We start from the raw sequence: 56,681 nt of genomic DNA, 5'->3' as shown, positions 1-56,681 counted from the left end.
GGTGGACAGGTGGTCCAGGCGGAACAGCATGTCCAGCTGGTCCGGGTCCTCCTGCTTGCGCTCGGCCTCGTCGAGGGCCTTGAGCTGCCGGTGCACCAGCACCTGGCTGCGGTGGGCGATGTTGAGGAAGACCTTCTTGGTGCCCTCGCGGGTCTTGGCCTCGTCCACCGCGGCCGCGATGGCGGTCTGCTGCGCCTTGTTGAACGCGTCGGCGACCTGGCCGATCTCGTCGTCACCGTGGTCCAGCAGCGCGACCTCGCGGTCGAGGTCGACGGCCTCACCGGTGCGGACCCGCTCGACCAGCTGCGGCAGCTGCGTCTCGGCGGCCTCCAGGGTCTCCTCGCGGAGCCGGCCCAGCCGCTGGATCAGGCGGTTGGACAGGCGCCAGGCGAAGAAGAACACCGCCAGCGAAACGATCAGCGCGGCGGCGCCGGCGATGATCGAGGTGACCAGCGTCCGGTCACCGCTTTCCAGGCCGACGTTCGTGGCGTTGGAGCTCTGCTCGATGTAGAGGCCCATCAGCGCGTTCCCGACCTGGGTCGCGGCGTCGCGCCACTGCGCCTCCGGCACCGGCAGCGAATCCTGGTTGCCGCGCAGGAAAGCGTTTTCAACGATGCTCAGCGTGTCCCACGCCGGGCTCGCCAGCAGCGCGTCGTACTTGGCGCGCACCGACGGGATCATCTGCGGCGCGGCGACCTCCAGCTCGGCGTGGTAGGCGCCGACCTGGCTGATGTAGGTGCGGAACTCCTCCTCGGACAGGCCGCGACCGGCGATGCCGGCGGCGGCCAGCGCGTCACCGCGGGACATCGCGTCGGCCGCCGTGAACAGCGGCATCGCGGTGACGCGGAGGAACGCGGTCTGCGCGTCCGGCGCGCCCTCGGCCACGCCGTTCAGGCCGTTGGCGAACTCGTCGATGATGCGGTTGTAGAAGGTGTAGGCCTCGAGCGGGGACGCCTGCCTGCTGTCCACGCGCTGCCGCAGCCCGGGCAGCTGGGCGAAGTTCGCGCTGGTCTTGGCGATGCTCTGGCGCACCGACTCCGGGGCGTCGTCGACCATGTCCTGCAGGACGGTCGCCATGCGCGCGGCCGTGGTGTCCGTCTTTGCCCGCGCCTGGATCAGATCCGCGCCCGGCGAGCCGTTGCCGGCCAGCGTGCGCAAGGTCAGCACGCGCTCAGCGCGCACCGCGCCGAAGAAGAGGGCGCCCGGCTCGGCCGAGTCGTGGACCTTCGTCGCGAACTCGCGGGCGTTGACCGCCTGCACGACCAGGTAGCCAGCGAGCGCCACGCCGGCGAGCAGCAGGGCGACACTGGGCACGATCGCGATCGCGAGCACCCTCGACCGGATCGAAGCACGCCGCCTACGTGTTCCGAATACCTTTTTCAACGCTCTGAGGAGCCTTCCCGCAACTCGATGTGATGGCCTCGGCCCCCGGACCCGAGTTGACGCTTCGCACAGGAACCGCAGTGGGTTGTACGACCGGGAGAGTGAACCAGCCCGGACAAGTATGAGTCAACTTCACGTTCTGTCCGCACCGGACGCCTCTCCGTCGAGGTGCCAGGGACTTTGTCAGCCGCGCGGATATTGTCGTCCGGCTATATGATCGCGTTACGCCCGCACCAACGGGGTCGCGCAGATCATCACCGAGGCTGTGGAATGCCGAGGCGTTCCGCGGGTGCTATTCCGCCGGATGGTCTTGGTGTCTACTCCGATTGGCTGTCGCGCTCGGTGCTGCGTTCGTTTCTCCTGTGATCTCGCACACGTTTATCGATAGGGTACCGCGGTTTCCGAACCGGATTCTAGCTGCGGCGCAAGGGGTCCCGGGCGAGCCGGCGACCGGGAGTCCACTTCGGAGGATCGCGCTGAGCAGGTCGTCTCACGGTGGGTGTACGGATTGATCACGTTTCGTGCGCCGAGAACCGTGACGAATCCGACACCGGCCGGGTCGCTGTGTGATCGGCCGGTCACGCGAGCGGCTATTGCGTCGCGGATTCTTCTATAGGGTTCGCACATGATGGTGACGGCGACGGCGCTGGCAGCGGCGGTGCGGGCCGGGGAGGCCGACCCGGTCCGGGAGACCGAACGGGTGATCGCGGGCATCGAGGCGGCGGACCGGGTCGTGGGGGCCTTCCGCCGGGTGCGCGCGGAGGAGGCGGTGGCCGAGGCGCGGCTCCTGCGGACGCGTGCGGACCTGGCGGAGCTTCCGCTGGCCGGGGTGCCGGTGGCGGTCAAGGACGTGGCCGGGGTCGCGGGCGAGACCGTGACGTGCGGGACCGCCACGGCTGTTCCGGCTGGTTCGGACCACTTCGTGGTGCGGCGGTTGCGTGCGGCGGGGGCGGTGATCGTCGGGATCACGCGCGTGCCGGAGCTGTGCATCTGGCCGATGACCGACTCGCCGGAGGGCGTGGCGCGCAACCCGTGGGCGCCCGAGTACACCGCGGGCGGTTCGTCGGGCGGGAGCGCGGCGGCGGTGGCGGCCGGGCTGGTGCCGGTCGCGCACGGCACGGACGGGCTCGGATCGATCCGGCTCCCGGCGGCGATGTGCGGGCTGGTCGGGATCAAGGCGGGGGCGGACCTGCTGGCCGAGGAGGGCTGGTTCGGGATGTCCGCGCACGGCAGCCTGGCCACGACGGTCGCCGACGCGGCGTTGCTGCTGTCGGTGCTGGCGGACCGGCCGGGGCTGGCGGAGGTCGGCGAGCCGGGGCGGCTGCGGATCGCGGTGTCGACGGACGTGCCGCTGACGCACGCACCGGTGCCGCGCCCGCTGACGGCGGCGGTGGAGCGGGTCGCGGAGCTGCTGGCGGAGTCGGGGCACGGGGTGGAGCGGGCGCGGCCGCGGTACGGGGTGGAGCCGGTGGCCGGGATCCTGTCGCGGTGGTTCGCCGGGCCGGCCGAGGAGGCGGCGGGGTTGCCGTTGGACACGCTGCAGCCGCGGACGCAGCGGCACGTGCGGATCGGGCAGGCCGTGCGGCGGCTGGTGACGCCCGGGACCGCCCGCCGGTGGACGGCGCGGGCCGAGGAGTTCTTCGCCCGGCACGACGTCCTGATCACGCCAACGCTGGCGACGCTGCCCCCGAAGGCGAGGGCGTGGCACGAGCGGTCCTGCCTGGCGAACGCGCTGCCGTCGGTGGCGTTGGCGGGCTTCACGGGGCTGTGGAACCTGTCGGGCTACCCGGCGATGTCCGTGCCGGCCGGCCGCCACCCGAACGGCCTGCCGATCGGCGTGCAGCTGGTGGCGCCCCCTGGAGGTGAGGGAAGGCTGCTGGCGCTGGCCGCACAGCTGGAGAAGCTGAACCCCTGGCAGCGGCTGCCTTAGCGACGGCCAACCGGCCCTCGTCGCCTGAGCGGGGCTGGATGAAGCCCCGCAGGGGGCGCGGCCGATGGCCGGGAGTGCTGCCCCACGGGAAGGGGGACGAGGCGGCGCTTTGGGCTGCCCCTGCGGGTTGCGCCGCGGAGGCTGCCCAGGGGGCTGCGCTGCCGAGGCGGCCCTTCGGGTTGCGCCGCGGAGGCTGCCCAGGGGGCTGCGCTGCCGAGGCGGCCCTTCGGGTTGCGCCGCGGAGGGTGCCCAGGGGGTCGCGCCGCCGAGGCTGCCCTCCCGGTCGTCGGGCCCCTTGGCGGCCCTGACCGCCGCGGCGGACCTGGATTGGCCCCGCAGGGCCCTACTTCTTGGTCGACTGGGGCCGCTTGGCGAGCGGCTTCGGCGGCTGCTGGCCCTCCGGCATCGCGGCGGGGCCGGCCAGCGCGGCCGGGGGCTTGCCGGTCACGGGGCGAGCACCACCGCCGGGCTTGGGCGTCGGCTTGGCGGGGGCAGGCTTCCCGGCCGCCGGGCCGGTCTTGCCGCCTTGACCACTCGTGACGGAGCCATCTTGGCCGCCCAACGGCGGTCCACCCTGGCCGCCCGCACCCGGCGCTTGCGGTCCCGAAGCCGGACCTGTCGCCACGCGGCCCGCCGGAGCGCCCGACCCAGCGGGCGTCGCCGCTGGAGCCCCAGCCGTCGTGCCGCCACCAGCGCCGGGCCCGACCGCCGGTCCACCAGCTCCGCCGGGCTTCGCCACCGGGGCGGGCTTCACCGCGGGCACCGTCTTCATCCCGTCGCCAGCGGTTTCCGTCGGGCGGCTCATGTCCACCACCGACTCCTCCCGCAGCGGCTCCAGCGCCGACTGGCTGCGCGCCAGCACCTCGTCCGTCTTGCGGAGCCGCCCGGCCACCTCGGTGCTGATCCGCGTCAGGTGCTCGACCAGCTCCCGCGCCTCGCGTTCGCGCTTCTCGGCCCGCGCGGTCGCTTCCTCGACCAGCTGGCGGGCCCTCGTGGTGGCCTCGTCGACCAGGCGCTTCGCCTCGGCCGTCGCCTCCGCGATGCGCCGCTCGGCCTGCTGCTTGCTCGCCGTCTGCTGGTCGGCGATGTGCTTCTCCAGCGCGGCCCGCTGCGAGGCCATCGACTGCTCGAAGTCGTGCTGCACGGTGCGGCGCTTGCGCTCGGCCTCGATGTCCAGCTGCGTCCGCCGCCGCGTCGCCTCCGCGGTCAGCCGCTCGACCTCGGCCTTCGTCGCCTCCAGCGCGCGCTTGTGCTCGGCCTGCAGCGCCTGCCCGTGCGTGTCCAGCTCGGCCAGCAGGCTCTGGTACCGCTCCCGCAGCTTCCCGGACAGCTCGGTCGTCGCGCTCCAGTGCTCCTCCGCGGCGACCTGCGCGCGCGAGGTGATCTCCTCGGCGCGCATCTCCGCCAGCTCCACCGTGCGCTGCATGCGCTCGTCGAGGTCCTCGATCCGCTCCGGCGGCCGCTTCAGCTCCTCGACCCGGTTCCGCAGCCGCGCGATCTCCCCGCGGGCGCCCTCCAGCTCGCGCGACAGGTTGCTCACCTGGCTCATCGCGTTGTCGCGATCGGCCATCACCCGGCGCAGGTTCGCCTCGACGTGATCCAGGTACTGCAGCACCTGCCCGCGGTCGAAGCCGTGCCACACCTGGTTGTACTCACGCCGCAACGGGAGCAGGCTGTCGCGCTCAGAGACCATGCGAAAACCGTACCCGCGCACAGCGGGTTAACACCGTCAGGCCACGCCCGGTGTGTCACTCACCAGTGGAAACCCCTGGTCAGCTTGACGAGCGCGTTCGCCGCGCGGGACAGGTGCCGCTCGCCCTTTCCGATGCGTAGCTCACCACTGCCGCCGGCCGCGGTCGAGTCGGGGAAGACGCGGTACCCCTCGTAGGCTATGGCGTCGACCAGCCCCGGCAGCAGCGTGTACGCCGCCTGGATCAGGTACCCCTCCGGGGTGCCGACGTGCTTGGGCCGGTTCTTCAGCGCCCGCACCACCATGTCCGCGGCCTGGTCCGGCGACTTCGTCGGGAACGCGTCGTAGATCTTCGTCGGCCGGATCATCGGCGTGCGGACCAGTGGCATGTGGATGGTGGTGAACGTGATGCCGTCGCCGTGGGTCTCGGTCGCCGCGATCTTGCTGAAGTAGTCCAGCGCGGCCTTCGAGGCGACGTAGGCGGAAAACCGCGGCGCGATGCCCTGCACGCCGATCGAGGACACGTTGACGACGTGCCCGAACTTCCGCTCGGCCATGTGCGGCAGCACCGCGAGGATCAGCCGGACCGCGCCGAAGTAGTTGATCGCCATCGCCCGCTCGTAGTCGTGGAAGCGGTCGTAGGACAGCTTTATCGAGCGGCGGATCGACCGGCCGGCGTTGTTGACCAGCATGTCGATGCGGCCGTGCTCGCTCAGCATCTGGTCGACGATCTTGCGCACGGCCTCCTCGTCGGTCAGGTCGGCCGGGTAGATCGAGGCGTAGCCACCCGCGGCGATGATCTCGTCGCGGACCTCCGCCAGCTCCGGCTCCCGCCGCGCGACCAGCAGCGGGACACCGCCCTCGGCCGCCACCTTGAGCGCGGTCGCCCGCCCGATGCCCGACGACGCGCCGGTGATGATCACGCGACGCCCGTCCAGCTCGCCGCGCGGCCCGTGCTTGCGGGCGCGGAACGGGTCCAGGTGCTCGCGCCAGTACCGCCACAGCGCGGGCGCGTAGTCCTCGATCCGCGGCACGTCGACGCCGCTGGCCGCCAGCTCCTTGCGCGTCGCGGCGGAGGCGAACACCGACGGGAACGACAGCGTGTCCAGCAGGACGGCCGGGATGCCCAGGCGCTCCAGGAACGCGTCGCGGGTGATCGTGAACCCGGGCACGTGCTCGCTCAGCCGCGCCAGCTTCAGCAGGCCCCGGGACAGCCGCCGGTCCAGCTCGACGTTGATCGTCGGCGCACCGGCTGCGCGGGCGAAGGCGTTGTAGACGCACACCACCGACTGCGGTTCCGGGCTGACCAGGTGGAACGCGCGCCCGTCCAGCCCGGGCTTGACGACCAGCTCGAGCAGCGCCCTGGCCACGTAGTCGACCGGCACGACGTTCGTGTCGCCCAGGTCCGGGCCCACCAGCGGCACGTTCGGCAGCGCGGCGAGCCTGCTGATCGCGGGGAACAGGTAGTAGGGGCCGTCGATCTTGTCCATCTCGCCGGTCTGCGAGTGACCCACCACGACGGCAGGCCGGTACACCCGCCACGGCACCTCGGACTGCTGCCGCACCAGCCGCTCGGCCTCGAACTTCGTCCGGTGGTAGGGCGTGGGCAGGCGCTGGCCGGTGTCGAACATGTCCTCGGTGAACACGCCCTCGTGGTCGCCGGCCACGGCCACCGACGACACGTGGTGCAGGCAGCCCGCGTCGATCTCGGCGGCCAGTTCCAGCACGTGGCGGGTGCCGTCGACGTTGGCCTTGACGCTCGTCGCGTCGTCGGCGGTGAGGTCGTAGAGCGCGGCCAGGTGGACCAGACCGTCGACCTTCCCGCGCAGTTCGGCGCGCACGTCCTCGCCGACGCCGAGGCCCTCGCGGCCGATGTCGCCCTCGACCAGCGTCACCTTCTCCGGGTGCGGCCAGCCGTTGACCAGGTCGGACAGCCGCTCCCGCGACTTCTCGCGGACCAGGAGGAACACCTGGTCCACGTCGTCCCTGGCGAGCAGCAGCGGGGTGAACTGACGTCCGATCAACCCGGTCGCACCCGTCACGAGATACCCGGTCATGTGCCTGCCCTCCGCGTCGTCGCCCGGCTGCATTGTGCGCCGGCCGGGCCGCCGTGACCACAGTCATAGTGCACGGGGTCCCCGAAACGATCACCGGGCGCGAGTAAAGTCGTCTTTACTTGACGGGAACCGGCAGGGCGCTGCCGACGTTGAACCTGATGCAGGTGCCAGTAGATCCAGGAGGATCAGGTGCGTTCCACGAGCAACCCAGCGTTCCGCAACTTGCCCACCGGCGGCGCGGGATACGGCTCCTACGGGCCGAACGTAGGCTTCAACCAGCCCCAGGGCATGCCCGGTTACGGGATGCCGTCGGGCTACGGCGCGCAGCAGGCGCCGGCCACCGAACGCCCGATGACGGTCGATGACGTTGTCATCAAGACCGGGATGAGCCTCGGCGTCGCCCTGATCACCGGTGTCCTCGCCGCGATCTGGGCCCAGTCCCAGGCCGACGCGAACGCGCTCGGCCCGGTGCTCGGGCTGATGCTCGGCGGCATGATCGTCGGCCTGGTGCTGTCGCTGATCATGATCTTCCGGCAGAAGCCGAGCGGCCCGATGACGCTGCTGTACTCGGCGGCCGAGGGTGTGTTCCTCGGTGCCATCACCGGGCTCTTCGAGTTCATCTACCCGGGCATCGCGTTGCAGGCGATCCTGGGCACGGCGGGTGTCTTCGTCGCGATGCTGGTGGTCTACAAGACCGGCGCCGTGAAGGTCACGCCGAAGCTCACGAAGTGGATCATCGGCGCGACGGCCGGTGTCGCGATCCTGATGATCGCCAACCTGGTCCTGGGACTGTTCGGCGTCAACATGGGCCTGCGGGACGGCGGCGCGCTCGCGATCATCTTCAGCCTGGTCGTGATCGGCGTCGCGGCGTTCAACTTCCTGCTCGACTTCGACATGGCGGACCAGATGATCCGGGCGGGCATGCCGGCCAAGTGGGCGTGGTTCGCCGCGTTCGGCCTGATGACCACCCTGGTCTGGCTCTACCTGGAGATCCTGCGCCTGCTGTCGTACCTGCAGAACGACTAGCGCCTCGAAGTTCCCTCGCAAAAGGACACCCGGTCACTGGCCGGGTGTCCTTTTGTCATGTCGTCACCCTTTCGGTGGGGCGGTGATCGTCATCTTGACTACGCAGTGTTGGATACGGGCACTACTGTCTCGTTTACATCTGTGAGGTTCGTGTGAGCGTCCCCCCACCGCCGGCTGCGCCTGGAGGGCAGCCGGCGCCGTTCGGCAACCAGCCGCCCGCCGGCAACCAGGGCGCTCCCGGCGCGTTCGGCCCGCCTCCCGGGCAGGCCGGTCAGCCCGGCCAGTTCGGGCCGCCGCCCGGACAGCCCGCGGGCGCCCCGCCGGCCTTCCCGCCGCCGGGACAGCCCGGCCAGCCGGGCGCGTTCGGCCCGCCGCCGGGGCAGCCGTTCGGCCCGCCGCCCGGCCAGCCCGCCCAGAAGCGGCGCTTCCCGGTGTGGCTGATGATCGTGATCCCGATCGTCGTGATCGGGGTCGTGATCGGCGCCGTCGTCGGGTTCATGAAGTCCCCGGCGTCCGCTTCGGTCGGCGACTGCCTGCAGGTCACCGAGTTCACCACCAACGGCGACGAGCCGACGAAGATCGACTGCGGCGACCAGAACGCGAACGTCAAGATCGCGGTCAAGCTGGACAACGCGTCCGACAACTGCCCCACCGGCGACTACGACGAGTACAGCGTCAGCGGGCGCGGCGACTACAAGCTCTGCCTGATGATCAACGCGCACGACGGCGACTGCTTCGCCAACGTGACCTCCTCGACCGACGGCTACAAGCGGGTCCCGTGCACCGACCCGACGGCCGAGATCGAGTTCCTCAAGATCGTCGCCGGCCAGGCCGACCAGGCCGCCTGCGAAGGCCTCGAAATCGACGGCGCGGTCACCTACTCCGAGCCCGCCACGACCATGTGCGCGGTCGCGAAGAACGGCGCCAGCGCCTGATCCACGCCACGAGAAGGGGCCCGGCCGCATCGCGACCGGGCCCCTTCTCCGTGTCCAGGGTCAGCTGAGCCGCTCGATGACCATCGCCATGCCCTGGCCGCCGCCGACGCACATCGTCTCCAGGCCGAACTGCTTGTCGTGGTGCTGGAGCGAGTTGATGAGCGTCGAGGTGATGCGGGCGCCGGTCATGCCGAACGGGTGACCCACGGCGATCGCGCCGCCGTTGACGTTCAGCCGCTCGATGTCGATGCCCAGGTCCTTGTAGGACGGGATGACCTGCGCGGCGAACGCCTCGTTGATCTCGACCAGGTCGATGTCGCCGATCGACATCCCGGCGCGGGCCAGCGCGCGCTGCGACGCCTCGACCGGGCCGTAACCCATGATCTCCGGCGACAGGCCGGACACGCCGGTCGACACGACCCGCGCCAGCGGCGTGATGCCGAGCTGCTTCGCCTTCGTGTCGGACATGATCACCAGCGCGGCGGCGCCGTCGTTGAGCGGGCAGCAGTTGCCGGCGGTGACCCGGCCGTCGGGGCGGAACACCGGCTTCAGGCCGGACACGCCCTCGATCGTCACGCCCGCGCGCGGGCCGTCGTCCTTCGACACGACCGTGCCGTCGGGCAGGGTGACCGGCGTGATGTCCTTGGCCCAGAACCCGTCGGCGATGGCCTTCTCGGCCAGGTTCTGCGACCGCACGCCGAACTCGTCCATCTCCTCGCGGGAGACGTTCTTCAGCCGGGCGAGGTTCTCCGCGGTCTGGCCCATCGCGATGTAGACGTCGGGCAGCTCGCCGTTCTCCCGCGGGTCCACCCAGGTGTCGCTGCCCTCGGCCGCGGTCTTCGCGGTGCGCGCCTCGGCGTCGGCGAAGATCGGGTTGTGCGTGTCGGGCCAGGAGTCCGAGCTGCCCTTGGCGAACCGCGACACCGTCTCCACCCCGGCGGAGATGAAGACGTCACCCTCGCCGGCCTTGATCGCGTGCAGCGCCATCCGGGTGGTCTGCAGGCTGGACGAGCAGTAGCGGGTGATGGTGCAGCCGGGCAGGTGGTCGTAGCCGAGCTGGACCGCGACGGCGCGGCCCATGTTGAAGCCCGACTCACCGCCGGGCAGGCCGCAGCCGAGCATGAGGTCGTCGATGTCCTTCGGGTCCAGCTGCGGCACCTTGTCCAGGGCGGCGCGGACCATCTGGACGGCCAGGTCGTCCGGCCGCATGCTCACCAGCGAACCCTTCCCGGCACGGCCGATCGGGGAACGCGCGGCTGAGACGATCACGGCTTCAGGCATGGCGGGACACTCCTTCGGGTCGGGCTAAGCGCGTGCTTACCCACATCCTGCACCCTGGGAGCGCGCGGTCAAACCCCTGAGCGACGACTGCCACGTCCAGACGAGTTGTGCGTAGCTCGGTCAGTGGTCGTAGGCGGTCAGGGAGCGGGTGATGGGTTGGCCGGTGGCGTCGGCGATGATCAGCAGGCCGGGTCGTTCGGTGAGCAGGCGGGGTTCGTGGTCGCAGATGGCCATCAGCTTGACCAGCGGCAACGCGGTTGTAGGCGGATTGGCCGGGCAGCCCCTGGAACGCGCCGGGCATCCGGGCGGGCAGGAGCCGCAGCCAGCGGGCCTCGGAGGTCAACCCCAACTTGGGCATTACTCGTCGAGGTCCCGCCCGCCAGCCCACCACCACCCTCAACGGACGCGCTCCGCGCGACTAGCCTCATCGGTGTGGACTACGTCGAGCACATCGTCGACCTCGTGGGCGACACCCCGCTGGTCAAGCTGAACTCCCTCACCGAGGGCCTGGCGCCGCTCGTGCTGGCGAAGGTGGAGTACTTCAACCCGGGCGGCAGCGTGAAGGACCGCATCGCGCTGCGGATGGTCGAAGCCGCCGAGGCGTCGGGCGAGCTCAAGCCCGGCGGCACGATCGTCGAGCCGACCTCCGGCAACACCGGCGTCGGCCTGGCGATGGTCGCCCAGCGCAAGGGCTACAAGTGCGTCTTCGTCTGCCCGGACAAGGTGAGCGAGGACAAGCGCAACGTGCTCAAGGCCTACGGCGCCCGCGTCGTGGTGTGCCCGACGGCCGTCCCGCCCGAGCACCCGGACTCCTACTACTCGGTCTCCGACCGGCTGGTCGCCGAGATCGAGGGCGCCTGGAAGCCCAACCAGTACGCCAACAAGGAGAACCCGGCCAGCCACTACCACTCGACCGGCCCCGAGATCTGGCGGCAGACCGAGGGCAAGATCACGCACTTCGTCGCGGGCGTGGGCACCGGCGGCACGATCTCCGGCACCGGCCGCTACCTCAAGGAAGCGTCGGAGGGCAAGGTCAAGGTCATCGGCGCCGACCCCGAGGGCTCGGTCTACTCCGGCGGCACCGGCCGCCCCTATCTGGTCGAAGGCGTCGGCGAGGACTTCTGGCCGGACACCTACGACCGGGGCATCGCCGACGAGATCATCGCCGTCTCCGACGCCGAGTCCTTCGCCACCACCCGCCGCCTCGCGCTCGAAGAGGGCCTGCTGGTCGGCGGCTCGTGCGGCATGGCGGTCGCGGCCGCGCTCAAGCTCGCCGAGCGGCTCGGCCCGGACGACGTCATCGTGGTGCTGCTGCCCGACGGCGGCCGCGGCTACCTGGGCAAGGTCTTCAACGACCAGTGGATGGCCGGCTACGGCTTCCTGCCGCCGGACTCCTCCGGCGCCACCGTCGGCGACGTGCTGCGCGCCAAGACCGGCTCGCTGCCCGACCTGGTCCACACCCACCCGAACGAGACGGTCGCCGAGGCCGTCGCGATCCTGTCCGAGTTCGACGTCAGCCAGATGCCGGTGGTCAGCGCCGAGCCGCCGGTGATGGCCGCCGAGGTGGTCGGCGCCGTCAACGAGCGGGAGCTGCTGGAGGCCCTGTTCACCGGGAAGGCCCAGCTCGCCGACCGCCTGGACAAGCACATGTCGCCGCCGCTGCCGACCATCGGCGCGAGCGAGGGCGTCGGGGCGGCGATGAAGGCGCTGTCCAACGCCGACGGGGCGCTCGTCCTGGTCGACGGCAAGCCGGCCGGCGTGCTGACCAGGCACGACCTGCTGGGCTACCTCGCCGGACGCTGAACCGGGTTTCATCGCGCGGAACCGTCGGGGCGTTACGAGCGTCTATGACCGGTATCCGATAGCGTGTGGCCCACCCAGATCAACGTGAATTCGCACTGTCAGTCCTCTCGAGGGGGTTCAAGACCCACATGAGCGCTCCGCAGCCGCCGAACCAGCCGTGGGGTGGCGGTCAGCCGCCTCAGGGCCCGCCGAGCGGTCCCCAGCAGCAGCCAGACAACCCGTTCGGCTCCTCGGAGCCGACCCAGGTCGTGCAGCCCGGCCAGTCGCAGCAGCCGTCCGAGGGCGGTTCGTTCGGCGAGACCGCGGAGCCGACCCAGGTGGTCCAGCCCGGTGGCGACCCCAACGCCACGCAGAAGGTCGGCCCGGGTGATCAGCCGGGCGCGGAGTCGACGCAGCTGGTGCCCCCGGGCTCCCAGCCGCCGGCCATCCCGTACTCGCCGCCGCCGAGCGCCGCGGACAACCCCAGTGCGGTCAACCCCCAGCAGGGCTACGGACAGCAGGGCTACGGACAGCAGGGATTCGGCCAGCAGCAGCCCGGGTTCGGGCAGCAGCAGCCGGGCCCCTACGGCCAGCCGCCGCAGGGCTACGGCCCGCCGTCGGGTGGTTTCGGCCAGCCGCAGGGCTTCGGCGCGCCGGGCTACCCCCAGCAGGGCGGTGGCGCCGGCGGCAACAACCAGCTCTTCGGCTGGATCGCCGGTGGTCTCGCCGCGCTGCTCGGCCTGCTCGGCCTGATCTTCGCGCTGATCGACTTCGGTGACGTCGCCGACTACTCCGACGCCTACGACTCGATCAAGGACCAGGCGGAGGATTTCGGGCTGCCCAGCCCGGGCCTGCTCTGGTTCTACATGATCATGCTTGCGGTCGGCGGCCTCGCGGCGCTGGCCGGTGGCGTCCTGATCGCGCTGGCGAACAAGCTGAGCCCGGCGCTGAAGAAGATCGCCCCGATCGTGACGGCCGTCGGCGGCTTCCTGATGCTGCTGTTCGGCATCCTGATCATGGCCTCGATGCCGGAGGGCGCCTCCGACATCCCGGGCATCCCGGTCGCGCAGCTGATCTTCGGCATCGTGGTGCTGGCGATCGGCGTGCTCGGCGTGGTCCCGGCGACGAAGCAGTTCGTCGGCCTCGGCGATGGTGCCGGCCAGCAGGGTGGCCAGGGTGGCTTCGGCGGCCCCGGTGGTTCCGGTGGCCCCCAGAGCGGTGGTTTCCCGCAGCCGGGGCAGCCCGGTCAGTTCGGTCAGCCGCAGCACGGCCAGCCCCACGGCCAGCCGCAGTACGGGCAGCCGGGCGGGCCGAACCCGCAGAGCGGTGGCTTCCCGCAGCCCGGCCAGTACGGCCAGCCCGGCCAGCAGCCCGGCTACGGCCAGCCCGGCCAGTACGGCCAGCAGCCCGGCTACGGGCAGCCCGGTCAGTACGGGCAGCAGCCGGGTCAGTACGGCCAGCCGCCGCAGCAGCCCGGCCAGTACGGCCAGCCCGGTCAGCCGCCGCAGCAGTGGTGACCGGCTGAACTCGACGAGACGATGCCCCCGGCCCCGCGCCGGGGGCATCGTCTTTTTCCCAGTTGATGTCCGCGCGCTGGGAACGCCGCTAGGGTGAGCGCCGAAAACGTCCGATTTCCCCGGGAGCGCTGTGACGAGTCGAAACGGCCACGAGCCGCGCCCCAACGGGACCACCGCGATCCTCGCCGGCGTGGTCGGCCTGGTGCTGGCCGGGCTGCTCGGCTACCTGCCGTTGAAGTTCTTCGTCGACTACGGCTTCGCGGGCATGGACGGCAAGGTGCGCGGCGTCCTGGGCATCTACTCGGCGGCCGCGCTGGTCCTGCTGGCCGGTGCGCTGACCACGTTCTTCCGCGCGGTCGCCGGCGCGGTGTTGCTGCTGGTCGGCGGGCTGCTCGCGGTCGCCGCGGTGATCTGCGAGCCGGTCCTGCTCTACCCCGGCTACTTCGGGGACTTCTTCGCGGCCATGTTCCGCTTCGCGCCCGACGACGCGTTCGTGCGGGTCGGCGCGGCGGTCGGCGGGCCGCTCGTGTTCGTGCTCGCGGTGCTTCCGTGGACCTTCCGGTACCTGCGGCACCGCCCGGCTGGTAGTTGGTAGTGGTGACCTTTCCGTCCCAATCCGAAGCCGCGACGTCCTCCCGCGGCGGCGGCACCGGCATCACCGCGGCCGTCCTGGCCCTGCTCGGCGGCCTGTTCCACCTGGTCGGCGTGGCCGGTGGCGCGGTGCTGCTCGCCGGCGACAACGACCTCGGGCGCAGCCTGCTGACGTTCGCCACGCACCTGCTGCTCGCCGTCGCCCTCATCACCGGCGGGGTCGGGCTCGTGCTGGCCAAGGAGTTCGGCCGCGTCGCCACGATCATCGGCGCGGCAGCGGCGCTCGTGGTGTACCTGCTGGTGCTGGTGCTCGGCGCGTTCGGGGTGTACTTCCTCGGCCTCCTCGACGGCGACGTGCCGCTCGTCTACATCGGCGTGCTGTGCGTGCCGGCCATCGGCACCCTGGTGCTGGCGTGCCTGCCGCCCACCGGGCGATGGGTGACCCAGGGCTGGTCGTAGGCTGGGGAAATGACGCACGACCTTTCCCGCTCCGGCTTCGAGACGCGCGCCATCCACGCAGGTCAGGAGCCTGACCCGCGGACAGGTGCGGTCATCGTGCCGATCTACCAGACCTCCACCTACGCCCAGGACGGCGTCGGGGCCACCCGTGAGGGTGACTACGAGTACTCGCGCACCGCGAACCCGACGCGCACCGCCCTGGAGCAGGCGCTCGCCTCGCTCGAGGGCGCGCGGCACGGCCTGGCCTTCGCCTCCGGCATGGCCGCCACCGACGCGGTGCTGCGGACCGTGCTGCGGCCCGGCGACCACCTGGTCCTGGGCAACGACGCCTACGGCGGCACCTTCCGCCTGATCGACAAGGTGCTGAAGCTGTGGGGCGTGTCCTACGGCGTCGCGGACCTGTCCAACGTGGACGAGGTGCGCGCCGCGATCCGCCCGGAGACCAAGCTGATCTGGTGCGAGACGCCGTCCAACCCGCTGCTCGGCATCGCCGACCTCGCGGTGCTGGCGGAGATCGCCCACGGGGCCGGCGCCCGTCTCGTCGTCGACAACACCTTCGCCACGCCGTACCTGCAGACGCCGCTGGCGCTGGGTGCCGACATCGTCGTGCACTCGACCACCAAGTACCTGGGCGGCCACTCGGACGTCGTCGGCGGCGCGGTGCTGACCAACGAGGACGAGCTGCGGGAGCAGCTGTTCTTCCTGCGCAACGCGGCGGGCGCGGTGCCCGGCCCGTTCGACGCGTGGCTGACCCTGCGCGGCCTCAAGACCCTCGCCGTGCGCATGGACCGGCACTGCGACAACGCGGAGAAGATCGCCGAGATGCTCACGGCGCACCCGAAGGTCGCCGAGGTCTACTACCCGGGCCTGCCCGATCACGCCGGGCACGACGTCGCGGCCAAGCAGATGCGCCGCTTCGGCGGCATGATCTCCTTCCGCCACACCGGCGGCAAGCAGGCCGCGCTGGACACCGCGGCCCGCACGGAGTTCTTCATCCTGGCCGAGTCGCTGGGCGGCATCGAGTCGCTGATCGAGCACCCGGGCCAGATGACCCACGCGAGCGTGGCCGGTTCGATGCTCCAGGTGCCCGACGACCTGCTGCGGCTGTCCGTCGGCATCGAGGACGTCCGCGACCTGAGCGACGACCTGCGCTCGGCGCTGGGTTGATGGCGCTGGGTCGATGAGGCGGGGGAGCGCTCCGGCGCTCCCCACCCGCACTCAGGGCCGGTAGTTGTTCAGCTCGGCCGTCTTGGCGTCCGCGGGCGTGGTGCCGGTGCGGATCCCCTCCAGGTCGGAGCCGTCCACGCACCCGCCGACCAGCTCGACGTAGTTGTCGTGCCGGACGTACTGGGCCGGGTCGCCGCAGCCGGCCCTGTCGACCGTGTAGACCGCCGCGCCGGTGAGGGCCAGGGCGGACGTGACCCCCGCGACCAGCGGCAGCAGACCGGCCGCGCGCGTGGCACGACGGACCCGTCCGCCCGTTTCGCTGCGCGCTGGCATGGCTACTCCCGATTCGCCGTACTGACCGGATCCCAGGGTACCGAAACCCGTGAGGTGGGAGTGGCATGATCCGGGACATGGATCTGGTGGACGTCGAACGCATCCGCGAGGCGCGGAAGCTCCTCGAGGGCATCACCCGGGTCACGCCGATGGAGCACGCGCGTGACCTGGAGAAAGCACACGGCGGCGCGGTCCACCTCAAGTGCGAGAACCTGCAACGCACCGGCTCGTTCAAGATCCGCGGCGCCTACACGCGGCTGCACGGGCTGTCCGCGGAGGAACGCGCGCGCGGTGTCGTGGCCGCCAGCGCGGGCAACCACGCGCAGGGTGTCGCGCTCGCGGCGTCGCTGCTGGGCATCTCCTCGACCGTCTTCATGCCCACCCGCGCGCCGCTGCCCAAGCTGGCTGCCACCCGTGGTTACGGCGCCGAGGTGCACCTGCACGGCGACGTCCTGGAGGAGTCCCTCGCGGAGGCGATCGCGTTCGCCGAGCGGACTGGGGCGGTGTTCATCCACCCGTTCGACCACGCGGACATCATCGCCGGGCAGGGCACCGTCGGGCTGGAAATCCTGGAGCAGGTGCCCGAGGCGGCCACGGTTCTGGTGCCGACCGGCGGCGGCGGGCTCGTCGCGGGGGTGGCGTGCGCGGTGAAGGCGTCCCGGCCGGACGTGCGGATCGTCGCGGTGCAGGCCGAGGACGCGGCGGCGTTCCCGCCGTCGCTCGCGGCCGGCGGACCGGTGCGGCTGCGGGCGATGCAGACGATGGCCGACGGGATCGCGGTCGGCCAGCCGGGCCCGGTGAGCTACGCGCACGTGGCCGCGAAGGTCGACGACGTCCTCACGGTGTCGGAGGAGTCGCTGTCCCGCGCGGTGCTGCTGTGCCTGGAGCGCCGCAAGCTGGTGGTGGAGCCGGCGGGCGCGGCGGCGGTGGCGGCGCTGCTGCAGTACCCCGGCGAGTTCGCGGCGCCGGTGGTGGCCGTGGTGTCCGGCGGCAACGTGGATCCGTTGCTGCTGCTGCAGATCATCCAGCACGGTATGACGGCCGGCGGCCGCTACCTCGCGCTGCGGTTGCGCGTGCCGGACCGGCCGGGGTCGCTGGTGTCGGTGCTGTCGCGGGTGCGGGACCTGGGCGCGAACGTCCTGGACGTCGAGCACTCGCGGATCTCCGGCGCGCTGGCACTGGGCGAGGTGGAGATCGCGCTGAAGCTGGAAACCCGCGGCCCCGCCCACTGTGAGCAGGTGCACGCCGAACTCCAGCGCGCCGGGTTCACCGTCGTCGGCTAGAGGTTACCGCGGCGCTCCTGCTCGCGCTCGATGGCCTCGAACAGGGCTTTGAAGTTGCCCTTGCCGAAGCCGAGCGAGCCGTGCCGCTCGATCAGCTCGTAGAACACCGTGGGCCGGTCGCCGACGGGCTTGGTGAAGATCTGCAGCAGGTAGCCGTCCTCGTCGCGGTCGACCAGGATCCGGTGCTCCTTGAGCGTCTCGATCGGCACCCGCACCTCGCCGATCCGCGCGCGCAGCTCCGGGTCGTCGTAGTAGGAGTCCGGGGTGTCCAGGAACTCCACGCCGGCCGCGCGCATCGCGGTGACGGTGCCGACGATGTCGTTGGTGGCCAGCGCGATGTGCTGGCACCCGGCGCCGCCGTAGAACTCCAGGTACTCGTCGATCTGCGACTTCTTCTTCGCGATCGCCGGCTCGTTGAGCGGGAACTTCACGCGGTGGTTGCCGTTGGCGACGACCTTGCTCATCAGCGCCGAGTACTCGGTGGCGATGTCGTCGCCGACGAACTCCGCCATGTTGGTGAAGCCCATGACGCGGTGGTACCAGTCCACCCAGTGGTCCATCTTGCCCAGTTCGACGTTGCCGACGCAGTGGTCGACGGCCTGGAACAGCCGCGTGCGCTGCGGCGTCTCCCTGGCCTGGAAGCCGGGCAGGTACGGGCCGGTGTAGCGGGAGCGGTCGACGAGGCTGTGCCGGGTCTCGCCGTAGGTCGCGATCGCCGCTCGCCGCACGGTGCCGTGCTCGTCGGAGACGTCGTGCGGCTCCTCCAGGATCGTGGCGCCCTGGGCGCGCGCGTGCGCGACGCACTTGTCCACATCGGACACCTCGAGGGCGAGGTCGACGACGCCGTCGCCGTGGCGGCGGTGGTGGTCCAGCAGCGGCGAATCGGGCCGCACGCCGCCGGTGATGACGAACCGCGCGGAGCCCGACTTCAGCACGAACGCCTTGTGGTCCGGCTGCCCGGTCTCCGGGCCGGCGTAGGCGACGAGCCGCATGCCGAACGCGTGCTGGTAGTACCACGCGGTCTGGGTCGCGTTGCCGGCGATGAACACGACGGCATCGAGCGACTTCACGGGGAACGGGTCGGCGGTCTCATCGTGCTCGACCAAACCGACGAGCTGGCGCAACTGGTCGTAGTCGACATCGTCGAGAGCGTTCGTCATGTCTGGCAGAATGCGTAGTTCGTCGCATCCTGGGCAACAGTCGCGGTTCTGGCTGGACAAATTGCCCAGTTAACGTCGAGGATGATCTATCAAATCGGGCAATGTGACCAGGAGGACCCGGTGGACTCGCTCGACGCCCGGCTGTTGCTGCTGCTCACCGACTCACCACGGCTGAACGTGCTGGAGTGCGCGCGCCGGCTGGGAGTCGCGCGGGGCACCGTGCAGGCGCGCTTGGACCGGCTCACCGAGCAGGGGATCCTCGGCGGGTTCCCGCCGGAGCTGAACCTCGCGGCGATGGGGTACGGGCTCACCGCGTTCGCGGTGCTGGAGATCGCGCAGGGCCAGCGCACCTCGGTCTCGGAGGCGCTGGACGCGATCGAGCAGGTCTGCGAGGTGCACGCCACCACCGGGCAGGGCGACCTGTTCGTCCGGATGGTGGCGCGCGACCACGACGACCTGCAGCGGGTCATCGACGCCGTGGTCAGCGTGCCGGGCGTGCGCCGGACGTCGACGTCGCTGGCCCTGTCGACGCCGGTGCCGCCGCGCGTCCGGCCGCTGCTGGAACGGCTCGCCTACGAGACGAACTCGAGGTAGCGCTTGGCCGAGCGCTGCACGACGTCGTAGCCGTCCTCGCGCACGACGGCGTCCCACCAAGCGCCGTAGATCGCCTCGAACCGGTACCCGGCGAGGATCTCCGCGGCGTGGCGCACGACCGGCGGCCGCTCCGGGATCAGGTTCGGGTAGCTGTACATGAAGGCGACGAACTTGCGGTCCGGGATCACCTGGACGATGTCGCCGGACAGCAGCGCGCCCCGGCCCCGCTCGCCGCCGGACCAGTGCAGGACGGTGCCGCCGGTGAAGTGCACGCCGAGGTTGACCAGCGTGAGGCCGTCGCCGACCTGCTTGGTCTGGCCGCTCCACAGTTCGATGCGGTCGTCCGGGCGGCCGATCCACTGCCGGTCGCCTTCGTGCAGGTAGACGGGCACGTCGAAGGTGCGGGCCCATTCCACGCAGGTGGTGTAGTAGTGCGGGTGGCTGATCGCGATGCCGGTGATGCCGCCGCGAGCCGTGATGTGGTCGGCGATCGTGTCGTCGAGGTAGGCGGAGAGGTCCCAGAGGAAGTTGCCGCTGTCGGTCTCGACGAACAGCGCCCGCTGGCCGATGCCGAACTTCGGGGTGCAGGCGATGCCGGTGATGCGGTCGCCCTCGGGCTTGATCAGGGCCTCGTGCTCGCGCTGGAGCGTGGCGAAGTCGGTCCACTGCTGGCCCGACGGGGGGACGTACTGGCGCTCGTCCTCGCAGATGGGGCAGTCCGAGCGCGGGGCGGCGTACTGCATGCCGCAGGTCACGCAGATGGGGTTGTCCATGGTGGTGCAGGCTACGCGGGTGGTGACGGCGCTACGCGGGTTTTGACGGGCCTGGACCGGCCGATGTCGAAGCTGTCCACACACGGCGGAGCGGCTGCTCCGGGCGATGCTCCCGCCCGGAGCAGCCGCTCCGAAGAAAGTGTGGGGCTCAGCCGGTGTAGGGCACGGCCTTGATCAGCGTCACCTTCTGCGTGCTGCCGTTGGGCAGCTCGTACTCGCGCGACTCGCCTTCCTTGGCGCCCAGCAGGGCCTTGCCCAGGGGCGACTCGGGGGAGTACACGTCGAGTTCGCCTTCGGCGCCCTCTTCGCGCGTGGCGAGCAGGAACTTCTCCTCGTCGTCGTCACCTTCGTAACGCACGGTGAGGACCTTGCCCGGCTCGGCGACCCCGTCGTTCTTGGGCGCCTCGCCGACCTTCGCCGAACGCAGGAGTTCCTGCAGGTGGCGGATGCGGGCTTCCTGCTGACCCTGCTCCTCACGGGCGGCGTGGTAGCCACCGTTCTCCCGGAGGTCGCCTTCCTCGCGGCTGGCGTTGATCTTCGCAGCGATGACCGGACGATTCTCGATCAGCTCGTCGAGCTCGTGCTTGAGCCTGTCGTAGGCTTCCTGGGTCAGCCAGGTCACCTGGGTGTCGCTCACGGCCACCATCTCCTCGTCGTGCCTGCCGGACATGGGTGTTCATGCCGGCAGCCGCACTCGATCGAGTGCGGCTGGATAAAGGAAAAACACGGCCCGTTCGGGCCGTGCCGGTAGATCAGGGTACCACGGCAGGGCAGGTCAGCGCCGGTCCCCGTCGCAGAAACCGGGCATTCAGCGCGTCATTCACCCCGTTGGCCGCTAACTCCTTGACATGTACTCCGGTATGTCGTAGGAGCAGCCGTACACGTCCGCGGTGACCGGGCGGTCGATGCTCTTGACCACCACGTCGACCCGGCTGTCCCTGGGCGGGATGTAGACCTCCCGCCGCCCGCTCTCCGCGCCGCTGATGTCCCGCGTCCGCACGATGCACACACCCGGCCGGTCCGGCTCGTCGCGCGTCACGTTGAGCGAGATCGTCATCGCGTTCCCCGGCAGCTCCTCGAACGTGACCCGTTCCGCGCTGATGGGTGCGGCACCCAGGTTGACGTAGCCGATCCACGCGACGGCGCAGCCCACGACCAGCGCGATCCCGGTGAAGAGCCACACCCGCCACCGGCGGGCCGGCCTGCGGGGCCGCCCGTAGCGGCCTTCCGGCAGCGACGGCGGGGCGCTGGCGGTGCTCAAGCCGGGCCTCCGATCGAACTTGTCGTACCCCCGGGGACAATGGAGGCAACCGCAGTATCTCTCCGGAGCGGAATAGGGATTCAGAAGGGGTCGTTGGACGCATGGTGGGTTCTGACGAGCTGGTGTCCGGAACGGGATCGCGCCTGCGTCTCATGGCGGTGCACGCCCATCCCGACGACGAGTCGAGCAAGGGCGCGGCCACGATGGCCCGCTACGTCGCCGAGGGTGCCGAGGTCATGGTCGTGACCTGCACCGGAGGCGAGGCCGGGAGCATCCTGAACCCGGCCATGGACCGCCCCGAGGTGCTGGCCAACATGGCCACGATCCGCCGCGAGGAGATGGCCAAGGCCGCCAAGATCCTCGGGGTCCAGCACCGCTGGCTGGGCTTCGTCGACTCCGGCCTGCCCGAGGGCGACCCGCTGCCCCCGCTGCCGGAGGGCTGCTTCGCGCTCACCCCGCTCGAGGAGCCGGTGCGCGAGCTGGTCAAGGTCATCCGCGAGTTCCGCCCGCACGTCGTGCTGACCTACGACGAGAACGGCGGCTACCCGCACCCCGACCACATCCGCACCCACGAGGTGTCCATGGCGGCCTTCGACGCGGCCGCCGAGCCGGACAAGTTCCCCGAGGCGGGCGAGCCGTGGCAGGCGCTGAAGCTGTACTACATGCACGGCTTCTCCCGCGCCCGCATGCAGGCCTTCCACGACGCCCTCGTCGAGGCCGGCCTGGAATCGCCGTACGCGGAGTGGCTGGGCAAGTGGGACCCGCACCGCCCGGACGTCATGGAGCGGGTCACCACGCGCATCGAGTGCGCCGACTACTTCGAGGTCCGCGACGAGGCGCTGAAGGCGCACGCCACGCAGATCGACCCGAACAGCCGCTGGTTCTTCGTGCCGCTGGAGATGCAGCGCCGGGTGTGGCCGACCGAGGAGTACGAGCTGGTCCGCTCGCTGGTGGACAGCACGCTGCCCGAGGACGACCTGTTCGCGGGCGTCCGTGAGAAGGTGAACACATGAGTTTCTTGTTGCCGGTGACGGCGCCGGTCGCCACGACCGCCCTCGTCCTCGCGCAGCAGCCGGGCAACGGCGACAACGGCGGCCAGGGCGAGGACTTCGGCAAGTCCTCGCCGCTGGGGTTCCTGATCCTCCTGCTGTTCCTCATCGCCGTCGCCCTGCTGGTGCGCTCGATGACCAAGCACCTCAAGCGCGTGCCGGCCAGCTTCGACCCGGAGGAGAAGGCCGAAGCCGAGGCCGCCGACGCCGCGGAGACGGAGGAGAAGGCCGCGAAGCCGGCCGAAGAGCCCGTCAAGCAGCCGCAGAAGAGCGAAAGCAGCTAGCCGCCCGGCTCTGATCCCTCCAGGTCGTCGGTGAGCCGGCTGACGAGGAAGTCGAGCCGCTCCTCCTGGATGTCCGTCGGGATGCGCCCGCTGTCCGACAGGACCACGATGCCGTGCAGCGCGCTCCAGACGACCTCGGCGAACAGTTCGCGCCGCGGGTTGTCCGGGCGGAAGCAGTTGACGAATTCGTCGAAGCCGGCGCGCAGCTGGGGCGGCGTCTCGGCGTGCGCGAACTTCACATCCGTCGGCATGACGAACATGGCCTGGTAGAGAGCGGGCCGCTCGGTCGCGAACTCCAGGTAGGCGCGGCACACCGCCCGCAGTGGCTCGGGGCCGGCCAGCCGGGCGCGGCGCAGGTGGGCGGCCAGTTCGGCGAAGCCGTCGATCGCGACGGCGCGCACGATGGCGTCCTTGCCGCTGAAGTGGCTGTAGAGCACGGGCTGGCTGTATTCGACGCGCTCGGCGAGCCGCCGCGTCGTCACCGCCTCCCAGCCTTCGGTCTCCGCGAGTTCGCGGGCGGCCGTGATGATCAGCTGATGGCGTTGGGCGCGCTCCCGTTCACGGCGCTCCTTGATGGCGGACACAACCAGATCCTAGCAACGCTAGAGAACTAGCGCCGCTAGGAACTGTGGTGCCGCGGACGCCGTGACACCCTGGTGTCATGGCCAACCGACTCGCCGCCGCGACGAGCCCCTACCTGCTGCAGCACGCCGAGAACCCGGTCGACTGGTGGCCCTGGAGTGCCGAGGCGCTCGCCGAGGCCCGGCGCCGGGACGTGCCGATCCTGCTCTCCATCGGCTACGCGGCGTGCCACTGGTGTCACGTCATGGCCCACGAGTCCTTCGAGGACGCCGAGACCGCGCGCCTGATGAACGAGCACTTCGTCAACATCAAGGTCGACCGCGAGGAGCGCCCGGACATCGACGCGGTCTACATGACCGCGACCCAGGCGATGACCGGCCAGGGCGGCTGGCCGATGACCTGCTTCCTCACCCCGGACGGCGAACCGTTCCACTGCGGCACCTACTACCCGCCGCAGCCGCGCCCGGGCATGCCGTCGTTCCAGCACCTGCTGGTCGCCGTCGCGCAGGCCTGGCAGGATCGCCGCGACGAGCTGCGCGAGGGCGCCGGGAAGATCGTCGAGCACCTGGCCGGTCAACTCGGGCCGCTGCCGCCCGCCCCGGTCGACGAGGGCGTGCTGGACGCCGCGCTGCGGAAGCTGGCCGGGGAGGCCGACCGCGAGCGCGGCGGTTTCGGTGGCGCGCCCAAGTTCCCGCCGTCGATGGTGCTGGAGTTCCTGCTTCGCCACCACGAACGCACCGGGTCCACCCAGGCGCTGTCCTTGGTGGAGTCCTGCGCCGAGGCGATGGCGCGTGGCGGCATCCACGACCAGCTGGCCGGCGGCTTCGCCCGCTACTCCGTCGACGCGTCCTGGGTCGTGCCGCACTTCGAAAAGATGTTGTACGACAACGCCTTGCTGCTGCGCGTGTACGCGCACCTGGCCCGGCGCACGGGTTCGGCGTACGCGGCGGAGGTCGCGCGGATGACCGGCGAATTCCTGCTCGGCCGGCTGAGCACGGCCGAGGGCGGGTTCGCCGCCTCGCTCGACGCGGACACCCTCGGCGAGGAGGGCCTGACCTACGTCTGGACGCCCGCGCAGCTGCGTGAGGTGCTCGGCGACGACAACGGCGCGTGGGCCGCGGAACTGTTCTCCGTCACCGAATCGGGCACGTTCGAGCACGGCACCTCGGTCCTGCAGCTGCTGCGCGAGCCGGACGACCGGGAGCGCTTCGAGCGCGTCCGCGCCGCGCTGCTTGCCGCGCGTGACGTGCGGCCGCAGCCGGGCCGCGACGACAAGGTCATCGCCGCCTGGAACGGCCTGGCGATCACCGCGCTGTGCGAGGCGGGCGTGGCCCTCGACGAACCGCACTGGGTGTCCGCGGCGCAGCAGGCGGCGTCCGCGGTGCTCGGCATCCACCTGCGCGACAACCGCCTGCGCCGCAGCTCCCGCGACGGCACCGCCGGTGACGCGGCCGGTGTGCTGGAGGACTACAGCTGCCTGGCGGAGGGCCTGCTCGCCCTGCACCAGGCGGCCGGGGACCCGCGGTGGCTCGCCGAGGCGACGAACCTGCTGGACATCGCGCTGGACAACTTCGCCGTCGCGGACACCCCGGGCGCCTACCACGACACGGCCGACGACGCCGAGGTCCTCGTGCACCGCCCCGCGGACCCGACGGACAACGCGAGCCCGTCCGGCGCCTCTGCCCTGGCGAACGCGCTGGTCACCGCTTCGGTGCTGGTCGGAACGGACGGCGCCGCCCGCTACCGGACCGCCGCCGAGGAGGCGATCCACCGGGCCGGGCAGCTCATCGCCAAGGCGCCCCGCTTCGCCGGGCACTGGCTCACCGCGGCCGAGGCGCTGCTGGCCGGGCCGGTCCAGATCGCGATCGCCGGGCCGGACTCGACCGAGCGCGACCTGCTGCGCGCGGTGGCCGCCCGGCGCGCCCACGGCGGCGCGGTCGTGCTGGCCGGCGAACCGGACGCGGAGGGCGTGCCGCTGCTCGCGGACCGGCCGCTGGTCGAGGGCAAGGCGGCCGCCTACGTCTGCCGCGGATACGTCTGCGACCGGCCGGTGACCAGCCCCGACGACCTGGTCTCGGCGTTGTCCGCCGGGAGTGAACAAGGGGTCTGACCCGCTCGTTCCGGCGTAGCGTGTGTTGCAGCGTAATCATGTAATCAGCCGTGGAGGCGAGGACCATGCGCACACACGCACAGTGGGGACGGGGCTGGAAGGGCCGCGGGCAGGCCGAGGTGCCACCGGCCGACGACGCGGCGGGCTGGTTCGCCGGGCGGCTGCCGGACGGCTGGTTCACCGGAACCCCGGACATCACGGTCGACCGCGAGGAGATCCTGATCGTCGGCGAACTGCCGGCGCTGACCGACGAGTTCGCCGACGACGCCGCCCGCGCCGCCGCGGAGTCCGGCCGCATCAGCCGGTTCCGCGAGGAGACCCGCGACGAGCGGATCGAGATCGCGCGGCAGGCCGAGCACCGGTACCAGCGCAAGGTGTCCTGGGGCGCGCGCCTGGGCGGCACCGAGGAGTTGTTCACCACACAGTCGGTGCCGGTGATGACCCGCCTGCGCCAGCCCGAGCGGCTGGTGCTCGACACGCTCGTCGACGCGGGGGTCGCGCGGTCCCGCTCGGACGCTCTGGCCTGGGCCGTTCGGCTCGTCGGGCAGCACGCCGAGGAGTGGCTCGGCGAGCTGCGCGAAGCCATGTCGAAGGTCGACGAACTGCGTCGCGAGGGGCCCGATCTCGGCTGAGCTCGCCATGCGGAGCCGCGGAAGTTACGCCAGAGTAGGAACATGAACCCCGAAGCGTTGACCGCGGTACTGGATGGGCAGTGGGCCCAGCTGCGCCGGGAGATTCGCGCGCAGTTCGCCGGGTACGACTCCGACGAGCCCTACGACCTGAGCACCGAGGAGTACCGGGCGTGGGTGCTGGAGCGCCTGCGCGAGCTGGCCAAGAGCGGCTGGCACCGGCTCGGCTTCTCCCGCGAGTACGGCGGCGGGGGCGACATCGGCGGTTCGGTCGTGTCGTTCGAGATGCTCGGCTACGGCGACCTGTCGCTGATGGTGAAGTCCGGCGTGCAGTGGGGCCTGTTCGGGGGCGCGATCCAGCTGCTCGGCACGGCGCCGCACCACGAGCGGTACCTGGCCCGGATCATGGACCTGGACCTGCTGGGCTGCTTCGCGATGACCGAGACCGGGCACGGCTCGGACGTGCAGCACCTGCGCACCACGGCCACCTACGACCCGGCCACGCGTGAGTTCGTCATCGACACCCCGGACGAACAGGCGCGCAAGGACTACATCGGCAACGCCGCGCGGCACGGCCAGATGGCGGTGGTGTTCGCGCAGCTGGTCACCGGCGGGGAGAGCCGTGGCGTGCACGCCTTCGTGGTGCCGATCCGGGACGAGTCGGGGTCGCCGATGCCGGGCGTGGAGATCGGGGACGACGGCCGCAAGGCGGGGCTGAACGGCGTCGACAACGGACGCCTGACGTTCCACTCCGTGCGCGTGCCGCGCGACGCGCTGCTCAACCGCTACGGCGATGTCACCGAGGACGGCACGTACACGAGCCCGATCGAAAGCGACAACCGCCGGTTCTTCACCATGCTGGGCACGTTGATCCGCGGCCGGGTCAGCGTGGCGGGCGGCGCGATCCACGCCACCGAGCGGGCACTGGCGATCGCCACCCGCTACGCGGAGAAGCGCCGCCAGTTCGGCCGTCCCGGCGAGTCCGGCGAGACCCTGCTGCTGGATTACCGCGCGCACCAACGGAAACTGCTGCCGGCGGTCGCGCGCACCTACGCGCTGCACTTCGCGCACGAGGAGCTGACCCGGGCGCTGCACGACATCCAGAGCACGGCCGACGCCGAGGAGCGGGCGCAGCGCGAGCTGGAGTCACGTGCCGCCGGGATCAAGGCGATCGCGACCTGGCACGCGACCCGCAGCATCCAGATGGCGCGGGAAGCCTGTGGTGGCGCGGGATACCTGTCGGAGAACCTGCTGCCCGCGCTGAAGGCCGACACCGACGTGTTCACCACGTTCGAGGGCGACAACACGGTGCTGCTGCAGCTGGTCGCGAAGGGCCTGCTGACCAGCTACCGCGACCACTTCGCCGACCTGAGCCCGCTGGCGACGGCCCGGTTCGTGGCCGAGCAGTTCGTCGGCGCGGTGATCGAGCGGACCGCGGCGCGCAAGGTGATCGAGCGGCTGGTCGACGCCGCACCCGGCCGGGACGACGACGATGTGCTGTTCGACCGCGGCTGGCAGGTGAAGCTGTTCGAGGACCGCGAGCAGCACGTGCTGGAGGGCTGCGCGCGGCGGCTGCGCCGGGCCGCGGAGGCCGACCCGTTCGAGGTCTTCAACGACGCGCAGGACCACGTGCTGCGGGCGGCGCGGGTGCACGTCGAGCGGATCGTGCTGGAGGCGTTCGTCGCGGCCATCGACCGGTGCGCGGACGAACAGGCGCGGGCCCTGCTGGAGCGGGTGTGCGACCTGTACGTGCTGTCGAACGTCGAAGAGGACCGCGCGTGGTTCCTCGAGCACGGCCGGCTGACCTCCGCGCGGGCGAAAGCGGTGGTCGCCGCGGTGAACGACCTGTGCGCCGAGCTGCGCCCCCACGCGCGGCTGCTGGTGGACGGCTTCGCGGTGCCGGAACCGTTCCTCCGCCCCGCGATGCTGCGTTGAGCCGCTTCTTCTTGGCGGTGCCGAGCGCCACGTGCCCAGGCTGACAAATGTCATGCCCAGGACCGGATGTTCGGCATGATCACCGGCCCGGCGCGGCGGCCACGATCGAGGGCATGAGGAATGGTCAACGTGACCGTCCTGGCGCTGAGATCGCGGTGAGATCGATGGAGCGCCGGATGGCGGTGGTGAGGTGATGCGTCGCCGCGGCATCAACTACGACATCGGGGTCAGCCCGCTCGGCACCACCTCCCGCCGGGACTGGGACCTCACAGAAGTGCGCCGCGAGATGCGGATGATCGCCGAGGACTTGCATTGTTCGGCGGTTCGCGTGACCGGCGACATCCCCGGGCGGATCGAGGAAGCCGCCGCCATTGCCGCCGATTCCGGCCTCGAGGTCTGGTTCTCGCCCTTCCCCTGCGAACTGCCCCGCCCGCAGCTGCTCACGATGCTCGCCGACGCTGCAGTGCGCGCCGAGCGGCTGCGCGGCACGGGGGCGGAGGTGGTGTTCGTCGCCGGGGGCGAGATCAGCCTGTTCAACCGGGGCTTCTTCGCCGGCGACGACTTGCGGACGCGGATGTCCTCGCTCGTCCCGGCGGCCGGACCGGCGGAGTTCGCCGACTTCCTCGGGCAGGCCGCCGCGGCGGTCCGGGCGCGGTTCGGCGGTCCGGTCACCTACGCCGCCGGGTCGTGGGAACCGGTCGACTGGGCGCACTTCGACATCGTTTCCGTGGACGCGTACCGCTCGGCAGACAACGCCCGCACCTTCCGCGAGGAGCTGCGGACCTACACCGCGCACGGCAAACCGGTCGTCGCGACCGAGTTCGGGTGCTGCACCTTCCGCGGCGCGGCCGACCGGGGCGCCACCGGCTGGACGATCGCCGACCGCGCCACCGGGCGGCTCGCCCCCGGCTACGAGCGCGACGAGGACGAACAGGCCCGCTACTTCACAGAACTGCTGGCCGATTTCGAAGCCGAGGGCCTGGACGGCGCATTCTGGTTCACGTTCGCCGGCTACGGCCTGCCCCACCGGGCGGATCCCGCGCGGGACCTCGACCTGGCCTCCTACGGGGTGGTGAAGCTGACCGACGCCGGCCTCCGCCCGAAGGCGGTCTTCCACGCCATGGCTCAGGCGTACAGCGCCAGCCACACCGCGATGTAGTGCGAAACCGCGGCCAGCACCGTGCACGCGTGGAAGAACTCGTGGTAGCCGAAGGTCTCGGGCCAGTAGTTCGGCCACTTCACCGCGTAGAACACCGCGCCGACCGTGTAGAACAGGCCGCCGACCAGCAGCAGCACCAGCGCGGCCACCCCGGCGTGCGTGGCCAGCTCGGGCAACACGAAGATCGCCACCCAGCCGAGCGCCACGTAGATCGGCACGCCGAGCCAGCGCGGCGCGCCCGGCCACAGCATCTTCAGCGCCACCCCGGCCAGCGCGCCGCCCCACACCACGCCCAGCACGACGTACCCGGTGGGCTTCGACATCGCCAGCAGCGTGAACGGGGTGTAGGTGCCCGCGATGAACAGGAAGATCATCGAGTGGTCCGCGCGCTTCATCCACTGGTAGGCGCGCGGGCTCCACAGCCGGCGGTGGTACAGCGCGCTGACGCCGAACACACCGAGCACGGTCAGCCCGTACACCGACGTGGCCAGCGCGGCCAGGCCGGACACCGTCGCGCCGGCGAACGCGACCAGCGTCGCCACGCAGGCGAGCGCGCTGAAGAACGTCCAGAAGTGGATATGGCCGCGGAGCCGGGGGCGCGTGTCGACGAAGGACGGTGGGTCGGTCTCAACGGTCACACCACCAAGGTTACGGCGACGTAGGTCCCGCGCCAGCCAACCGTGGCCCGGCCCACGTCGCTTCCGAACCCTGCGTACATTGGTTGGACGTGAGTCTTCGCTCCTTCGGGTCCAAGCTTGTCTACGGCGTCTACAGCCGCCGTCTGATCCAGCAGGCGGCCGGCAAGCATCCGCGGCACATCGCGATCATGCTGGACGGCAACCGCAGGTGGGCGCGGGAAGCCGGCTTCACCGACGTCTCCGACGGGCACCGCGCGGGAGCACGCAAGATCGCCGACTTCCTCGGCTGGTGCCGCGAGGCCGACGTCGAGGTCGTGACGATGTGGCTGCTGTCCACGGACAACCTCAGCCGCGCCACCGAGGAGCTCGAACCGCTGCTGGAGATCATCGCCGACGTCGTCGACGAGCTGGCCCACCCCGGCAACCCGTGGCGCATCCGGGTCGTCGGCGCGCTGGAGCTGCTGCCCGAGCCGATCGCCAAGCGCCTGCAGTCGGCCGCGGCCAGCACCGAGAAGCGCACCGGCATGGAGGTCAACGTCGCCGTCGGCTACGGCGGGCGGCAGGAGATCGCGGACGCGGTCAAGAAGCTGCTGCTCCAGCACGCCGACGAGGGCACGTCGATCCGCGAGCTGGCGAAGATACTCGACGTCGACCACATCTCCGAGCACCTCTACACCTCGGGCCAGCCCGACCCGGACCTGATCATCCGCACCTCCGGTGAGCAGCGGCTGTCCGGTTTCCTGCTGTGGCAGTCCGCGCACTCCGAGTTCTGGTTCACGGAGGCCTACTGGCCCGCCTTCCGCCGGGTCGACTTCCTGCGCGCCCTCCGCGACTACGCGTGGCGGCACCGCCGATTCGGTACTTGACAACACGTTCCGTGTCGATTCGCTGATTTCTTCTCTACCGACGGTGAGATGACAAGCTGGTGAATCACCTGCCTGGCTGCCTGCACGAAGCGGCGAACGCAGGTAACTTCCGAAGTGATGGCTCGTGACCTTGCGAACCATCACGGGAGGCCCTGGTAGTGGCGGTTGTAGAGCAGACGGCGCGTGAGCCGTTCGCGATACCCACGAGGGGGCCGGCACCCGGCCCTCGTGGCCCTGCGCGCTGACGCGTAAGCGGAAGCGAAGAGCGGACCAGCCAGGGTGGTGCCCGGCCCAGCGAGTGTGGGCGTGGTGCCACGTCCACGAGGGAGATGCCGTCGTGACTACGCAGCGTTCGCCCCGTAAGGCCTCCGGCCGCTCATCGAATTCCGCGGAGGGCACCGCAGAACCCCCGAGTCCCGTTCCCGGGCAGCACACCTACGTCCTGGACACCTCGGTTCTGCTGGCCGACCCGTGGGCCATCACGAGATTCGCCGAGCACGCCGTGGTCCTGCCGTTGGTCGTGATCAGTGAACTGGAGGCGAAACGGCATCACCCCGAACTGGGCTGGTTCGCGCGGGAATCCCTGCGCCAGCTCGACGACCTGCGGCTCAAGCACGGCCGCCTGGACGCCCCGATCCCGATCGGCGACTCCGGCGGCACCCTGCACGTCGAGCTGAACCACTCGGACCCGACGGTCCTGCCGCCCGGGTTCCGCACCGACTCCAACGACCACCGGATCCTGGCCTGCGCGCTCAACCTCAAGGTCGAGCGCGACGCGGTCACCCTGGTCACCAAGGACATCCCGCTGCGCGTCAAGGCCGGCGCCGTCGGCCTGCCCGCCGACGAGTACCGCGCGCTCGAGGTCACGCCGTCGGGCTGGACCGGGATGCTCGACGTGGAGGTCCCGCAGGAGGCGGTCGACGCGTTGTTCCGCGACGGCGTCGTGGACCTGGCCGAGTACGGCCTGCCCGAGGTGGGCGAGTCGCCGTGCCACACCGGTCTGCGGCTGGTCGCCGGTTCCGGCAGCTCCAGCGCGCTGGGCCGTCTGACCCCGGCCAAGAAGGTGAAGCTGGTCCGGGGCGACCGCGAGGCGTTCGGCCTGCACGGGCGCTCCGCCGAGCAGCGGATCGCGCTGGACCTGCTGCTCGACCCGGACATCGGCATCGTCTCGCTCGGCGGGCGCGCCGGCACCGGCAAGTCCGCGCTCGCGCTGTGCGCCGGGCTGGAGTCGGTGATGGAGCGCCGCGAGCACCGCAAGGTGGTCGTGTTCCGGCCGGTGTACGCCGTCGGTGGCCAGGACCTGGGCTACCTGCCGGGGTCGGAGTCGGAGAAGATGCAGCCGTGGGCGCAGGCGGTGTTCGACACCCTCGGCGCCCTGGTCAGCCAGGACGTGCTGGACGAGGTGTTCGACCGCGGCATGCTCGAGGTATTGCCGCTGACGCACATCCGCGGCCGGTCGCTGCACGACTCGTTCGTGATCGTGGACGAGGCGCAGTCGCTGGAGCGCAACGTGCTGCTGACCGTGTTGTCACGGCTGGGCACGGCGTCCCGCGTGGTGCTCACGCACGACGTGGCGCAGCGCGACAACCTGCGCGTCGGACGCCACGACGGCGTGTCCGCGGTGATCGAGAAGCTGAAGGGCCACCCGCTCTTCGCGCACGTCACGCTGACCCGCTCGGAGCGGTCGCCGATCGCCGCGCTGGTCACCGAGATGCTGGAGGACCACGGATAGCCGTGGCCGGGGCCGCCTCCGACGGGGAGGCGGCCCCGCTTTTCACCAGCCCGCGGGCAGCGGCCGGCCTTCGGCGAACCCGGCGGCCGACTGGATGCCCAGCACCGCGCGGCGGTGGAAGTCCTCGATGTCCCGCGCGCCGGCGTAGGTGAACGCGGACCGCACACCCGAGCAGATCTCGTCGATCAGGTCCTCGACCCCGGGGCGCTGCGGGTCCAGCAGCATCCGCGACGACGAGATGCCCTCCTCGAACAGGGCCTTGCGTGCCCGCTCGAAGACGTTGTCGGTGCGCGTGCGGGCGCCGACGGCGCGCTTGCTCGCCATGCCGAACGACTCCTTGTACGGCCGGCCGTGCTCGTCGTAGCGCAGGTCGCCGGGGGATTCGTGGGTGCCGGCGAACCACGAGCCGACCATCGCCGCGGACGCGCCCGCGGCCAGCGCCAGCGCCACGTCACGCGGGTGGCGCACGCCGCCGTCGGCCCACACGTGCTTGCCCAGCTCACGGGCGGCCTTCGCGCACTCCAGCACGGCGGAGAACTGCGGGCGGCCGACGCCGGTCATCATCCGCGTGGTGCACATCGCGCCCGGGCCGACGCCGACCTTGACCACGTCGGCACCGGCCTCGATGAGGTCCCGGGTGCCCTCGGCGGTGACGACGTTGCCCGCCACGACCGGCACCGCGGGCGAGACCGAGCGGACGGCCTTCAGCGCGGCGAGCATCTTCTCCTGGTGGCCGTGCGCGGTGTCGACCACGAGCGTGTCGATGCCCGCGGCCAGCAGCGACTCGGCCTTCGCCGCGACGTCGCCGTTGATGCCGACGGCCGCGGCGACCCGCAGTTTCTGGTTGGCGTCCACGGCCGGCGTGTAGATGTCGGCGCGCAGCGCCGCGGTCTGGGTGAGGATCCCGGCGAGCTTGCCGTCGGCGTCCACACCCAGCGCGATCCGCGCGCCCGCGGCGTGCAGGCGCTCGAAGACCTCGCGGGACGGGGTGTCGAGCGGGCAGGTCACGGCCGGTTCGTAGGCGACCTCGGCGACGCGCGCGAAGCGGTCGACGCCCGTGCAGGCGGCCTCGTCGACGATGCCGTGCGGGCGGCCGTGCTCGTCGACCACGACGACGGCGCCGTGCGCGCGCTTGCCGATCAGGTTGAGGGCGTCGGCGACAGCGTCACCGCCGGTGAGGACGAGCGGGGTGTCCCAGGTGGTGTGGCGGCTCTTGATCCAGCCGACGATGTCGGCGACCGCGGCCGGGTCGACGTCCTGGGGCAGGACGACGAGCCCACCGCGCCGGGCGACGGTCTCGGCCATCCGCCGCCCCGCGACGGCGGTCATGTTGGCGACGACGATCGGGATCGTCGCGCCGGTGCCGTCGACGGTGGACAGGTCGACGTCGAAGCGCGATTCCACGGCCGAGCGGTTGGGCACGAGGAAGACGTCGTCGTAAGTGAGGTCGTGAGCGGGCCCGTGGCCATCGAGAAAACGCACGAGTCCCCAGACTACGGCACAATCGGGCGCATGGCCGATCGGGACCGGGACGCCGAGGGCAAGCCGCGGAACGCCCGCCCACGCGACGGGCTGGGGCGGCCGCTGCCGTACGGGTCGCCGGGCGTGGAGCGCCAGCCGGAAGGCGTGGCGCGCACCCCGGGGCAAACGCTTGCGGAGGCGCAGAGCCTGCTGGACGCCGGACGGCCCTTCCACGCGCACGAGGTGTTCGAGGACGCGTGGAAGTCCTCGGACGGCCCGGACCGCGCGTTGTGGAAGGGGCTGGCGCAGCTGGCGGTCGGGATGACGCACGCCGCGCGGGGCAACCGGAAGGGGGCGGCGTCGTTGCTGACGCGCGGCGCCACGGCGATCGAGCCGTACGCGGAGGAGCCCCCGCACGGGATCGACGTGGCGGGGCTGGTGGCGTGGGCCCGAGCGGGCGCGGAGGCCCCGGAAGGCTTGAGCAGCCCGCGGTTGCGGTAGCGCGCCGCTGCCGCGGGTGCCGCCGGCCGGCACGCCGCCGCGGTCGGCGAACACGGCGCCGCGGTCGGTGAACACGGCGCGCCGCGGTCGGCGAACACGCCGTCGCGGTCGGCGAACACGCCGCCGCTGCCAGCAAACACGCCGCCCCGCCGGGCAAACACGGCGCCACTGCCGGCCAACCCCTCCGCCGCGGCCGGCAATCACGCCGCCACTGGCGGCCACCACGCCGCATGCGCTGCCACCGCGGCGACCACCCTGCCATCGGGGCCTGCCGGCTGCCACTGGCCGTGACCACGCCGCCATCGGGCCTGCCCCGCTGCCATCGGGGGCCACCCCGCCGCCATCGGGGGCCACCCCGCGCATCCGCCGTGTTCGCCCTTCCGGGCGCCGTGTTCGCCGTTCCGGCTGGCGTGTCCCGGCGTCAGACGACCTTGCGCGACGCCTCGAGGTTCGCGGCCAGGTTGTTCAGCGTGCGGGCCTGCGCCACGTAGTCCATGGACGAGAACTCCCACGGGAACACCTGCCCGGCCGCGGCCGCGGGCATCCGCGCGAAGGTGGCCTGCTGCAGGAGCGTGTCCTTGTCCATGGCGCGCAGCGAGTACAGCACGACGTCCGTCGGGTACTTGCCGATGTTCTCCCAGCTCACCTGCTCCCAGTAGTACTTCGAGCCGCCCGGGTCGGGGTAGGTCAGGCCCAGCTCGGTGTAGCTGCGCAGCGCCGGGTCGTCGACGGCCTTGCAGATGTAGACGCCATCGCCCGGGTAGGCGGCGATCGCCATCACCGTGAGGCCCTTGGCGGTGGCGGCCTGGAACCGGGTGCGCGCGGTCTCGTAGGCCTGCTTGGCGTCGGCGGGCGGCTCGGTGCCCAGCGCCTTGGCCAGGTCGACGGTCCGGCCGACCACGTTGGTCGCCGAGCCGGCCATCTTCAGCGCGATGATCGGCGCGATCTCGGCGACCGCCTTCTGCTGGGTGACGTCCTTGAACCCGTACAGCGGCTGGGCGGTGTCGATCGTGCCCGCGCTGTCCACCGGGTAGGCGTGGGTGAGGATCAGGTCCGGCTTGGCGGCGGCGAGCGCCTCGATGTCGATCTCGCCGTAGGTGCGGCCGACCTCCTTGACCTGGCTGAGGTCGCGGCCGCGGAAGTTCACGTCGTCGGCCAGGCCGGTGTAGCCGAACGACGCGACAGGGGTGACGCCGTAGTTCCACAGGGACGCGATGGCGTCGTTGAGGCCGGCGATGCGCGTCGGCCGCGCGTCGAGGTCGACCTTCGCGCCCAGGTCGTCGGTGAACGACCAGGCACCGCCGCTCGTCGCCGAGTCCGATCCGCTCGAACCGCACGCGGCGAGGACGCCGGTCGTGGCCACGGCCAGGCTGCCGGTGAGGAAGGTCCGGCGGGTGGTCGTCATGGGGTCACCTTTCTTCGGGGTCAACGTCGTCGGAGGAGGAGCCAGATGAGGTAGGGGGCGCCGATCGCGGCCGTGATCAGGCCGACCGGGACCTCCCAGCCGAACGCGGTGCGGCCGAGCAGGTCGGCGGTCTGGACGAGCAGGGCGCCGCCGAGCGCGGACGCGACCAGCGGCGGGCGGGACCCGCCGGTGAGGCGCAGCATGATCTGCGGGGTCACCATGGCGACGAAGCCGACCGGCCCCGCGGCGGCGACGGCGGCCGCGGTCAGCCCGACGGCCACGCCGATCGTGCCCAGGCGCGCCGCCTGGGTCCGCACGCCCAGCCCGGCGGCCGCGTCGTCGCCGAGCTGGGTCACGGCGAGCGTGCGGGGCAAGGTGAGCGCGGCGGGGATGAGGAGCGCGGCGAGGATCATCAGCGGGACGGCCTGGTCCCAGCTGACGGCGCTGATCGAGCCGACGAGCCAGACCGTGGCCTGGGCGGCGCTGTTGATGCTGGCGAGGATGAGGAGCCAGCTGGTGAGTGCGGTGAGGACGGCGCCGCACCCGATGCCGACGAGGATCAGCCGGAAGCCGTCCACCCCGTGGCGCCAGGAGAAGCCGTAGACCGCTGCGGCGGCGACGAGACCCCCGACGAGCGCGGCCGCGGGCACGCCGATCGTGGTGACGCCGCTGGCCAGGCTGTAGACGCCACCCCCGAAGACGATCACGGCCACCGCGGCGGCGGAGGCGCCGCCGGTGACGCCGAGGATGTCCGGGGTGGCGAGCGGATTGCGGGAGATGGTCTGCGTGAGGGCCCCGGCCATCGCGAGGGACGCGCCGGCCAGGCACCCGGTGACGGCCCGCGGAACGCGCAGGTCGAACAGGATGTGCCGGTCGATCCGGTGCCCGCCGCCAGTGAGCAGCTCGGGAAGCTGCCCGAGCGCGATGGGGTACTCGCCGATGGTCACGCCCACCGCGGTGACCAGCAGAAGCGCCCCTAGTGCGAGGAGGCAGACGGTGAGGGCGCGGGTGTTCCACCGCACGCCGAGGGTGGCGGTCATGCGCGCCCGCCTTCCCGGGAACACCCGGAGGCCCTCGCCGCGAGTGAGGCGCCGATGACTCCGGGACGGTCCTGGACAACCACAACCTGGACTGGGGCAGCCGTCCTACCGGGTGCCGCATTGGCCTGGGTAGCGGTGCGGCCCCGGCGAGTTGTGTCACCAGGCGATGCAGCCAAGGAGCGGGTGCGCGCCATCAAAGCCTCACGAGCCGGGTGCGGCGGGCGATCAGCACGAACGCGCCGCCGCCGAGGATGGCCAGCGTGATGCCCGCCGGGATTTCCGCCGGGCCCGCGATCAGGCGGCCCACGACGTCGGCGAGGAGCAGCAGGACCGCGCCGGCCAGGGCGGAGCACGGGACCAGCCACCGGTGATCGGGGCCGGTCACGGCCCGCACCACGTGCGGGACGATCAGCCCGAGCGCGGCGATCGGCCCGGCGGCGGCCGTCGCGGCGCCGGCCAGCAGCGTCACCGCCGCCAGGCCGACCAACCGGCTCGCCACGACCGACTGACCCAGCCCGCGCGCCGCGTCCTCGCCGAGGGACACCGCGTTCAGCGCCCGCGTGTTGAGCATCGCCAGCACCAGCCCGGCCACCACGAACGGCAGGATCCCGAGGCTGATACTCGCGTCCCGGCCGCTGATCGAGCCCACCACCCACCGGCGGTACACGTCCAGCGTCGGGTTGTCGCTGAGGATCACCAGCGACGTGAACGTCGACAGCAGCGCCATCACGGCCGCGCCGGCGAGCGCCATCGGCACCGGGCTCAGCTGCCGCCCGCTGGACCCGATCGCGAACACCGCCGCCGTCGCGATCAGCGCCCCGGCGAAACCGAACCACACCTGGCCCCCGGGATCGACGATCCCGAACAGTTGCGCGGCCAGTGCCACCGCGAGCGCGGCGCCCGCGTTGATGCCGAGCAGGCCCGGATCGGCCAGCGGGTTGCGCGTGTGCCCCTGCATGAGGACCCCGGCGGCGCCGAGTGCGAGACCGGCGAGCACGCCGAGTGCCGTGCGAGGCAAGCGCACGTCGCGGACGATCGTCGCCGCTTCGCTGCCGTCGTCGTGCAGCAGCACCCGGACGGCGGTGCCCAGGCCCAGGTCGTTGCTGCCCAGCACCAGGCTCAACGCGACCGCGACGGCCAGAGCCACCAGCAGGGACACCAGGAGCAACAGCCGACGAGGCGTCGTCCTGGTCACTGATGGTGACATGAGCGCGTTCACGCTGTGCAACTTAGCTTAGCCGTACCTAACCTCGGAAGTGTGACGTTCGTTCAGGTTCTGGACACGCGGTGTACCGGCACGTGGCTCACGGCGGTCACCCGCCGCTGATGACATGGCCGCATGTGCATGGGTTGCGGAGTTTCCCGACGCGGTTTCCTGCAGGCGGCGTCGGTGGCCGGCGCGGTGACGCTCGCTCCGGTGGCGTTCGCCGAGGCGGCCGAGGGGCAGACCGAGACCAAGGTGCTGACCGGGCGGTTCGAGCCGGGCACGGCGGACTTCGTGTACCTGCCGGTGGAGGTCCCGGCCGGGGTGAGTCAGCTGTCGGTGGTCTACAGCTACGACAAGCCGGCCGTGCCCAGCGGGACGCCCGGCAACTCGTGCGACATCGGCATCTTCGACAACCGCGGCACCGCGCTCGGCGGCGACGGCTTCCGCGGCTGGTCCGGCGGCTTCCGCGACCGCTTCTCGATCAGCCGCACCGAGGCCACCCCCGGCTACCTACCCGGCGACATCACCCCGGGCACGTGGCACGTCGTGCTCGGCCCGTACACCATCGCGCCGCAGGGCCTGAACTACCGCGTCGAGGTGACCCTCGCGCACGGCCCAGCGGGCGCGCCGTACCGCCCGAACTACCCGTCCGAGCGCACCCGCACGCGTGGCCGCCGCTGGTACCGCGGCGACTGCCACCTGCACACGGTCCACTCCGACGGCAGGCGACTGCCGGCCGAGGTGGCCGCGGGTGCGCGTGAGGCCGGGCTCGACTTCATCACCTCGACCGACCACAACACGTCGTCGTCGCACGGCGTGTGGGGCGAGTTCGCCGGGGACGACCTGCTGATCATGCTCGGTGAGGAGGTGACCACCCGCAACGGACACTGGCTCGCGCTCGGCGTGCGGCCCGGCCAGTTCGTCGACTGGCGGTACCGGTCCCGCGACGGCGAGCTGCCCGAGTACCAGCGTGCGGTACACCGTTCCGGTGGCCTCTGCGTCGCCGCGCACCCGTACTGCCCGTGGGTCGGGTGCAACTTCAAGTTCGGCTACGCCGGCTTCGACGCCGTCGAGGTGTGGAACGGCCCATGGACGTGGGACGACGACGCCGCTGTGTCCGAATGGGACAACACCCTGGTGGAATCCGTGCGCAGCAAGGGAAGCTGGCTGCCCGCCATGGGCAACAGCGACGCGCACAACCCCGGCCAGACGATCGGCCTGCCACAGACCGTCGTCCTCGCCGACGCGCTCACCCGGGACGCGATCCTCGATGGGATCAGGGCCGGGCGGAGCTGGATCGCCGAGTCGGCCGGTGTTGACCTGTCACTCGTCGCGACCGGACCGCGCGGTCAGGTCGCCGGCATCGGCGACCGTCTGGCCGTCGCCGCCGGGGACAAGGTGGCGGTGCGGCTGGACGTTTCGGGCGTGCCGAACGGGACCGTGCGCCTGATCACGGACGAGGGTCAGGTGTTCCAGCAGAGTCTCCCCGCTTCGGGGAACGGCAGCGTGACGTGGCTGACCACGCCCGCGGTGTCGGCTTATGTGCGTGCTGAGGTGCGTCACCCCCTTGCTGATGGTTCGGCGGGTTCTCCCGCGTTGTCGGCTGGTCTCAACTTCGGTGCCATGGCCGCGATGACGAACCCGATCTTCCTCGGGTGACCCACCGAGGGTCCGGAACCGCTGCGGCGGCTGCGATCACTCTGGCGGCGAGCCTCCCTTCAACGTCGCGCGGACGGCGTCGATGGTGTCGGCGTCGGCGGGGTCCTTGTCCGGGCGGTAACGCACCACGCGGGCGAAACGCAGTGCCACGCCGCCCGGGTAGCGGGTGCTGACCTGGGCGCCGTCCAGTTCGATCTCGACCACGAGTTCCGGCCGGACGTAGACCGCCCACTTGTCGCGGTGGGACTCGATCTCCTGGAACGTCTTGGTCTGCCACGCGAGCAGCTCGTCGGTGAGTCCCTTGAACGTCTTGCCCACCATGATCGGTGGGCCGCCGTCCGGGTCGCGCGCGCCGAGGTGAAGGTTCGACAGGTACCCCGTGCGACGGCCGTGGCCCCACTCCGCGGCGAGGACGACGAGGTCGAGCGTGTGCACCGGCTTCACCTTCAGCCACGCCCGGCCCCGCCGCCCCGCCGCGTACGGCGAGTCGAGCGCTTTCACCATGACGCCCTCGTGCCCTGCGTCGAGAGCCGCCGCGAGGATCGCGCCCGGATCGGATGGTTCGCTCCGGCCCGGGATGAGGTGCTCGCCGGCCACCCGGCGCAGCGCCTCGTTGCGCTCCCGCAACGGCTTGTCCAGCAGGTCCGTGCCGTCCAGGTGCAGGCAGTCGAAGAAGTACGGTCGCAGCAGCAACGCGCGCACCTGCTCCTCGCGCGTGCTGCCGAACCGGCTCATCGTCTCCTGGAACGGCCGTGGCCTGCCGTCGTCGGTCAGCGCGAGCGTCTCGCCGTCGAGCACCACCGACCGGCACGGCAGTGCTCGCACCAGAGACACCAGCTCGCCCACGTGCTGGGTGATCTCGCGCAGCGTTCGCGTGTAGACGTGCACCTCGTCGCCGTCGCGGTGCACCTGTATCCGCGCTCCGTCCATTTTGTACTCGACGATGGCGGACGGGTGCTCGCGCACCGCCTCGTCGAGCGATTCCGCCGGGGACGCCAGCATCGGCCGCAGCGGACGCCCCAGCTCGAGCCCGAAACCGCCGAGCGCGGCCTCGCCGCCGGTGACCGCGGCCAGCGCGGTGACCGGCAGCCGCCCGGACAGCATGAACGCGCGCCGGACCGCTTCGGCGGGCACGTTCGCCGCCGCCGCGATCGCGTCGAGCATCACACCTTCCAGCGCCCCCTGCCGCAGCTCGCCGGTGAGCAGGCGGAAGAGGAACTGCTGTTCGGCTTCGGTGGCCCGGGTGAACAGCTCGGTCAGCAGGCCGGACCGGCGCCTGGCCGACCCGCTGCCCGAAGCGGCACCCACCTCGCCGAGGGCGGCGTCGACCTCGGCCACTGTCAGATTCGGTTCGTCAGCCGGGCTCGCGCCCAGCTCGGCCAGCGTGCGCCACCCCGTCCCGATCCGGCCCTGGGTGGGCTGACCGGTCAGGAAGGCCACGACGGCGGGCAGTTCCCGCTCGTCCGCGCGGTTGAGCAGGTCTGCCAGCGTCGCGATCTTCGCCTTGCGCGAGCGGGTGGCCGCTAGCGAGGCGGAGGCTGTGACGACGTCGGCGAGGAACATGCGGCCATCATCTCTCGACCCACCGACAATTTCCGGGGACGGCGCAGTACCAGCACCACCGCGACCGAGCAGACCACCAGGCCGAGCAGGCCACGCAGCGTGATCGTGTCACCGAACATGATCCAGGCGAGCACCATCGTCGTCGGCGGTGTGAGGTACAGCAGGGTGGACACGGTCGTCACTGAGCTACGCCGGAGCACCAGCCAGTAGCAGCCGTATCCCCCGAACGTGGAAAACACCACGACCCACCCGATCGCGAACCAGAACTCCGGAACCAGAGGCGGGGTCAGCTGGCCGGTCGCGGCCGCGATGCCGGTGAACAGCACGGTGCTCGTGACGCTCTGCACGGCGAGACCGTCCATCAGGGGCACGTCCGGCGCTGTGCGGCGTTCGAGGAACGTGGCGGCCACCAGGGCCAGCATCGCCAGGAACGGCAACCCGTAGGCCAGTGCCGGCGTGCCCGGGTGCCCCGACAGGTCGCCGCCCACCACCAGCGCGACCCCGGCGAGCCCCGCCACCAGGCCGACCCATCGCCGCACCCCGGCTCGTTCGCCGAGCACGATCTGCCCGAGCACCACCGCGGCGACCGGCTGCAACGCGGCGATCAACGCCGTCGTGCCGGGTGGCACACCGAGATCCGCCGCCGCGTACGTGAAGTAGAGGTACCCGCCCTGGGAGAGCACGCCGAGGCCGGCGTGGACCGCGACGTCGCGCGGCCGCATCGAGCGTCGCCGGACCAGCCACCACGCCCCGAGCAGCAGGCCCACCACGATGAACCGCCAGGCGAGCAGGGTCACCGCGCCGCTGGACCGGGCACCCAGTGTCGCGCCGACGAACCCCGAGCTCCAGAACAGGACGAACCCGGCCCCGGGGATGGCTTTCCGGCCCATGCGGTCTCCTTCGAAGTATACAGATCGGTATAGTCACCGTAGCTATACCGGTCGGTGTACTGTCAAGTCGTGGAGACGGAGAAGCCGCTGACCCCGGCCGCCGAACGGATCCTCGCGGTCGCCGGAAAACTGTTCTACGACAACGGGATCCACGCGGTGGGCGTGGACACGATCGCCGCCGAGGCCGGGGTCACCAAGAAGACCCTGTACGACCGGTTCGGGTCGAAGGCCGAGCTGGTCGCGCTCTACCTGAGCCGCCGGGATGAGCGATGGCGGGAATGGGTGCGCGGGTACGCGGACCCGCGATCGACACCGCAGCGCCGCCTCCTGCGCGTGTTCGACGCCCTCGCCGACTGGATGCGCGTCGAGAACACGCGGGGTTGCGCGTTCGTGAACGCGCACGCCGAGCTGCCCGGGGCCGATCACCCGGCGCTGCAGCCGATCGCGGCGTCCAAGGAGTGGCTGCTGGACTACCTGCGACAGCTCGCGGCCGACGCGGGGGCGCGCAACCCGGCACGGCTGGCGGAGGCGTTGTTGATCCTGATCGAAGGGGCCACGGTGGTGGCTTCGCTGGACGTGGTGCCGACGGCGGTGGCCGCGGCGAAGCGCGTGGCGAAGTTGCTGATCGAGGAGGCGGCCGGGGGCTGAGGCCGCGCGGGGGCGCGGTCGATGGCGGCGGGCTCGGGAGACCGGGGGACGGTGACGCGAGGTGTGGTGCTCGGCGATGCCGAGGGGTGCCGTGCCGGTTGCGTTGCGGGGACTGGCGCGCCGGGGTGCTCGGGTGGGGTGGTGACGTGGGGGTTGGGGGTGGGTGGCCCCGTGCTGGGGCGCTGGTCCGGTGGGGCGTGTGATGCGGAGGGGTGCCGTGCCGGTTGCGTTGCGGGGGTTGGCGCGCCGGAGGGTGCGTTGCGGGGGCTGGCGCGCCGGAGGGGTACGAGACGGGCGTTGCCGGCAGGAGTGCTCGGGTGCGGTGGTGACGTGGGGGTTGCGGATCGGGTCGGTGGCCCCGCGTCGCGGGGCGTCGGCGCCCGCGGGAACCCAGCACATTCTCCGGCCCCAGCGGTAGGGCCCCGGTCACTGGGATGGCTCTTGCCCCGCCGCGCGGGCGAAACGTACCGTGATCGGGCCGTGGTGCTCGGGAAGTCCGGTGTGAAACCGGCGCGGCCCTCGCCACTGTGAACGGGAAGTCCCGGCCCGGGACAGCCACTGGACGCCAGTCCGGGAAGGCGGGCCGCGGATGTCGATCCGAAGCCAGGAGACCGGCCACGGCACCGATGGACCATCCACGAGGTGCTGGAAGGCGGTCTCCATGGGGACTTCACCCACCCTGTCCTGGCGCAGGCAGGACACCTACCGCACGGGCCTGTTGCTGCTGGCGATCGTCGCGTTGCACGCGGTCGCCTTCGGGATCCTCGCGTTGCTCGTCGTGCCCGGGCACTACGCCGTCGGCACGCAGGTGTTCGGCTTCGGGCTCGGGCTCACGGCCTACACGCTCGGCATGCGGCACGCGTTCGACGCCGACCACATCGCCGCGATCGACAACACCACCCGCAAGCTCATGGCCGAGGGCCAGCGACCGGTCTCCGTCGGGTTCTGGTTCGCCCTCGGGCACTCCACCGTGGTCGTCGTGCTGGCGGTGCTCGTCGCGGTCGGCGCGAAAGGCATCCTGAGCTGGACCGAGGACGGTTCGTCCGCGCACCAGGTGCTCGGCGTCATCTCCACCAGCGCGTCGGGCGGGTTCCTGTACCTGATCGGCATCCTCAACCTGGTCGCCCTGATCGGGATCTGGAAGGTGTGGCGCGAGCTGCGCCGCGGCCGCTTCGACGAGGCCGAGCTGGAGGCCCGGCTCGACTCACGCGGGTTCGTCAACCGCTTCCTCGGCCGGCTCACCCGCTCGATCCGCCGCCCCGGCCAGATGTACCTGGTCGGGCTGCTGTTCGGAGTCGGGTTCGACACCGCCACCGAGGTGCTCCTGCTGGCGCTCGCCGGGTCCGGCGCCGCCGCCGGAATGCCCTGGTACGCGATCCTGTGCCTGCCGCTGCTGTTCGCCGCCGGCATGAGCCTGTTCGACACACTCGACGGCACGTTCATGAACTTCGCCTACGACTGGGCCTTCGCCAACCCGGTCCGTAAGATCTACTACAACCTCACGATCACCGGCCTGTCCGTCGCGGTGGCGCTGGTGATCGGCACGATCGAGCTGGTCGGCGTGGCCCGGGACGACCTGGGCTGGTCGGGCACGCTGATCGACTGGATCGCCGACATCGACCTGGACGGCGTCGGCTACATCGTCGTCGGGTTGTTCGTCGTGGTGTGGGCGGCCGCGGTCGCGTACTGGCGGCTCGCCCGCGTCGAGCACCGCTGGGGCTCAGCCGAGTGAGGCCGCCCGCCCGTTCGAGCTGAGCGCGCTGGTCAGGTCCTCGCGGGCGCGGAACACCCGGGACCGGATGGTGCCCACCGCGCAGTCGCACACCTCCGCCGCGTCCGCGTAGGACAGTCCGAGAACCTGCGTGAGCACGAACGCCTCCCGGCGCTCCGGCTCCAGCTCGGCGATCAGCGCGCGCAGCACGACGAGCCGGCCGTGGTCGGGTGTCTGGGCGCCGCCGGCCTCGGCCGCGGCCACCCAGTCCTCGACCTGGCCGGCCTGCGGGCGGCGGCGGTTGGTGCGCAGGTGGTCGGCCGCGACGCGCTTGGCGATCGACAGCAGCCACATCCGGGCGGGCGAGCGGCCGGCGAACGACGGCAGCGCGGCGAAGGCCCGCAGGTAGGTCTCCTGCACCAGGTCCTCGGCCACCCCGGGGTTGGACAGGTAGGTCAGCAGCCGGTACAGCTGTCGCTGGGTCGCGGACACGAAACGCTCGGCGGCCGCCCGATCGCCGCGCGCCGCCAGGAAGGCGTGCCGGGTGATCTCGTCGTCGTCCACTTCGCGTTCCTCCCAGTGCGGGTCCTGACCGATGACCTTATGGCCTCTGCGACATCCGGCGTCAAGGAAACATCACAGTTATGTGAAATCCCAACCGGTCCCAGCATCCGGAGCAGTGCGGGGAACTATCCGGCGCCGCCGGACGACAATGCAGGTATGGACTGTGCGACCGCGCGCGAGGCGATCTCGGCCACCCTCGACGGTGAGGACCCGGGGGTCGATCCGGCGGCGCTGGACGAGCACGTCGCGCACTGCGCGGCCTGTCTGACCTGGCAGGACGAGGCGGCGGCGGTGACCCGGCTGGTGCGTCTGGAGCCGGCCGCGGCCGCGCCGGACGTGGCCGGGCGCGTGCTCGACCACGCGCCCGCGCCGTCCACGCGGCTGGACTGGCCGCGGCTGGTGCTGGTGATCACCGCGATCGCCCAGCTGTCCATTGTGGTGTCGCTGCTGTTCATGCCCCAGCCGATGGCTGACGGGATGTCCGTCCAGCCCGGTTCGCACCTCGAGCACGAGGCCGCGGCGTTCAACTTCGCCATCGCGATCGCCCTGCTGTGGGCGGCCGCCAAGCCGCGTCAGGCGCGCAGCCAGCTGCCGGTCCTGCTCAGCTTCGCCGCCGTGCTGGTCGGGTTGTCCCTGTTCGACGCGCTGGGCGGCCGGGTCGGCTGGGAACGGCTGGCCAGCCACCTGCCGCTGCTGTTCGGCGTGGTCTGTGCGGTGCTGATCGCGCGTCGCGACGGCCGGTGGCCGTGGCCGGGCGACCGAGCGGGAGCCGAACCGGCGAACCGGACCAGCCTGGACGAAACCGCCGGGGAACTCGCCGAGCCCGCCGAGGGGTCGCGCAAGTATCAGCCGCCGGCGGCGCGGCGCAACGTCGCCTGATCGATGTCCTCGGTGGCGACCCAGCTGGCCAGCAGGCTCAGCGCCCGCTCGGACTCCGAGCCGGGCTCGGCCGTGTAGGTGACGATCGCCTGGTCCGGTTCGTCGGGCAGGCGCAGCGTCTCGTACCGCAGGTGCAGCTCACCGACCAGCGGGTTGTGGATGAGCTTGTGGCCGTGTGCCTTCTCCCGCACGTGGTGGCCGGCCCACAGGCGGCGGAACAGGTCGCTGCCCAGCGACAGCTCGCCGATCAGCTGCGCCAGCCGGGGATCGCCGGGGCAGCGGCCCGCCTCGGCTCGCAGGTTCGCCACTACCTCCTCGCAGACCTGGTCGAACTCCGGGTGCAGGGCACGGGACTCGGCCTCGTTGAGGAAGAACAGCTTCGGGATGTTGCGGTCCTCGGGCGGCAACAGGCCGAAGTCGAAGGCGATCGCCGCGCCGAGCGGGTTCCAGGCCAGCACGTCGAGGTAGCGGCCGAACACGAACGCGGGCACGGTCATCGCGTCCAGCAGCTGCTGCAGGGCAGGCCGGACCTGCTGCACCGGGCAGCGGCCCGTGTGCTTGCGCCGCGACGACGCGAGGTTGTGCAGGTAGGCGCACTCGTCCGGGTTGAGCCGCAGCGCCCTGGCGAGCGAATCGAGCACCTCGTCCGACACGTTCCGCGCCCGGCCCTGCTCCAGACGGGTCAGGTAGTCGACGCTGATCCCGGCCAGCTGGGACAGTTCCTCGCGGCGCAGCCCGGCGACCCGCCGCCGCGTGACCCCCTGCGGAAGGCCGACGGCGCGCGGGTCCAGCGCCGCGCGTCGCGCCTTGAGGAACGCCCCCAGATCAGTTCCGTCCATGGTCCCAGTATCCCTTGTCGCCGGCCGGTTGCCTGGTACTGCCAGACCCAGGGTCACACGTTGCCTGGTCCGCTCCTCCCGCCGGCGGGAACGTGGTCGGCACAGGCACCACGAGGGAGGAACTCGAAATGCGACGACGGATTCTGGGCGGCACCGGCATCGAGGTCAGCGAGTACACGCTGGGCGCGATGATGTTCGGCGCGTGGGGCAACCAGGATCACGACGAGTCGGTCCGGATGATCCACACCGCGCTCGACGCGGGCATCAACTTCGTCGACACCGCCGACATGTACTCCGACGGCGAGAGCGAGGTCATCGTCGGCAAGGCGCTCAAGGGGCGCCGCGACGACGTCGTCCTGGCGACCAAGGGTCACTTCGAGAAGCTCGGCGGCAAGGGCAGCAACTCCCGCCGCTGGCTCACCAAGGCGCTGGACAACAGCCTGCGGCGGCTCGGCGTCGACCACGTGGACCTCTACCAGGTCCACCGCCCCGACCACCTGACCGACATCGACGAGACCCTGTCCGCGCTGTCGGACTTCGTGCGGGCGGGCAAGGTGCGCGCGATCGGCTCGTCGGTCTTCCCGGCCGAGCAGATCGTCGAGGCGCAGTGGGTGGCCGAGCGGCGCGGGCACGTGCGGTTCCGCACCGAGCAGCCGCCCTACTCGATCCTCAACCGGGGCATCGAGGGGCACGTCCTGCCGACCGCCCAGCGCTACGGCATGGGGGTGCTGACCTGGGGGCCGCTGTCGTCGGGCTGGCTGTCCGGCCGGTACTCGACGGCGTCCGATGTGGACCTGCAGGCCGGCCGGGTCGCGTTGCAGAACCACAAGTTCGACCCGGCCCTGCCCGGGAACGCGGCGAAGCTGGAGGCGACCAACGAGCTGAAGAAGGTCGCCGCCGAGCTGGGCCGTCCGCTGACGCACCTGGCGCTCGCGTTCGTGCGGTCGCACCCGGCGGTCACGTCGGCGATCATCGGGCCGCGCACGCCGGAGCAGCTCGCCGACCTGCTGGCGAGCGCGGACCTGGTGCTCGACGACGACGTGCTGGACCGGATCGACGAGATCGTCCCGCCGGGCGTGGACCTCAACGCGATCGACCCCGACTACACACCGCCGGCGCTGGCGGACAAGTCCCTGCGCCGCCGCCACTGAGCGGTGTGGAGGCCACCCGCGCCCGGGTGGCCTCCACCGTTCACTTGCCGCCGCGCGCCATGCGGAGCACGTCGAGGGCCTCGTCGAGCTGGGCCTCGGTGAGCTTGCCCTGCTCGATGTAGCCGCGCTCGATGACGACCTCGCGGATCGTCTTCAGCTCCTTGAGCGCCTGCTTCGCGACCGCGGCCGCCTCCTCGTAGCCGATGTAGGCGTTCAGCGGCGTCACGATCGACGGCGAGCCCTCGGCGTAGGCCGTGGTGCGCTCCTCGTTGACGGTGATCCCGGCGATCACCTTGTCGGCCAGCAGGCGCGACACCGCGGCCAGCAGCCGCGCCGATTCCAGCACGTTGCGCGCGATGACCGGCAGGTTCACGTTGAGCTGGAAGTTGCCCTGCGAACCGGCGTAGGCCACCGCCGCGTCGTTGCCGATCACCTGGGCGACCACCTGCAGCGTCGCCTCCGGGATGACCGGGTTGACCTTGCCCGGCATGATCGACGACCCCGGCTGCAGGTCCGGCAGCTGCAGCTCGGCCAGGCCGGTGCGCGGACCCGAGCCGAGCCACCGCAGGTCGTTGGCGATCTTGGCCAGCGACACCGCGACCGTGCGCAGGTGGCCCGAGGTCTCGACCACGCTGTCCTGGCTGGCCTGTGCCTCGAAGTGGTTGCGCGCCTCGGTCAGCGGCAGCCCCGTCACCTTCGCCAGCTCCTCGGACACCGCGGCGCCGAAGCCCTCCGGTGCGTTCAGGCCGGACCCGACCGCGGTGCCGCCGATCGGCAGCTCACCCAGCCGGCCCAGTCCGGACTCCAGCCGCTCGATGCCGAAGCGGACCTGCGCCGCCCACGCCCCCGCCTCCTGGCCGAGCGTGATCGGCACGGCGTCCATCAGGTGGGTGCGGCCGGACTTGACGATGTCCTGCCACTCGTCCGCGCGCGACTCGATCGTCTCGGCGAGGTGCGTCAAAGCCGGGATCACGTCGGTCAGCACGGCCTCGGTGGCGGCGATGTGGATCGTCGTCGGGAACGTGTCGTTCGACGACTGCGAGGCGTTGACGTGGTCGTTCGGGTGCACGTCCCGGCCCAGCGCGCGGCTCGCCAGCGTCGCGATGACCTCGTTGGCGTTCATGTTCGACGACGTTCCGGACCCGGTCTGGAACACGTCGATGGGGAAGTGCGCGTCGTGCTTGCCCTCGGCCACCTCGTCGGCGGCTTCGGCGATCGCGTTCGCCAGGTCGGCCTTCAGCACGCCGAACCGGGCGTTGACCCGCGCCGCGGCGGCTTTGAGCAGGCCGAGCGCGCGGATCTGGGCGCGCTCGAGGCCGCGGCCGGAAATCGGGAAGTTCTCGACGGCGCGCTGGGTCTGGGCCCGGTACAGCGCGTCGACGGGCACCTTCACCTCGCCCATCGTGTCGTGTTCGATCCGGTATTCCTGTTCAGCCATAACCCGAGTCTGGCCCTTCCGCCGGGCGCTCGCTCCGTGTGTTTGCGCACCCGGAATGGTTAGATCGAAGGTGAGGTGGATCACGGCGAAAGGGCGGTCGATCCATGGATCTGTCAGTGGACGTGCTGATCGTGGGGGCCGGCCCGACCGGTCTGTTCGCCGCGTACTACGCCGGGTTCCGCGGGCTGTCGATGGCGGTCGTCGACTCGCTGCCCGAAGCCGGCGGTCAGGTCACCGCGATGTACCCGGAGAAGCTGATCTACGACGTCGGCGGGTTCCCCGCGGTGCGCGGCCGGGACCTGGTCAAGGGGCTGGTCGAGCAGGCCGCGCCGTGGAACCCGGCCTACCTGCTCGGGCGCAAGGCCGAGGAGCTGCGCCGCGGTGACGACGGGCTGGACGTGGTGCTCGACGGCGGCGAGATCGTGCACGCCCGCGCGGTGCTGATCACCGCGGGGATCGGGGAGTTCACCCCGCGGCCGCTGCCCGCCGGGGACGGCTGGCTCGGCCGCGGCATGGTCCACTTCGTGCCGTCGCTGGACGCGCACGCGGGCCAGGACGTCGTGGTCGTCGGCGGCGGGGACTCGGCGTTCGACTGGGTGCTGGCGCTGCAGCCGCTGGCCGCCAGCGTGACGCTGGTGCACCGGCGGGCGAAGTTCCGCGCCGCGGAGTCGATCGTCACGCAGGCCCGCGAGCTGGGGGTGCGGATCATCACCGACGCCGAGGTCACGGCCCTGCGGGAGGGGCCGGACGGCGCGCTCGCCGAGGTCGAGGTGCGGGTCAGGGACGAGGAGCCGGTCGCGCTGCCGGCCCAGGCGGTGGTCGCCGCGCTCGGGTTCACCGCCGACCTCGGGCCGATCGAGAACTGGGGACTGGACATCCACCAGCGCGCCATCCGGGTCGACTCGACGATGGCGACCGGGGTGGAACGGGTCTTCGCGGCCGGGGACGTCGCCGCGTACCCGGGCAAGGTGAAGCTCATCGCGACCGGGTTCGGCGAGGCCGCGACCGCGATCAACAACATCGCCGTCACGCTCGACCCCGAGGCGCACCTGTTCCCCGGGCACTCCAGCAACCTGTGAGTCAGGCTGGCGGCGGCGGGGTCGTGGTCGTCGTCGGCGCGGGGCTCGGTGTGGGTGCCGGTGCCGGTGTGGGTGCCGGTGCCGGAGTGGGCGTCGGCGCGGGTGTCGGCGCGGGTGTCGGGGTGGCCGGCGGTGGTGGCGCGGTCTGCTCGGTGATCCACTGCGTGTACGCCAGTGCCGAGGTGTAGATCGACGGCGCCGTCGTGCACGCCGGATCGTTGTTGCCGGAGCGGCTGGTCAGGCCCAGCAGCAACCATCGGTCACCGGCGCGGACCAGCTCCGGCCCGCCCGAATCGCCGTAGCAGGCGCCCGCCTTGCCGCCGGGCGAGTCGGTGCACAGCTCGGTGAGCGGGTCGATGGCCGCGCAGCGGACGGCGTCGACCAGGGTCGTGTCCAGTTGCTGCAGGTCGACGGGCGAGGAGCCGCAACCCGGTGTCGGGCAGAGCTGGCCCCAGCCCAGCAGCCGCACCGACGTGCCGACCGCGGTGGACGTGCCGAGCCCGACCGGTGCGGCCTGCACCGGGCTCGCGAGGTGGACGAGGGCGATGTCGCCGCCCGGCCCGTTCGGGTTGTAGTTCGGGTGGGTGATCACCCGGTCCGGGCGCGCGACCTCACCGCCCTGGGTGCGGTCGTTGCTGCCGATCCGGGCGGTGAAGGTGTTGGCGGGCTGGTCCTGGACGCAGTGCGCCGCGGTCAGCAGCCACTGCGGCGCGATCAGCGACGCGCCGCAGAAGTGCCGGCCCGCGGTCGTCTGCAGCGACGCGACGAACGAGTAGGTCTGGTCGGCGGACACGCCGCCGACCAGGTCCGGCCGGGCCGCCGCCGAGCCCGCGAGCCCGCCGAGGGCGAGCAGGCAGGCGGCGGCGATCAGCAGGAGTCGTTTCACGGCAGCGGTGGCACCACATCGTCGTCGGGGGCGTCGGTCAGGATCCCGTCGAAGTCGACGGAGGAGTACGCGCGGAGTTTGGTCAGGCGGTGGTAGCCGTCGATCATCCGCACCGTGCCGGACTTGGAGCGCATCACGATCGACTGGGTCGTCGCGCCGCCGGAGCGGTAGTGCACGCCACGCAGCAGGTCACCGTCGGTGACGCCGGTCGCGCAGAAGAACACGTTGTCGCCGCGCACCAGGTCGTCGGTGGTGAGCACGCGGTCGAGGTCGTGCCCGGCGCCGATGGCCTTCTCGCGCTCGGCGTCGTCCTTCGGCCACAACCGGCCCTGCAGCTCGCCGCCCAGGCACTTCATCGCGCAGGCGGTGATGATGCCCTCCGGCGTGCCGCCGATGCCGAGCAGCATGTCGACGCCGGTGGTCGGGCGGGCCGCGGCGATCGCGCCGGCCACGTCACCGTCGGAGATGAACCGGATCCGGGCGCCCGCCTCGCGGACCTCCTTGACCAGCTTCTCGTGGCGCGGGCGGTCCAGGATGCACACGGTCACGTCCGAGACCTCGGTGTGCTTGGCCTTCGCGACCCGGCGGATGTTCTCCGCGACCGGCGCGGACAGGTCCACCACGCCCGCGGCCTCGGGGCCCACGGCCAGCTTCTCCATGTAGAAGACCGCCGACGGGTCGAACATCGCGCCGCGCTCGGCGACCGCGAGGACCGCCAGCGCGTTCGGCATGCCCTTGGACATCAGGGTCGTGCCGTCGATCGGGTCCACGGCGACGTCGCAGGCCGGACCGTCCCCGTTGCCCACCTCTTCGCCGTTGTAGAGCATCGGGGCTTCGTCCTTCTCGCCCTCGCCGATGACGACGACACCGCGCATCGACACGGTCGAGATCAGCTGCCGCATCGCGTCGACGGCCGCACCGTCGCCGGAATTCTTGTCGCCCTTGCCGACCCAGCGGCCGGCCGCCATCGCGGCGGCCTCGGTGACGCGCACCAGCTCCATCGCGAGGTTGCGATCCGGCGCTTCTTTGCGTCTGGTCGTGCTCGGGGACGGGGTGCCGCTGGTCATTGCTGCCCTCCAGGGTCGTGCTGGCGCGGGTAACGATTCTCTCAGACTCGCGCGCGCTCGCAGGGCAGCGTCGTGATGGCGAATGTCACCCTTCGTCGCCGTCGGTCTCCTCGACGGACTTCAACGCGTCCTCGATGCGCTCGCGGGCCCCGTCCAGGTGACGTTCGCAGAGCTTGGCGAGGTGCTCGCCCTTCTCCCACAGCGCCAGCGACTGCTCCAGCGACAGGCCGCCCGCCTCCAGCTCGCGGACGACCTCGATGAGCTGGTCGCGGGCCTGTTCATAGCCGAGTTCTTCGGTCACCGGGTTGTGCTCCTCGCGGGTCGACGAGCGCACACTACCGCGCTCGCCATCGCGTGGTCGTAACCGGCGAAGGCGGTGGCGAACTCCTGGCCGTCACCCTCGGTGATCGCCAGCTCGATGGAACCCTGCGCCTGCGCGACCCGCCTGCGGTGCGGCGCGCCCTCGTTGAACCACCACCGCACGCCCACGTACGCCGAGGTCGCTTCCGACAGCTGACGCAGGCGCGCGTCCAGGTCCCAGCGGCCGGGCACGGCGCACCCGGCCAGCAGCGACGCCCAGCAGGCGCCGGCCGCGGCCTCGGCGGCGCCGGCCCGGTCGAGGACGGTCTGTGCGCCGGCTCGCGCCGCGGCGTCGGTGGTGAGCGGGAGGAACGTCGCTCGAGCGGAACGCAGCACTTCCTACTCTCCTGGTTCGGTGGATCGCACGACCGCGTGCACCGCGCCGTCGACGATGCGCACGCGTAGCGGAGTTCCCTCCGCTACTTCAGAGATGTGCCGGAGCACCTGGAGGTTGCCCGCGTCGTCGCGGTATTGCACGACCGCGTACCCGCGTTCCAGCGTCGCCGCAGGTCCGAGCGCGGTCAGCTTGCCGCGCGCACCCGCGACGGCGGCCTGCTCGTGCGAGACCAGGTTGAGCACCGCGCGCCGGCCGCGTTCCCGGTGCAGCTCGATCTCGTCGGCGCGGCGGTTGATCGGGCCCAGCGGGTCGGCCAGCACCGGGCGGCTGCGCAGCTGGTCGAGCAGGCGGCACTGGGTGTCCACCCAGCCGTGCAGCGCGCGGCGGGCCCGGTCCCGCATCTGCCGGACCCGCTCGGTCTCCTCCTTGACGTCCGGCACGACGCGCTTGCCGGCGTCGGTCGGGGTCGAGCAGCGCACGTCGGCGACGTGATCGAGCAGCGGCGTGTCCGGTTCGTGGCCGATCGCGCTGACCACCGGGGTCCGGGCGGCGGCGACCGCGCGGCACAGGGTCTCGTCGGAGAACGGCAGCAGGTCCTCGACGCTGCCGCCGCCGCGGGCGATGACGATGACCTCCACGGACGGGTCGGCGTCGAGCAACTGCAGCGCCTTGACTATCTGCGGCACCGCCTGCACGCCCTGCACCGCGGTGTTGACCACCTGGAACGGCGCGGCGGGCCAGCGGGCGTGCGCGTTGACCAGCACGTCCCGTTCGGCGGCTGACGCGCGGCCGGTGATCAGGCCGATGCCCTTGGGCAGGAACGGCAGGCGGCGCTTGCGTTCCTTGGCGAACAGGCCCTCGGCGGCGAGCAGGCGGCGCAGCCGTTCGATGCGGGCGAGCAGCTCACCGATGCCGACGGCGCGGATCTCGGTGGCGCGCAGCGAGATGGTGCCGCGGCCCAGGTAGAACGTCGGTTTGGCGTAGACGACCACGCTCGCGCCGTCCCGCAGCGGCGGTTCGATGCCGCGCAGCAGGCCGGTCGGGCAGGTGACGGTCATGGACACGTCGGCGGCCGGGTCGCGCAGCGTGAGGAACGCGGTCTGCGTGCCGGGGCGGGCGTTGATCTGGGTGACCTGGCCCTCGACCCAGACCGAGCCGAGCCGGTTGATCCACTCGGCGATCTTGCGCGCGACCGTGCGCACCGGCCACGGGTTCTCCGCGGTGGTGGGTTCGGCGCTCACTCCGCCTCGGCGTCCCCGGCGGCGTTGGCGCGCTGCACGTTGGTGATGCGGCGGGCCAGCATGCCGACGAACTGCGCCCGGTTGGCGTGGGCGCGCTCGTACTCCAGCAGCTCCTCGAGCTGTTCGAGGGAGAAGCGGCGCAGGCGGGCGCGCAGCTGCGGCAGGGTGAGCTCGTCGTAGTTGGCCAGGCCGAGCGGGCCTTCGGCGGTGCCGGCCGGGCTGTCGAACTCGCCCTCGGCGTGTTCCTCGCCCAGGGCGCGCTCCTCCTGTTCCCAGGGGCTGTCGCCGACGTCGGCGAGCACCGCGTCCGCGCGGTGGCCGTTGAGGTCGGTGCGGGGCTGGTCGGCCTGGTCGGCCTGGCCCGTCTGGTCGGTGGGGAGGTCCTCGTCGAAGGTGGCCCAGCTCGGGGTGTCTTCGACGGGGCGGAGCGAGGCGAGGGCGTCGTCACCGCGGATGGCCAGCTCGGTGATCTGCTGCTGCATGCGCATGGAGAACTGGAGCACGCCGGAGATCACCGTGACCGGCAACCCGAGCAGGGTTTTCGGCAGGTCGCGGGCGCGTTCGGCGGCGGTGACGGCCAGGCCCGCCGCGACGCGGAGGGGAAGCGGGAGTGGCTTCATGGGTACAGCGTGCCGCACCTTGACGGTTCAGCCCAACCGGCGCGGCGTGGCGACGTGACGGGATGCACACAAATCGGGTGAGCGGTGCCCGGTGGGGGCGGGGGCCGGGTGCCGGGCGGCCCGTACCCTGGACGTATGACTGCTGTCTCCGAGCCCGTCAAGCGTGTGTTGCTGGCCAAGCCGCGTGGCTACTGCGCCGGCGTCGACCGCGCCGTGGTCGCCGTGGAGAAGGCCCTGGAGCTGTACGGGCCGCCGGTGTACGTGCGCAAGGAGATCGTGCACAACCGGCACGTGGTCGAGTCGCTGCGCGAGCGCGGGGTCATCTTCGTCGAGGAAACGTCCGAGGTGCCCGAGGGCGAGCTGGTCGTGTTCTCGGCGCACGGTGTGTCCCCGGCCGTGCGCGCGGAGGCGCAGGAGCGCAACCTGCGCACCATCGACGCGACGTGCCCCCTGGTGACGAAGGTGCACAAGGAGGTCAACCGGTTCGCGCGTGAGGACTACGACATCCTGCTGATCGGGCACGAGGGGCACGAGGAGGTCGAGGGCACCGCCGGTGAGGCGCCGACGCACGTCCAGCTGGTGGACACGGCCGAGGACGCGGCGAAGGTCGAGGTGCGGGACCCGTCGAAGGTGGTGTGGCTGTCGCAGACCACGCTGAGCGTGGACGAGACGATGGAGCGCGTCGACCAGCTGAAGGACCGCTTCCCGAACCTGGCGGACCCGCCCAGCGACGACATTTGCTACGCGACGTCCAACCGGCAGACGGCGGTGAAGGCGATGGCGCCGGAGTGCGATCTGGTGCTGGTGGTCGGGTCGAAGAACTCGTCGAACTCCCAGCGCCTGGTGGAGGTCGCCAAGCAGGCCGGCGCCCGGGACGCGCACCTGATCGACTTCGCCCACGAGGTCGACGAGGAGTGGCTGAAGGGCGTGACGACGGTCGGCGTGACGAGCGGCGCGTCGGTGCCGGACGTGCTGGTGATGGAGCTGCTGAGCTGGCTGGAAACCCGCGGCTGGGGCGAGGTCCAGGAAGTGACGACCGCCAACGAGAAGATCGCGTTCGCCCTCCCGCGCGAGCTGCGCAGCGTCTGACCTCGCGTCCGCGGCGACCTCGGCGGTGGACCGCACCTGGGCGCGCCGGCCATCGCCGCCGCCCTCAGCAGTCCTGCCGTGTCGGCCTCCGCCAGGCGCGCGTTTCGGAGGGATGCGCAGCGCCTGATCGTCGGCAGGGATGCGCGGGGTCTGATCGTTCGGAGGGGTGCGCAGGGTCTGATCGTTCGGAGGGATGCGCAGCCGCTGATCGTTGGCGGGATGCGCGGGGTCTGATCGTTGGCAGGGATGCGCAGCGCCTGATTGTCGGCAGGGAGCTGACCGCCCGCGAGCGCCAGCGAGCGAGTCGCGCGTCCGCCGCGCCACTGCGCGCTCGACACGGCGCCCAGCGCGGTGCGCGGTTCGGCGCCTGAGTGATCTGTTCCGGCCGAGGCGCGCTGCCTGCTTGAGCCGCTTCCGCAGCTTTGCCTTTCAAGTGCCCCGGGACAGTTCGGTCCCGGGGCACTGTCGCGTTTGCCCTGCGCGTGGGTAGTAGTCGCCCCGCGACGTCTGTCCCCACGAGGGCGTGAGGTCCAGCGCTCAGGCTTCGCCCCTCGCACGGGCGTCGGTCCGGTGGCCAGGCGGCGCCGCAGGTCCGTGAGGCCCGGCGCCCAGGTTCGCCCCAGGGCGCATGGTTCGGTACTCAGGCGACGCCCCTGGGTGTGTGGTGTCCGGCGGTCAGGCGTCGCCCCAGGCTCGTGAACGCTGGGACCCGGCGTCGCCGACAGGCCCGTGAGGTCCGGCGCTCACGGGGTGTGTGGTGTCCGGCGGTCAGGCGTCGCCCCCAGGCTCGTGAACGCTGGGACCCGGCGTCGCCGACAGGCCCGTGAGGTCCGGCGCTCA

The 56,681-nt window shown here is 71.6% G+C and carries 53 protein-coding genes, 1 pseudogene and 1 riboswitch (1 of these 55 running past the window's edge); of the genes and pseudogenes, 26 read left to right on the top strand and 28 right to left on the bottom strand.

Annotated features, from left to right (window positions below):
• A protein-coding gene (locus tag IE290_RS36935) for a sensor histidine kinase (protein WP_191249412.1) crosses the window boundary here: on the bottom strand, positions 1–1,332 show its 5' portion. 1,071 nt of this gene lie to the left of the window's left edge; 1,332 of the gene's 2,403 nt are visible here — the first part of the coding sequence; the start codon lies at positions 1,330–1,332; the stop codon falls past the left edge of the window.
• A gap of 679 nt (positions 1,333–2,011) precedes the next feature.
• On the opposite strand from IE290_RS36935, the gene IE290_RS36930 reads away from it, so the two are divergent.
• Entirely contained in the window at positions 2,012–3,313 is a 1,302-nt protein-coding gene (locus tag IE290_RS36930; protein WP_191249419.1) for an amidase family protein, read from the top strand.
• A gap of 343 nt (positions 3,314–3,656) precedes the next feature.
• On the opposite strand, the gene IE290_RS36925 is transcribed toward IE290_RS36930, so the two are convergent.
• Together IE290_RS36925 and IE290_RS36920 are read right to left on the bottom strand one after the other, a co-directional pair.
• A complete protein-coding gene (locus IE290_RS36925; RefSeq protein ID WP_191249411.1) occupies positions 3,657–5,006 on the bottom strand; it encodes a coiled-coil domain-containing protein in 1,350 nt (449 codons plus the stop codon).
• 59 nt (positions 5,007–5,065) lie between these two features.
• Positions 5,066–7,060, bottom strand: coding sequence for an SDR family oxidoreductase (locus IE290_RS36920; RefSeq protein ID WP_191249410.1), 1,995 nt, complete (start codon positions 7,058–7,060; stop codon positions 5,066–5,068).
• A gap of 189 nt (positions 7,061–7,249) precedes the next feature.
• Between IE290_RS36920 and IE290_RS36915 the strand changes: the two genes are divergently transcribed.
• Complete coding sequence (locus IE290_RS36915; RefSeq protein ID WP_191249409.1) at positions 7,250–8,086, top strand: Bax inhibitor-1/YccA family protein; 837 nt, start codon at positions 7,250–7,252, stop codon at positions 8,084–8,086.
• A gap of 152 nt (positions 8,087–8,238) precedes the next feature.
• Complete coding sequence (locus tag IE290_RS36910) at positions 8,239–9,021, top strand: LppU/SCO3897 family protein (RefSeq protein WP_191249408.1); 783 nt, start codon at positions 8,239–8,241, stop codon at positions 9,019–9,021.
• 60 nt (positions 9,022–9,081) lie between these two features.
• Here the strand turns inward: IE290_RS36910 and IE290_RS36905 are convergent, their stop codons facing one another.
• The 3 genes and pseudogenes from IE290_RS36905 to IE290_RS38695 all read right to left on the bottom strand — a co-directional run.
• On the bottom strand, positions 9,082–10,302 hold the full coding sequence (locus IE290_RS36905; RefSeq protein ID WP_191249407.1) for an acetyl-CoA C-acetyltransferase: 1,221 nt from the start codon (positions 10,300–10,302) through the stop codon (positions 9,082–9,084).
• 120 nt (positions 10,303–10,422) lie between these two features.
• A complete protein-coding gene (locus IE290_RS38355) occupies positions 10,423–10,554 on the bottom strand; it encodes a hypothetical protein (protein WP_268246451.1) in 132 nt (43 codons plus the stop codon).
• A 1-nt stretch (position 10,555) separates the two neighbouring features.
• Positions 10,556–10,651: pseudogene (locus IE290_RS38695) on the bottom strand (IS982 family transposase); the annotation flags it as partial.
• 83 nt (positions 10,652–10,734) lie between these two features.
• Here IE290_RS38695 and IE290_RS36895 point away from each other — a divergent pair.
• From IE290_RS36895 to IE290_RS36875, 5 genes are all read left to right on the top strand, one after another.
• Positions 10,735–12,105 (top strand): cystathionine beta-synthase, encoded by a 1,371-nt coding sequence (locus tag IE290_RS36895; protein ID WP_191249406.1) that lies wholly within the window; start codon positions 10,735–10,737, stop codon positions 12,103–12,105.
• 128 nt (positions 12,106–12,233) lie between these two features.
• Positions 12,234–13,601, top strand: a complete 1,368-nt coding sequence (locus tag IE290_RS36890) for a YidH family protein (protein ID WP_229874934.1) — start codon at positions 12,234–12,236, stop codon at positions 13,599–13,601.
• Positions 13,602–13,731: 130 nt separating this feature from the next.
• A complete protein-coding gene (locus IE290_RS36885) occupies positions 13,732–14,196 on the top strand; it encodes a hypothetical protein (RefSeq protein ID WP_191249405.1) in 465 nt (154 codons plus the stop codon).
• 2 nt (positions 14,197–14,198) lie between these two features.
• Positions 14,199–14,651, top strand: coding sequence for a hypothetical protein (locus IE290_RS36880; protein WP_229874933.1), 453 nt, complete (start codon positions 14,199–14,201; stop codon positions 14,649–14,651).
• 9 nt (positions 14,652–14,660) lie between these two features.
• Positions 14,661–15,818, top strand: a complete 1,158-nt coding sequence (locus IE290_RS36875) for a cystathionine gamma-synthase (RefSeq protein WP_191249403.1) — start codon at positions 14,661–14,663, stop codon at positions 15,816–15,818.
• A 51-nt stretch (positions 15,819–15,869) separates the two neighbouring features.
• On the opposite strand, the gene IE290_RS36870 is transcribed toward IE290_RS36875, so the two are convergent.
• Positions 15,870–16,151, bottom strand: coding sequence for a hypothetical protein (locus tag IE290_RS36870; RefSeq protein WP_191249402.1), 282 nt, complete (start codon positions 16,149–16,151; stop codon positions 15,870–15,872).
• A 77-nt stretch (positions 16,152–16,228) separates the two neighbouring features.
• On the opposite strand from IE290_RS36870, the gene ilvA reads away from it, so the two are divergent.
• A complete protein-coding gene (gene ilvA, locus IE290_RS36865; RefSeq protein WP_191249417.1) occupies positions 16,229–17,434 on the top strand; it encodes a threonine ammonia-lyase in 1,206 nt (401 codons plus the stop codon).
• Here ilvA and hppD read toward each other — a convergent pair.
• On the bottom strand, positions 17,431–18,594 hold the full coding sequence (gene hppD / locus IE290_RS36860; protein WP_191249401.1) for a 4-hydroxyphenylpyruvate dioxygenase: 1,164 nt from the start codon (positions 18,592–18,594) through the stop codon (positions 17,431–17,433). The two genes, ilvA and hppD, sit on opposite strands and share 4 nt — an antisense overlap.
• A gap of 81 nt (positions 18,595–18,675) precedes the next feature.
• Here hppD and IE290_RS36855 point away from each other — a divergent pair, with 81 nt between their 5' ends.
• Positions 18,676–19,188, top strand: coding sequence for an Lrp/AsnC family transcriptional regulator (locus IE290_RS36855; protein WP_191249400.1), 513 nt, complete (start codon positions 18,676–18,678; stop codon positions 19,186–19,188).
• On the opposite strand, the gene IE290_RS36850 is transcribed toward IE290_RS36855, so the two are convergent.
• The 3 genes from IE290_RS36850 to IE290_RS36840 form a co-directional block, all read right to left on the bottom strand.
• Positions 19,167–19,961, bottom strand: a complete 795-nt coding sequence (locus tag IE290_RS36850) for an MBL fold metallo-hydrolase (RefSeq protein WP_191249399.1) — start codon at positions 19,959–19,961, stop codon at positions 19,167–19,169. The two genes, IE290_RS36855 and IE290_RS36850, sit on opposite strands and share 22 nt — an antisense overlap.
• Before the next feature lie 148 nt (positions 19,962–20,109).
• On the bottom strand, positions 20,110–20,607 hold the full coding sequence (gene greA / locus IE290_RS36845) for a transcription elongation factor GreA (protein ID WP_094004764.1): 498 nt from the start codon (positions 20,605–20,607) through the stop codon (positions 20,110–20,112).
• A gap of 189 nt (positions 20,608–20,796) precedes the next feature.
• Entirely contained in the window at positions 20,797–21,222 is a 426-nt protein-coding gene (locus tag IE290_RS36840; protein WP_191249398.1) for a DUF4307 domain-containing protein, read from the bottom strand.
• A 101-nt stretch (positions 21,223–21,323) separates the two neighbouring features.
• On the opposite strand from IE290_RS36840, the gene mca reads away from it, so the two are divergent.
• Together mca and IE290_RS36830 are read left to right on the top strand one after the other, a co-directional pair.
• Positions 21,324–22,235 carry a mycothiol conjugate amidase Mca gene (gene mca / locus IE290_RS36835; protein ID WP_191249397.1) on the top strand — a complete coding sequence of 304 codons (912 nt, stop codon included), beginning with the start codon at positions 21,324–21,326 and terminating at the stop codon, positions 22,233–22,235.
• A complete protein-coding gene (locus tag IE290_RS36830) occupies positions 22,232–22,555 on the top strand; it encodes a hypothetical protein (RefSeq protein ID WP_191249396.1) in 324 nt (107 codons plus the stop codon). The genes mca and IE290_RS36830 overlap by 4 nt, the downstream gene beginning before the upstream one ends.
• Here the strand turns inward: IE290_RS36830 and IE290_RS36825 are convergent.
• A complete protein-coding gene (locus IE290_RS36825) occupies positions 22,552–23,139 on the bottom strand; it encodes a TetR/AcrR family transcriptional regulator (RefSeq protein WP_191249395.1) in 588 nt (195 codons plus the stop codon). The genes IE290_RS36830 and IE290_RS36825 overlap by 4 nt on opposite strands.
• Positions 23,140–23,216: 77 nt before the next feature.
• On the opposite strand from IE290_RS36825, the gene IE290_RS36820 reads away from it, so the two are divergent.
• From IE290_RS36820 to IE290_RS36805, 4 genes are all read left to right on the top strand, one after another.
• Positions 23,217–25,247, top strand: a complete 2,031-nt coding sequence (locus tag IE290_RS36820; protein WP_191249394.1) for a thioredoxin domain-containing protein — start codon at positions 23,217–23,219, stop codon at positions 25,245–25,247.
• A 65-nt stretch (positions 25,248–25,312) separates the two neighbouring features.
• Positions 25,313–25,879 carry an ATP-binding transcription factor AbmR gene (gene abmR, locus IE290_RS36815; RefSeq protein ID WP_191249393.1) on the top strand — a complete coding sequence of 189 codons (567 nt, stop codon included), beginning with the start codon at positions 25,313–25,315 and terminating at the stop codon, positions 25,877–25,879.
• A gap of 42 nt (positions 25,880–25,921) precedes the next feature.
• Positions 25,922–27,811: an acyl-CoA dehydrogenase family protein gene (locus tag IE290_RS36810; protein ID WP_191249392.1), complete on the top strand. Its 1,890-nt coding sequence runs from the start codon at positions 25,922–25,924 to the stop codon at positions 27,809–27,811.
• Positions 27,812–28,004: 193 nt separating this feature from the next.
• Complete coding sequence (locus tag IE290_RS36805; RefSeq protein WP_191249416.1) at positions 28,005–28,970, top strand: glycoside hydrolase family 113; 966 nt, start codon at positions 28,005–28,007, stop codon at positions 28,968–28,970.
• Here IE290_RS36805 and trhA read toward each other — a convergent pair.
• On the bottom strand, positions 28,937–29,608 hold the full coding sequence (gene trhA / locus IE290_RS36800; RefSeq protein ID WP_191249391.1) for a PAQR family membrane homeostasis protein TrhA: 672 nt from the start codon (positions 29,606–29,608) through the stop codon (positions 28,937–28,939). The genes IE290_RS36805 and trhA overlap by 34 nt on opposite strands.
• Before the next feature lie 89 nt (positions 29,609–29,697).
• On the opposite strand from trhA, the gene IE290_RS36795 reads away from it, so the two are divergent.
• Both IE290_RS36795 and phoH2 read left to right on the top strand, forming a co-directional pair.
• Entirely contained in the window at positions 29,698–30,474 is a 777-nt protein-coding gene (locus tag IE290_RS36795; protein ID WP_191249390.1) for an isoprenyl transferase, read from the top strand.
• Between the two features lie 337 nt (positions 30,475–30,811).
• Complete coding sequence (gene phoH2 / locus IE290_RS36790; protein ID WP_191249389.1) at positions 30,812–32,206, top strand: RNA 5'-3' helicase PhoH2; 1,395 nt, start codon at positions 30,812–30,814, stop codon at positions 32,204–32,206.
• Between the two features lie 42 nt (positions 32,207–32,248).
• On the opposite strand, the gene guaB1 is transcribed toward phoH2, so the two are convergent.
• The gene (guaB1, locus tag IE290_RS36785) at positions 32,249–33,688 is read right to left on the bottom strand and encodes a GMP reductase (protein WP_191249388.1); all 1,440 of its coding nucleotides are present in this window, start codon (positions 33,686–33,688) and stop codon (positions 32,249–32,251) included.
• A gap of 30 nt (positions 33,689–33,718) precedes the next feature.
• On the opposite strand from guaB1, the gene IE290_RS36780 reads away from it, so the two are divergent.
• A complete protein-coding gene (locus tag IE290_RS36780; RefSeq protein ID WP_191249387.1) occupies positions 33,719–34,168 on the top strand; it encodes a DUF309 domain-containing protein in 450 nt (149 codons plus the stop codon).
• A 421-nt stretch (positions 34,169–34,589) separates the two neighbouring features.
• Here the strand turns inward: IE290_RS36780 and IE290_RS36775 are convergent, their stop codons facing one another.
• The 3 genes from IE290_RS36775 to IE290_RS36765 form a co-directional block, all read right to left on the bottom strand.
• On the bottom strand, positions 34,590–35,573 hold the full coding sequence (locus IE290_RS36775) for an ABC transporter substrate-binding protein (protein WP_191249386.1): 984 nt from the start codon (positions 35,571–35,573) through the stop codon (positions 34,590–34,592).
• A gap of 20 nt (positions 35,574–35,593) precedes the next feature.
• Positions 35,594–36,613 (bottom strand): FecCD family ABC transporter permease, encoded by a 1,020-nt coding sequence (locus tag IE290_RS36770; protein WP_191249385.1) that lies wholly within the window; start codon positions 36,611–36,613, stop codon positions 35,594–35,596.
• A 193-nt stretch (positions 36,614–36,806) separates the two neighbouring features.
• Entirely contained in the window at positions 36,807–37,832 is a 1,026-nt protein-coding gene (locus IE290_RS36765; protein WP_191249384.1) for a FecCD family ABC transporter permease, read from the bottom strand.
• Positions 37,833–37,952: 120 nt separating this feature from the next.
• Here IE290_RS36765 and IE290_RS36760 point away from each other — a divergent pair, with 120 nt between their 5' ends.
• Complete coding sequence (locus tag IE290_RS36760) at positions 37,953–39,479, top strand: CehA/McbA family metallohydrolase (RefSeq protein WP_229874932.1); 1,527 nt, start codon at positions 37,953–37,955, stop codon at positions 39,477–39,479.
• A gap of 36 nt (positions 39,480–39,515) precedes the next feature.
• Here IE290_RS36760 and IE290_RS36755 read toward each other — a convergent pair whose 3' ends face one another.
• Both IE290_RS36755 and IE290_RS36750 read right to left on the bottom strand, forming a co-directional pair.
• Entirely contained in the window at positions 39,516–41,042 is a 1,527-nt protein-coding gene (locus tag IE290_RS36755) for an ATP-dependent DNA ligase (RefSeq protein ID WP_191249383.1), read from the bottom strand.
• The gene (locus IE290_RS36750) at positions 41,003–41,932 is read right to left on the bottom strand and encodes a DMT family transporter (protein ID WP_191249382.1); all 930 of its coding nucleotides are present in this window, start codon (positions 41,930–41,932) and stop codon (positions 41,003–41,005) included. The genes IE290_RS36755 and IE290_RS36750 overlap by 40 nt, the downstream gene beginning before the upstream one ends.
• 69 nt (positions 41,933–42,001) lie before the next feature.
• Between IE290_RS36750 and IE290_RS36745 the strand changes: the two genes are divergently transcribed.
• Entirely contained in the window at positions 42,002–42,580 is a 579-nt protein-coding gene (locus IE290_RS36745; RefSeq protein ID WP_191249381.1) for a TetR/AcrR family transcriptional regulator, read from the top strand.
• A gap of 464 nt (positions 42,581–43,044) precedes the next feature.
• Positions 43,045–43,215, top strand: a riboswitch (cobalamin riboswitch).
• A 44-nt stretch (positions 43,216–43,259) separates the two neighbouring features.
• On the top strand, positions 43,260–44,312 hold the full coding sequence (gene nicT, locus IE290_RS36740; protein WP_191249414.1) for a Nickel transporter NicT: 1,053 nt from the start codon (positions 43,260–43,262) through the stop codon (positions 44,310–44,312).
• Here the strand turns inward: nicT and IE290_RS36735 are convergent.
• Positions 44,301–44,855, bottom strand: a complete 555-nt coding sequence (locus IE290_RS36735; protein WP_191249380.1) for a sigma-70 family RNA polymerase sigma factor — start codon at positions 44,853–44,855, stop codon at positions 44,301–44,303. The two genes, nicT and IE290_RS36735, sit on opposite strands and share 12 nt — an antisense overlap.
• Positions 44,856–45,011: 156 nt before the next feature.
• Between IE290_RS36735 and IE290_RS36730 the strand changes: the two genes are divergently transcribed.
• Entirely contained in the window at positions 45,012–45,734 is a 723-nt protein-coding gene (locus tag IE290_RS36730; protein ID WP_191249379.1) for a zf-HC2 domain-containing protein, read from the top strand.
• Here the strand turns inward: IE290_RS36730 and IE290_RS36725 are convergent.
• Positions 45,701–46,573, bottom strand: coding sequence for a helix-turn-helix domain-containing protein (locus IE290_RS36725; protein WP_191249378.1), 873 nt, complete (start codon positions 46,571–46,573; stop codon positions 45,701–45,703). The two genes, IE290_RS36730 and IE290_RS36725, sit on opposite strands and share 34 nt — an antisense overlap.
• Positions 46,574–46,701: 128 nt before the next feature.
• On the opposite strand from IE290_RS36725, the gene IE290_RS36720 reads away from it, so the two are divergent.
• Positions 46,702–47,724 (top strand): aldo/keto reductase, encoded by a 1,023-nt coding sequence (locus IE290_RS36720; RefSeq protein WP_191249377.1) that lies wholly within the window; start codon positions 46,702–46,704, stop codon positions 47,722–47,724.
• 40 nt (positions 47,725–47,764) lie between these two features.
• On the opposite strand, the gene IE290_RS36715 is transcribed toward IE290_RS36720, so the two are convergent.
• Positions 47,765–49,162, bottom strand: a complete 1,398-nt coding sequence (locus IE290_RS36715; protein WP_191249376.1) for a class II fumarate hydratase — start codon at positions 49,160–49,162, stop codon at positions 47,765–47,767.
• Positions 49,163–49,266: 104 nt separating this feature from the next.
• On the opposite strand from IE290_RS36715, the gene IE290_RS36710 reads away from it, so the two are divergent.
• Positions 49,267–50,241 carry an NAD(P)/FAD-dependent oxidoreductase gene (locus IE290_RS36710; RefSeq protein ID WP_191249375.1) on the top strand — a complete coding sequence of 325 codons (975 nt, stop codon included), beginning with the start codon at positions 49,267–49,269 and terminating at the stop codon, positions 50,239–50,241.
• A 1-nt stretch (position 50,242) separates the two neighbouring features.
• Here the strand turns inward: IE290_RS36710 and IE290_RS36705 are convergent, their stop codons facing one another.
• The 6 genes from IE290_RS36705 to IE290_RS36680 form a co-directional block, all read right to left on the bottom strand.
• Positions 50,243–51,127 (bottom strand): S1 family peptidase, encoded by an 885-nt coding sequence (locus IE290_RS36705; protein ID WP_191249374.1) that lies wholly within the window; start codon positions 51,125–51,127, stop codon positions 50,243–50,245.
• Positions 51,124–52,194 (bottom strand): class II fructose-bisphosphatase, encoded by a 1,071-nt coding sequence (glpX, locus tag IE290_RS36700; RefSeq protein ID WP_191249373.1) that lies wholly within the window; start codon positions 52,192–52,194, stop codon positions 51,124–51,126. The genes IE290_RS36705 and glpX overlap by 4 nt, the downstream gene beginning before the upstream one ends.
• A gap of 85 nt (positions 52,195–52,279) precedes the next feature.
• Complete coding sequence (locus IE290_RS36695; RefSeq protein WP_191249372.1) at positions 52,280–52,495, bottom strand: exodeoxyribonuclease VII small subunit; 216 nt, start codon at positions 52,493–52,495, stop codon at positions 52,280–52,282.
• Positions 52,492–52,890, bottom strand: coding sequence for a hypothetical protein (locus IE290_RS36690; protein ID WP_191249371.1), 399 nt, complete (start codon positions 52,888–52,890; stop codon positions 52,492–52,494). Before IE290_RS36690 ends, IE290_RS36695 begins: the two co-directional genes overlap by 4 nt.
• 3 nt (positions 52,891–52,893) lie before the next feature.
• Positions 52,894–54,132: an exodeoxyribonuclease VII large subunit gene (gene xseA, locus IE290_RS36685; RefSeq protein WP_191249370.1), complete on the bottom strand. Its 1,239-nt coding sequence runs from the start codon at positions 54,130–54,132 to the stop codon at positions 52,894–52,896.
• Positions 54,129–54,752 (bottom strand): lipid droplet-associated protein, encoded by a 624-nt coding sequence (locus IE290_RS36680; protein WP_191249369.1) that lies wholly within the window; start codon positions 54,750–54,752, stop codon positions 54,129–54,131. The genes xseA and IE290_RS36680 overlap by 4 nt, the downstream gene beginning before the upstream one ends.
• Positions 54,753–54,887: 135 nt before the next feature.
• Here IE290_RS36680 and IE290_RS36675 point away from each other — a divergent pair, with 135 nt between their 5' ends.
• Complete coding sequence (locus tag IE290_RS36675; RefSeq protein ID WP_191249368.1) at positions 54,888–55,841, top strand: 4-hydroxy-3-methylbut-2-enyl diphosphate reductase; 954 nt, start codon at positions 54,888–54,890, stop codon at positions 55,839–55,841.
• Positions 55,842–56,681: the final 840 nt, after the last annotated feature.

This window comes from Amycolatopsis deserti (genome assembly GCF_014653945.1).
Classification (GTDB): domain Bacteria; phylum Actinomycetota; class Actinomycetes; order Mycobacteriales; family Pseudonocardiaceae; genus Amycolatopsis_E; species Amycolatopsis_E deserti.
This window is presented reverse-complemented; position numbering and strand designations above follow the sequence as displayed.

Coding starts and splice junctions, on each gene's coding strand:
- IE290_RS36930 (WP_191249419.1), top strand. CDS start 2,012: ATGGTGACGGCGACGGCGCTGGCAGCGGCGGTGCGGGCCGGGGAGGCC.
- IE290_RS36925 (WP_191249411.1), bottom strand. CDS start 5,006: ATGGTCTCTGAGCGCGACAGCCTGCTCCCGTTGCGGCGTGAGTACAAC.
- IE290_RS36920 (WP_191249410.1), bottom strand. CDS start 7,060: ATGACCGGGTATCTCGTGACGGGTGCGACCGGGTTGATCGGACGTCAG.
- IE290_RS36905 (WP_191249407.1), bottom strand. CDS start 10,302: ATGCCTGAAGCCGTGATCGTCTCAGCCGCGCGTTCCCCGATCGGCCGT.
- IE290_RS36890 (WP_229874934.1), top strand. CDS start 12,234: ATGAGCGCTCCGCAGCCGCCGAACCAGCCGTGGGGTGGCGGTCAGCCG.
- IE290_RS36875 (WP_191249403.1), top strand. CDS start 14,661: ATGACGCACGACCTTTCCCGCTCCGGCTTCGAGACGCGCGCCATCCAC.
- IE290_RS36870 (WP_191249402.1), bottom strand. CDS start 16,151: ATGCCAGCGCGCAGCGAAACGGGCGGACGGGTCCGTCGTGCCACGCGC.
- ilvA (WP_191249417.1), top strand. CDS start 16,229: ATGGATCTGGTGGACGTCGAACGCATCCGCGAGGCGCGGAAGCTCCTC.
- hppD (WP_191249401.1), bottom strand. CDS start 18,594: ATGACGAACGCTCTCGACGATGTCGACTACGACCAGTTGCGCCAGCTC.
- IE290_RS36855 (WP_191249400.1), top strand. CDS start 18,676: ATGATCTATCAAATCGGGCAATGTGACCAGGAGGACCCGGTGGACTCG.
- IE290_RS36850 (WP_191249399.1), bottom strand. CDS start 19,961: ATGGACAACCCCATCTGCGTGACCTGCGGCATGCAGTACGCCGCCCCG.
- greA (WP_094004764.1), bottom strand. CDS start 20,607: ATGGTGGCCGTGAGCGACACCCAGGTGACCTGGCTGACCCAGGAAGCC.
- mca (WP_191249397.1), top strand. CDS start 21,324: ATGGTGGGTTCTGACGAGCTGGTGTCCGGAACGGGATCGCGCCTGCGT.
- IE290_RS36830 (WP_191249396.1), top strand. CDS start 22,232: ATGAGTTTCTTGTTGCCGGTGACGGCGCCGGTCGCCACGACCGCCCTC.
- IE290_RS36820 (WP_191249394.1), top strand. CDS start 23,217: ATGGCCAACCGACTCGCCGCCGCGACGAGCCCCTACCTGCTGCAGCAC.
- abmR (WP_191249393.1), top strand. CDS start 25,313: ATGCGCACACACGCACAGTGGGGACGGGGCTGGAAGGGCCGCGGGCAG.
- IE290_RS36810 (WP_191249392.1), top strand. CDS start 25,922: ATGAACCCCGAAGCGTTGACCGCGGTACTGGATGGGCAGTGGGCCCAG.
- IE290_RS36805 (WP_191249416.1), top strand. CDS start 28,005: ATGCGTCGCCGCGGCATCAACTACGACATCGGGGTCAGCCCGCTCGGC.
- IE290_RS36780 (WP_191249387.1), top strand. CDS start 33,719: ATGGCCGATCGGGACCGGGACGCCGAGGGCAAGCCGCGGAACGCCCGC.
- IE290_RS36775 (WP_191249386.1), bottom strand. CDS start 35,573: ATGACGACCACCCGCCGGACCTTCCTCACCGGCAGCCTGGCCGTGGCC.
- IE290_RS36770 (WP_191249385.1), bottom strand. CDS start 36,613: ATGACCGCCACCCTCGGCGTGCGGTGGAACACCCGCGCCCTCACCGTC.
- IE290_RS36760 (WP_229874932.1), top strand. CDS start 37,953: ATGTGCATGGGTTGCGGAGTTTCCCGACGCGGTTTCCTGCAGGCGGCG.
- IE290_RS36755 (WP_191249383.1), bottom strand. CDS start 41,042: ATGTTCCTCGCCGACGTCGTCACAGCCTCCGCCTCGCTAGCGGCCACC.
- IE290_RS36750 (WP_191249382.1), bottom strand. CDS start 41,932: ATGGGCCGGAAAGCCATCCCCGGGGCCGGGTTCGTCCTGTTCTGGAGC.
- IE290_RS36730 (WP_191249379.1), top strand. CDS start 45,012: ATGGACTGTGCGACCGCGCGCGAGGCGATCTCGGCCACCCTCGACGGT.
- IE290_RS36725 (WP_191249378.1), bottom strand. CDS start 46,573: ATGGACGGAACTGATCTGGGGGCGTTCCTCAAGGCGCGACGCGCGGCG.
- IE290_RS36720 (WP_191249377.1), top strand. CDS start 46,702: ATGCGACGACGGATTCTGGGCGGCACCGGCATCGAGGTCAGCGAGTAC.
- IE290_RS36715 (WP_191249376.1), bottom strand. CDS start 49,162: ATGGCTGAACAGGAATACCGGATCGAACACGACACGATGGGCGAGGTG.
- IE290_RS36710 (WP_191249375.1), top strand. CDS start 49,267: ATGGATCTGTCAGTGGACGTGCTGATCGTGGGGGCCGGCCCGACCGGT.
- glpX (WP_191249373.1), bottom strand. CDS start 52,194: ATGACCAGCGGCACCCCGTCCCCGAGCACGACCAGACGCAAAGAAGCG.
- IE290_RS36680 (WP_191249369.1), bottom strand. CDS start 54,752: ATGAAGCCACTCCCGCTTCCCCTCCGCGTCGCGGCGGGCCTGGCCGTC.
- IE290_RS36675 (WP_191249368.1), top strand. CDS start 54,888: ATGACTGCTGTCTCCGAGCCCGTCAAGCGTGTGTTGCTGGCCAAGCCG.